This is a genomic window from Streptomyces sp. SS8, assembly GCF_054072955.1.
Map to the genome: position 1 here is coordinate 55,008 of NZ_JBSVCZ010000008.1, position 55,560 is coordinate 110,567.

Annotated in this window: 50 protein-coding genes and 3 pseudogenes (1 of these 53 cut by a window edge); 23 read left to right on the forward strand and 30 right to left on the reverse strand. The window is 74.1% G+C overall.

Annotated features, from left to right (window positions below):
• Positions 1-8: 8 nt before the first annotated feature.
• Positions 9-1,646 carry an acyl-CoA dehydrogenase family protein gene (locus tag ACW69E_RS10265; protein WP_457497851.1) on the forward strand — a complete coding sequence of 546 codons (1,638 nt, stop codon included), beginning with the start codon at positions 9-11 and terminating at the stop codon, positions 1,644-1,646.
• 48 nt (positions 1,647-1,694) lie between these two features.
• On the opposite strand, the gene ACW69E_RS10270 is transcribed toward ACW69E_RS10265, so the two are convergent.
• The 9 genes from ACW69E_RS10270 to ACW69E_RS10310 form a co-directional block, all read right to left on the reverse strand.
• Entirely contained in the window at positions 1,695-2,099 is a 405-nt protein-coding gene (locus ACW69E_RS10270) for an RICIN domain-containing protein (protein WP_457497852.1), read from the reverse strand.
• Between the two features lie 29 nt (positions 2,100-2,128).
• Positions 2,129-2,968 carry an endo alpha-1,4 polygalactosaminidase gene (locus tag ACW69E_RS10275; protein ID WP_457497853.1) on the reverse strand — a complete coding sequence of 280 codons (840 nt, stop codon included), beginning with the start codon at positions 2,966-2,968 and terminating at the stop codon, positions 2,129-2,131.
• Complete coding sequence (locus ACW69E_RS10280) at positions 2,965-3,720, reverse strand: spherulation-specific family 4 protein (protein ID WP_457497854.1); 756 nt, start codon at positions 3,718-3,720, stop codon at positions 2,965-2,967. Before ACW69E_RS10280 ends, ACW69E_RS10275 begins: the two co-directional genes overlap by 4 nt.
• Positions 3,717-4,646: an NAD-dependent epimerase/dehydratase family protein gene (locus ACW69E_RS10285; protein ID WP_457497855.1), complete on the reverse strand. Its 930-nt coding sequence runs from the start codon at positions 4,644-4,646 to the stop codon at positions 3,717-3,719. Before ACW69E_RS10285 ends, ACW69E_RS10280 begins: the two co-directional genes overlap by 4 nt.
• 9 nt (positions 4,647-4,655) lie before the next feature.
• A complete protein-coding gene (locus tag ACW69E_RS10290) occupies positions 4,656-5,369 on the reverse strand; it encodes a sugar phosphate nucleotidyltransferase (protein ID WP_206347892.1) in 714 nt (237 codons plus the stop codon).
• Positions 5,370-5,525: 156 nt separating this feature from the next.
• Positions 5,526-6,575 carry an SDR family NAD(P)-dependent oxidoreductase gene (locus ACW69E_RS10295; RefSeq protein ID WP_457497856.1) on the reverse strand — a complete coding sequence of 350 codons (1,050 nt, stop codon included), beginning with the start codon at positions 6,573-6,575 and terminating at the stop codon, positions 5,526-5,528.
• 78 nt (positions 6,576-6,653) lie between these two features.
• Complete coding sequence (locus ACW69E_RS10300; protein ID WP_457497857.1) at positions 6,654-8,159, reverse strand: hypothetical protein; 1,506 nt, start codon at positions 8,157-8,159, stop codon at positions 6,654-6,656.
• Positions 8,156-9,664: a GT4 family glycosyltransferase PelF gene (gene pelF, locus ACW69E_RS10305; protein ID WP_457497858.1), complete on the reverse strand. Its 1,509-nt coding sequence runs from the start codon at positions 9,662-9,664 to the stop codon at positions 8,156-8,158. Before pelF ends, ACW69E_RS10300 begins: the two co-directional genes overlap by 4 nt.
• Positions 9,665-9,720: 56 nt before the next feature.
• On the reverse strand, positions 9,721-12,003 hold the full coding sequence (locus ACW69E_RS10310; RefSeq protein WP_457497859.1) for a hypothetical protein: 2,283 nt from the start codon (positions 12,001-12,003) through the stop codon (positions 9,721-9,723).
• Between the two features lie 770 nt (positions 12,004-12,773).
• Between ACW69E_RS10310 and ACW69E_RS10315 the strand changes: the two genes are divergently transcribed.
• Both ACW69E_RS10315 and ACW69E_RS10320 read left to right on the forward strand, forming a co-directional pair.
• Positions 12,774-13,337, forward strand: a complete 564-nt coding sequence (locus ACW69E_RS10315; protein ID WP_457497860.1) for a hypothetical protein — start codon at positions 12,774-12,776, stop codon at positions 13,335-13,337.
• Positions 13,334-14,521 carry an MAB_1171c family putative transporter gene (locus tag ACW69E_RS10320; protein ID WP_457497861.1) on the forward strand — a complete coding sequence of 396 codons (1,188 nt, stop codon included), beginning with the start codon at positions 13,334-13,336 and terminating at the stop codon, positions 14,519-14,521. The genes ACW69E_RS10315 and ACW69E_RS10320 overlap by 4 nt, the downstream gene beginning before the upstream one ends.
• A gap of 54 nt (positions 14,522-14,575) precedes the next feature.
• On the opposite strand, the gene ACW69E_RS10325 is transcribed toward ACW69E_RS10320, so the two are convergent.
• The 5 genes from ACW69E_RS10325 to ACW69E_RS10345 are packed head-to-tail and all read right to left on the reverse strand — an operon-like array spanning position 14,576 to position 22,695.
• Positions 14,576-15,904, reverse strand: coding sequence for an ABC transporter substrate-binding protein (locus ACW69E_RS10325; RefSeq protein WP_457497862.1), 1,329 nt, complete (start codon positions 15,902-15,904; stop codon positions 14,576-14,578).
• Between the two features lie 35 nt (positions 15,905-15,939).
• Positions 15,940-16,923: a hypothetical protein gene (locus tag ACW69E_RS10330; protein ID WP_457497863.1), complete on the reverse strand. Its 984-nt coding sequence runs from the start codon at positions 16,921-16,923 to the stop codon at positions 15,940-15,942.
• Positions 16,920-18,515, reverse strand: a complete 1,596-nt coding sequence (locus ACW69E_RS10335) for a VWA domain-containing protein (protein WP_457497864.1) — start codon at positions 18,513-18,515, stop codon at positions 16,920-16,922. Before ACW69E_RS10335 ends, ACW69E_RS10330 begins: the two co-directional genes overlap by 4 nt.
• Positions 18,512-20,932 carry a tetratricopeptide repeat protein gene (locus ACW69E_RS10340; RefSeq protein WP_457497865.1) on the reverse strand — a complete coding sequence of 807 codons (2,421 nt, stop codon included), beginning with the start codon at positions 20,930-20,932 and terminating at the stop codon, positions 18,512-18,514. Before ACW69E_RS10340 ends, ACW69E_RS10335 begins: the two co-directional genes overlap by 4 nt.
• A complete protein-coding gene (locus ACW69E_RS10345) occupies positions 20,929-22,695 on the reverse strand; it encodes a trypsin-like peptidase domain-containing protein (RefSeq protein WP_457497866.1) in 1,767 nt (588 codons plus the stop codon). The genes ACW69E_RS10340 and ACW69E_RS10345 overlap by 4 nt, the downstream gene beginning before the upstream one ends.
• 80 nt (positions 22,696-22,775) lie before the next feature.
• Between ACW69E_RS10345 and ACW69E_RS10350 the strand changes: the two genes are divergently transcribed.
• The gene (locus ACW69E_RS10350; RefSeq protein WP_457497867.1) at positions 22,776-23,105 is read left to right on the forward strand and encodes a trypco2 family protein; all 330 of its coding nucleotides are present in this window, start codon (positions 22,776-22,778) and stop codon (positions 23,103-23,105) included.
• A gap of 39 nt (positions 23,106-23,144) precedes the next feature.
• Positions 23,145-23,750: a hypothetical protein gene (locus tag ACW69E_RS10355; RefSeq protein ID WP_457497868.1), complete on the forward strand. Its 606-nt coding sequence runs from the start codon at positions 23,145-23,147 to the stop codon at positions 23,748-23,750.
• Here the strand turns inward: ACW69E_RS10355 and ACW69E_RS10360 are convergent.
• The 4 genes from ACW69E_RS10360 to ACW69E_RS10375 all read right to left on the reverse strand — a co-directional run bounded on the left by ACW69E_RS10360 (position 23,734) and on the right by ACW69E_RS10375 (position 27,057).
• Complete coding sequence (locus tag ACW69E_RS10360; RefSeq protein ID WP_093656188.1) at positions 23,734-23,982, reverse strand: WhiB family transcriptional regulator; 249 nt, start codon at positions 23,980-23,982, stop codon at positions 23,734-23,736. The two genes, ACW69E_RS10355 and ACW69E_RS10360, sit on opposite strands and share 17 nt — an antisense overlap.
• Before the next feature lie 390 nt (positions 23,983-24,372).
• The gene (locus tag ACW69E_RS10365) at positions 24,373-24,969 is read right to left on the reverse strand and encodes a dihydrofolate reductase family protein (RefSeq protein ID WP_457497869.1); all 597 of its coding nucleotides are present in this window, start codon (positions 24,967-24,969) and stop codon (positions 24,373-24,375) included.
• Between the two features lie 259 nt (positions 24,970-25,228).
• Positions 25,229-26,083, reverse strand: a complete 855-nt coding sequence (locus ACW69E_RS10370) for an ABC transporter permease (RefSeq protein WP_457497870.1) — start codon at positions 26,081-26,083, stop codon at positions 25,229-25,231.
• A complete protein-coding gene (locus tag ACW69E_RS10375; RefSeq protein WP_457497871.1) occupies positions 26,080-27,057 on the reverse strand; it encodes an ABC transporter ATP-binding protein in 978 nt (325 codons plus the stop codon). Before ACW69E_RS10375 ends, ACW69E_RS10370 begins: the two co-directional genes overlap by 4 nt.
• A gap of 294 nt (positions 27,058-27,351) precedes the next feature.
• Between ACW69E_RS10375 and ACW69E_RS10380 the strand changes: the two genes are divergently transcribed.
• Entirely contained in the window at positions 27,352-28,446 is a 1,095-nt protein-coding gene (locus ACW69E_RS10380) for a calcium/sodium antiporter (RefSeq protein WP_457497872.1), read from the forward strand.
• Positions 28,447-28,550: 104 nt separating this feature from the next.
• On the opposite strand, the gene ACW69E_RS10385 is transcribed toward ACW69E_RS10380, so the two are convergent.
• Positions 28,551-28,742: a DUF397 domain-containing protein gene (locus ACW69E_RS10385; RefSeq protein ID WP_457497873.1), complete on the reverse strand. Its 192-nt coding sequence runs from the start codon at positions 28,740-28,742 to the stop codon at positions 28,551-28,553.
• Entirely contained in the window at positions 28,739-29,563 is an 825-nt protein-coding gene (locus ACW69E_RS10390; protein ID WP_457497874.1) for a helix-turn-helix domain-containing protein, read from the reverse strand. Before ACW69E_RS10390 ends, ACW69E_RS10385 begins: the two co-directional genes overlap by 4 nt.
• Positions 29,564-29,984: 421 nt before the next feature.
• Here ACW69E_RS10390 and ACW69E_RS10395 point away from each other — a divergent pair, with 421 nt between their 5' ends.
• Together ACW69E_RS10395 and ACW69E_RS10400 are read left to right on the forward strand one after the other, a co-directional pair.
• A complete protein-coding gene (locus ACW69E_RS10395) occupies positions 29,985-30,254 on the forward strand; it encodes a hypothetical protein (protein WP_457497979.1) in 270 nt (89 codons plus the stop codon).
• A complete protein-coding gene (locus ACW69E_RS10400) occupies positions 30,247-30,888 on the forward strand; it encodes a DUF6879 family protein (RefSeq protein ID WP_457497875.1) in 642 nt (213 codons plus the stop codon). The genes ACW69E_RS10395 and ACW69E_RS10400 overlap by 8 nt, the downstream gene beginning before the upstream one ends.
• A gap of 135 nt (positions 30,889-31,023) precedes the next feature.
• On the opposite strand, the gene ACW69E_RS10405 is transcribed toward ACW69E_RS10400, so the two are convergent.
• Entirely contained in the window at positions 31,024-31,446 is a 423-nt protein-coding gene (locus tag ACW69E_RS10405; RefSeq protein ID WP_457497876.1) for a winged helix-turn-helix transcriptional regulator, read from the reverse strand.
• Between the two features lie 79 nt (positions 31,447-31,525).
• Between ACW69E_RS10405 and ACW69E_RS10410 the strand changes: the two genes are divergently transcribed.
• Positions 31,526-32,356 carry an NAD(P)H-binding protein gene (locus ACW69E_RS10410; protein ID WP_457497877.1) on the forward strand — a complete coding sequence of 277 codons (831 nt, stop codon included), beginning with the start codon at positions 31,526-31,528 and terminating at the stop codon, positions 32,354-32,356.
• A gap of 33 nt (positions 32,357-32,389) precedes the next feature.
• Here ACW69E_RS10410 and ACW69E_RS10415 read toward each other — a convergent pair whose 3' ends face one another.
• Positions 32,390-32,797, reverse strand: a complete 408-nt coding sequence (locus ACW69E_RS10415) for a hypothetical protein (protein WP_457497878.1) — start codon at positions 32,795-32,797, stop codon at positions 32,390-32,392.
• 174 nt (positions 32,798-32,971) lie between these two features.
• Between ACW69E_RS10415 and ACW69E_RS10420 the strand changes: the two are divergent.
• The 5 genes and pseudogenes from ACW69E_RS10420 to ACW69E_RS10440 all read left to right on the forward strand — a co-directional run bounded on the left by ACW69E_RS10420 (position 32,972) and on the right by ACW69E_RS10440 (position 38,306).
• Positions 32,972-33,909 (forward strand): annotated as a pseudogene (locus ACW69E_RS10420) (carbohydrate kinase family protein).
• Between the two features lie 21 nt (positions 33,910-33,930).
• A pseudogene (locus ACW69E_RS10425) lies at positions 33,931-34,179 on the forward strand (DUF504 domain-containing protein); the annotation flags it as partial.
• Between the two features lie 69 nt (positions 34,180-34,248).
• Positions 34,249-34,914, forward strand: a complete 666-nt coding sequence (gene pnuC / locus ACW69E_RS10430) for a nicotinamide riboside transporter PnuC (protein ID WP_457497879.1) — start codon at positions 34,249-34,251, stop codon at positions 34,912-34,914.
• Positions 34,911-36,032, forward strand: coding sequence for an AAA family ATPase (locus ACW69E_RS10435; protein WP_457497880.1), 1,122 nt, complete (start codon positions 34,911-34,913; stop codon positions 36,030-36,032). The genes pnuC and ACW69E_RS10435 overlap by 4 nt, the downstream gene beginning before the upstream one ends.
• A gap of 195 nt (positions 36,033-36,227) precedes the next feature.
• Positions 36,228-38,306, forward strand: a complete 2,079-nt coding sequence (locus tag ACW69E_RS10440; protein WP_457497881.1) for an N-6 DNA methylase — start codon at positions 36,228-36,230, stop codon at positions 38,304-38,306.
• A gap of 37 nt (positions 38,307-38,343) precedes the next feature.
• On the opposite strand, the gene ACW69E_RS10445 is transcribed toward ACW69E_RS10440, so the two are convergent.
• The 3 genes from ACW69E_RS10445 to ACW69E_RS10455 all read right to left on the reverse strand — a co-directional run bounded on the left by ACW69E_RS10445 (position 38,344) and on the right by ACW69E_RS10455 (position 41,611).
• The gene (locus ACW69E_RS10445) at positions 38,344-39,093 is read right to left on the reverse strand and encodes a ThuA domain-containing protein (protein ID WP_457497882.1); all 750 of its coding nucleotides are present in this window, start codon (positions 39,091-39,093) and stop codon (positions 38,344-38,346) included.
• An 84-nt stretch (positions 39,094-39,177) separates the two neighbouring features.
• Positions 39,178-40,179 (reverse strand): L-glyceraldehyde 3-phosphate reductase, encoded by a 1,002-nt coding sequence (gene mgrA, locus ACW69E_RS10450; protein WP_457497883.1) that lies wholly within the window; start codon positions 40,177-40,179, stop codon positions 39,178-39,180.
• Between the two features lie 166 nt (positions 40,180-40,345).
• Positions 40,346-41,611: a right-handed parallel beta-helix repeat-containing protein gene (locus tag ACW69E_RS10455; protein WP_457497884.1), complete on the reverse strand. Its 1,266-nt coding sequence runs from the start codon at positions 41,609-41,611 to the stop codon at positions 40,346-40,348.
• Positions 41,612-42,177: 566 nt separating this feature from the next.
• Here ACW69E_RS10455 and ACW69E_RS10460 point away from each other — a divergent pair.
• The 7 genes from ACW69E_RS10460 to mnhG all read left to right on the forward strand — a co-directional run bounded on the left by ACW69E_RS10460 (position 42,178) and on the right by mnhG (position 51,582).
• Entirely contained in the window at positions 42,178-44,610 is a 2,433-nt protein-coding gene (locus ACW69E_RS10460) for an AAA family ATPase (protein WP_457497885.1), read from the forward strand.
• A 546-nt stretch (positions 44,611-45,156) separates the two neighbouring features.
• Positions 45,157-48,105 carry a Na+/H+ antiporter subunit A gene (locus ACW69E_RS10465; RefSeq protein ID WP_457497886.1) on the forward strand — a complete coding sequence of 983 codons (2,949 nt, stop codon included), beginning with the start codon at positions 45,157-45,159 and terminating at the stop codon, positions 48,103-48,105.
• On the forward strand, positions 48,102-48,617 hold the full coding sequence (locus tag ACW69E_RS10470; RefSeq protein WP_457497887.1) for a Na(+)/H(+) antiporter subunit C: 516 nt from the start codon (positions 48,102-48,104) through the stop codon (positions 48,615-48,617). Before ACW69E_RS10465 ends, ACW69E_RS10470 begins: the two co-directional genes overlap by 4 nt.
• Positions 48,617-50,290 (forward strand): Na+/H+ antiporter subunit D, encoded by a 1,674-nt coding sequence (locus tag ACW69E_RS10475; RefSeq protein WP_457497980.1) that lies wholly within the window; start codon positions 48,617-48,619, stop codon positions 50,288-50,290. The genes ACW69E_RS10470 and ACW69E_RS10475 overlap by 1 nt, the downstream gene beginning before the upstream one ends.
• Positions 50,283-50,936: a Na+/H+ antiporter subunit E gene (locus tag ACW69E_RS10480; RefSeq protein ID WP_457497888.1), complete on the forward strand. Its 654-nt coding sequence runs from the start codon at positions 50,283-50,285 to the stop codon at positions 50,934-50,936. Before ACW69E_RS10475 ends, ACW69E_RS10480 begins: the two co-directional genes overlap by 8 nt.
• The gene (locus tag ACW69E_RS10485; RefSeq protein WP_457497889.1) at positions 50,933-51,211 is read left to right on the forward strand and encodes a monovalent cation/H+ antiporter complex subunit F; all 279 of its coding nucleotides are present in this window, start codon (positions 50,933-50,935) and stop codon (positions 51,209-51,211) included. Before ACW69E_RS10480 ends, ACW69E_RS10485 begins: the two co-directional genes overlap by 4 nt.
• Positions 51,208-51,582 carry a monovalent cation/H(+) antiporter subunit G gene (gene mnhG / locus ACW69E_RS10490; RefSeq protein ID WP_457497890.1) on the forward strand — a complete coding sequence of 125 codons (375 nt, stop codon included), beginning with the start codon at positions 51,208-51,210 and terminating at the stop codon, positions 51,580-51,582. The genes ACW69E_RS10485 and mnhG overlap by 4 nt, the downstream gene beginning before the upstream one ends.
• A 172-nt stretch (positions 51,583-51,754) precedes the next feature.
• On the opposite strand, the gene htpG is transcribed toward mnhG, so the two are convergent.
• The 5 genes and pseudogenes from htpG to ACW69E_RS10515 form a co-directional block, all read right to left on the reverse strand.
• Positions 51,755-53,704, reverse strand: a complete 1,950-nt coding sequence (gene htpG, locus ACW69E_RS10495; protein ID WP_457497891.1) for a molecular chaperone HtpG — start codon at positions 53,702-53,704, stop codon at positions 51,755-51,757.
• Positions 53,705-53,853: 149 nt separating this feature from the next.
• Positions 53,854-53,973: pseudogene (locus ACW69E_RS10500) on the reverse strand (protein-L-isoaspartate(D-aspartate) O-methyltransferase); the annotation flags it as partial.
• The gene (locus ACW69E_RS10505) at positions 53,916-54,047 is read right to left on the reverse strand and encodes a hypothetical protein (protein WP_457497985.1); all 132 of its coding nucleotides are present in this window, start codon (positions 54,045-54,047) and stop codon (positions 53,916-53,918) included. The pseudogene ACW69E_RS10500 and the gene ACW69E_RS10505, both read right to left, overlap by 58 nt.
• Before the next feature lie 63 nt (positions 54,048-54,110).
• Positions 54,111-54,305: a hypothetical protein gene (locus tag ACW69E_RS10510; protein ID WP_457497892.1), complete on the reverse strand. Its 195-nt coding sequence runs from the start codon at positions 54,303-54,305 to the stop codon at positions 54,111-54,113.
• Positions 54,302-54,505, reverse strand: coding sequence for a hypothetical protein (locus ACW69E_RS10515; protein ID WP_457497893.1), 204 nt, complete (start codon positions 54,503-54,505; stop codon positions 54,302-54,304). Before ACW69E_RS10515 ends, ACW69E_RS10510 begins: the two co-directional genes overlap by 4 nt.
• Positions 54,506-54,640: 135 nt before the next feature.
• On the opposite strand from ACW69E_RS10515, the gene ACW69E_RS10520 reads away from it, so the two are divergent.
• Together ACW69E_RS10520 and ACW69E_RS10525 are read left to right on the forward strand one after the other, a co-directional pair.
• On the forward strand, positions 54,641-55,471 hold the full coding sequence (locus tag ACW69E_RS10520) for a helix-turn-helix domain-containing protein (RefSeq protein WP_457497894.1): 831 nt from the start codon (positions 54,641-54,643) through the stop codon (positions 55,469-55,471).
• A protein-coding gene (locus ACW69E_RS10525; RefSeq protein ID WP_457497895.1) for a DUF397 domain-containing protein crosses the window boundary here: on the forward strand, positions 55,455-55,560 show its 5' portion. The gene runs 104 nt beyond the window's last position; the window shows 106 of its 210 coding nt (coding positions 1-106); its start codon is at positions 55,455-55,457; the stop codon falls past the right edge of the window. The genes ACW69E_RS10520 and ACW69E_RS10525 overlap by 17 nt, the downstream gene beginning before the upstream one ends.

The following is a 55,560-nucleotide window of genomic DNA, read 5'->3' on the forward strand; positions in this document are numbered from 1 at the left end:
AGGTCGCCGTGAGCGCCACCCATGAAGTGATCAACCAGCCCCCGCCGCTGACCGGCTTCACCGCCGCGGACGATCCCGCCGTGTTCGAGGCCCTGCGCCGCCACGGCGCGCGGTGGGGCGAGGCTCAGGTGCGGGAGCTGGGCACACTGGCCGGCACCCCCGAGGTGCAGGACTGGGCCCGGATGGCGGAGGAGGTCCCGCCCCGCCTGCGCACCCACGACCGCTACGGCCACCGCGTGGACGAGGTGGAGTTCCATCCCGCCTGGCACCGTCTGATGGCCACCGCCGTCGAGCACGGGCTGCACGCCGCGCCCTGGGCCGAGGACCGCCCCGGCGCCCATCTGGTACGCGCCGCCAAGTTCTACCTGTGGTCCCAGGCGGAGGCCGGGCACGGCTGCCCGGTCTCCATGACGTACGCGGCCGTTCCCGCGCTGCGCGCCCGGCCGGAGCTGGCCGCCGCCTACGAGCCGCTGCTGACCGCCCGCTCCTACGACTTCGGGCTGCGGCCCCCGCTGGGCAAGTCCGGGCTGATCGCGGGCATGTCGATGACCGAGAAGCAGGGCGGCTCGGACGTGCGGGCCAACACCACCGAGGCCGTACCCGACGGCGACGGCGCCTACCGGCTCACCGGCCACAAGTGGTTCACCTCCGCCCCGATGAGCGACGTCTTCCTGGTGCTGGCGCAGGCCCCCGAGGGCCTGACCTGCTTCCTGCTGCCGCGCGTGCTGCCCGACGGCACCCGCAACGCCATGCACCTGCAGCGGCTGAAGGACAAGCTGGGCAACCGCTCCAACGCCTCCTCCGAGGTCGAGTACGACCGGGCCGTGGCCTGGCCGGTGGGCGAGGCGGGCCGCGGGGTGCGCACCATCGTGGAGATGGTCAACATGACCCGCCTGGACTGCGTCCTGGGCACGGCCGCCGGCATGCGCGCCGGGCTGCGGCAGGCCCTGCACCACACCGCCCACCGGCGGGCCTTCGGCGCCAAGCTGGCCGACCAGCCGCTGATGCGCTCGGTCCTGGCCGACCTGGCGGTCGAGTCGGAGGCCGCCACCACCCTCGGGCTGCGGCTGGCGGCGGCCGTGGACGCCGCGCACGCCGGGGACGAGCGGGAGGCCGCCTTCCGCCGCCTGGCCCTGGCCGTGTCCAAGTACTGGGTGTGCAAGCGCGGCAGCGCGCACGCCGCCGAGGCGCTGGAGTGCCTGGGCGGCAACGGCTACGTGGAGGAGTCGGGCATGCCGCGCCTGTACCGCGAGGCGCCGCTGCTGTCGATCTGGGAGGGCTCGGGCAACGTCGCCGCCCTGGACGTACTGCGCGCGCTGGACAGGGAGCCGGCCGGGCTGGACGCCGTCCTGGCGGAGGTGGACGCCGCCGCCGGCGCCGACGCCCGTCTGGACGCGGCCGCCGCCGGGGTGCGGGCCACGCTGCCGGAGCTGAAGGACCCGGTCGGCGCGCAGCTGCGCGCCCGCGCCTTCGCCGAGCGCCTGGCGCTCGTCCTCCAGGGCAGCCTGCTGGTGCGCCACAGCCATCCGGCCGTCGCCGACGCGTTCTGCGCCTCCCGGCTGGGCGGGGAGTGGGGCCACGCCTTCGGCACGCTCCCGGCGTCCGCCGACCTCACGGCGATCCTGGGCCGGGCCCGGGTCGGATAGTCGCCGGTCCCGGCCCCGGCGACCGGACCCGGCCCGCCCGCGGAAAGGCTACGAGCCGCCGAAGAACCGCCAGTCCGAGCGGTTGGCCGAACTGCTGTCGCTGGTCACGACCCAGTAGTAGCCGGGCCGGTGGGCCAGGTACCGGCCCGTGGCCACGTTCTTCACCTTGGTGCCCTCGTACACCCACTTCTGGTGGGCCCCGCCGTTGCACTCCAGCCAGTAGACGTTGCCGGATGAGTCGCTGTCGAGGCACTGGCTCGTGTGGGCCCTGCGGATAGTCCTGTCGTCCCGTCGGTCCCACAGCTGTGTCAGGTCGCCGGAGTTGCAGCTCAGAGCCTTCACCTCCCCGCCGCTCAGGGCGGTGACGCACGACCCGCTCGTCAGGTTCCTGATCCAGGTGTTCTCGGCGGCGAACGCGCTCGTCGTGGACAGCCCGGCCATGACGTGGAACACACCGCCCTCCGCGGGCGGCGAACGTTTCCTCAGCAGGTGCGGCGCCAGGTGTCCAGGGGGAGGCGCTTGCGGATGGAGCTGAGGTCGAGGCGGCGTGAGGTGTCGCAGAACTCCTCTGTGTCCAGCGCGTATTCGGCGTGGAAGACGGCCTTGCCGCGCTCGGTGAACGGGGCGAGCTTCGCGCACTCGCCGAACTCGGCGCACTCCTCGTTGACCGCGAAGTCGAAGTCGTCGACCAGTTGCGGGATCTGGTCGAGGTCGTTCTTCAGGCCGACCGACAGCCCCCGCCGGTGGGCGAGTTCGGCGACCATGCGGTTGAACGCGAGCTGGTCGCGGGCGGTGAGGGGGAAGCCGGTGTCGTTGCGGTAGCCGTCCAGGAGGTCGGGCTCGACGGCGTCGAAGCCCTTCCTCGCGCACATGTCGACGCGGGCGGCCAGGATCGGGCGCAGGACGTCCAGGCGGCGGATGTCCACCCAGCGCTCGCCGGGCCAGCCGTTGCTCCGGCCCAGCACCTGCGGCGGGTAGTCGTCCCGGTCGGGGCGGAAGTCCTCCCAGGCGCCGGCGTTGAGGTAGCAGATCACCTTCCGGCCACGGGCGTGGAGGGCGGCGACGGTCTCCGCTCCGTTCTCGAAGCCGTCGATGTCGAAGACCTCGGCGTCCACGTCGAGGTCGATGCGGCCCTGGAGCTGCCACTGCCAGGTGGTGCCGGGGGCCGGGCGCCAGCGGCTCCGCTGCGATGAGGCGTCACCGGGCGGCGTCCGGTCGGGTGCGGTGCCCTCCGAGCAGGCCGCCGCGGGCAGCAGCAGGAGGAGACAGAGCAGCCGGGCGGCCGGGCGGAGGATCGTGCGGCGAGGCTCGAAGCGGGTCACGGGGTGATCCTCCCGCAGCCGAGCACGGGCCGGGGGGTCGAGCGCCACGGGTTGGCCCCCTCCCCCGGCACCGCGCAGTGCACCGCCGCGCCGCGCTCGTGGGCGGTGCGGGCCGCCTCGGCGGCCAGCCGGTCCGGTACGGCGTACACCAGGTGGCAGAAGCGGTGCGGCGGATGGCCGCGGGTCCAGGCGGGCACGCCCGCGCGGCGGTACTCCTCCCAGCGTCCCTCGAAGGTGACCAGCACATCGGCCAGTCGCGCGTACCCGGGGTCGGGGTGGACGCCGGGGTTGAGGACGACGGTGGACGCACCCAGCAGCCGGGCGGCCCGCACCGTGCGCCGGTAGTGGGGCAGGTGCTCGGCTCCGGCCGCGGCGCGGTCCAGGAAGGCGCCGTCCGCGCCGTACCAGCGGCGGTGGCGGCGCACCTCGCGGAGTACGGCGCGCGGCGGGCGCGCGCCGTAGGCGGTGTCCACGTACCCCAGCAGCGGCACCCCGGCGCCCCGCAGCCGGGCCGCCGCCGCAGCGAGGGCCGGATCGGGGCGCGGCCCGGGGCCGTCGGCGGCGTTGACGACCACCGCGTACAGCCGCCCGGCGGCCCGGACCGCCGCCTCCCACGCCCCCGGATCGACGGCCGGGTGGACGTACAGCGGTACGAGCAGATGGCCCCGGCCCCGGTCTCGCCGGCTCCGTACGGCGGCGGGCACCGGGACGCTGCCCCGGTGCCCCGCGCGCCCCGTGCGCCCCGCGCTCATGCGGCGGCCGCCCGCGCCCACAGGTCGGCCAGGGACTCCTCCAGGGTGTACCCGGGCCGCCAGCCCAGTGCCCCGGCGGCGGCCGTGATGTCGGCCTGCTGCCAGGCGACGGCGGCCGAGCGGGCCGAGTCCGCCCCCTTCTCGTCGATCCGGCCGCGGAAACCGGCCGCCGCGGCCAGGCCCTCGGCCACGTCCCGCACCGCTCGGGCGGCGCCCGCCGCGATGTTGAGCACCGGCGGCAGCGGCCCGGGGGCGAGGACCGCGGCGGTCGCGGCGCGGGCGACGTCGCGGGCGTCGACGAAGTCGCGGTGGGCCGAGAGGTCCCCGACCCGCACCACCCCCTCCGGTCCGGCCCGGCGCAGTTCGGCGGCGAGCCGCCCGGGCAGGGAGGCGGCCGGCGCGCCGGGGCCCACGGGGTTGAACACCCGCAGCACCACCACGTCCAGGCCGGAGCCGGTGACGGCCAGGGTGCCGGCCAGCTTGGCGGCGCCGTAGAGCCCCACCGGGCGGGTGGGGTGGTCCTCGGCCAGGGGGCGGCCGGGGGTTCCCGGCCCGTACTCGGCGGCCGAGCCGAGGTGGACCAGGCGGGCTCCGGGCGCGGCCTCGCGCAGGGCCGCGCAGAGCGCGGCCGGGCCGCGGGCGTTGACCCCGGTGAGGTGGAGGGCGTCGCCGCCGACGGCGCCGGCGCAGTTGACCACGGCGTCCGGGCGCGCCTGCCGGATCAGGGAGGCCAGTTCGGCGGGGGCGGCGGTGGCCAGGTCCACCGTCAGGTCCACGGATGGAGCCGGGGTTGGAGCCGGAGCCGCGGGCGGGCCGGCACCGGGCGCGCGGCCCGCGCCGAGCACCCGCACGCCCGGCTGGGCGCGCAGGTGCCCGGCGGTGTGCCCGCCCAGATAGCCGGTGGCCCCCAGGACGAGTACGCGCATGGTCCCCGGTCACGCTCCCCTGATCAACTGGCCGCGGCGGGCGGTGAACTCGGCGTTGGCGCGGTCGTAGTCGTCGGGTCTTCCGATGTCGAGCCAGTAGCCGCCGAAGTCGTAGGCGTGCGGCGGGGTGCCGTCCGCCAGCAGGTCGAGCACCACCTCGTCGAAGCCCAGCGGCAGGCCGGGCGTGTAGCGGGCCAGGGCGGCGCGCGAGACACCGTACACGCCCATGGAGACGCGGTAGTCCATGGTGGGCTTCTCCGCGAAACCGGTGACGCGCCCGGACTCGGTGCTCAGCACGCCGAAGTCGATGGAGACGGTGCGCACATGGGTGGCGATGGTCAGCGGCGCCCCGGAGTCCCGGTGGCCGCGCAGCACGTCGCCGAAGTCGAGGTCGGTGAGGATGTCGCCGTTCATCGCCAGGAAGTGCTCGGGCAGCCGGTCGAGCATCGTCAGCAGCGGGCCCATGGTGCCCAGCGGGCTGTCCTCGGTGGTGTAGTCGACGCGCAGACCCCACTGGGAGCCGTCGCCGACGTAGGCGCGGATGATGTGGCCCAGGTGGCCGATGGCCAGTGTGCAGCTGGTGAACCCGGCCGAGGCGAGCTGGCGCATCACGATCTCCAGGATCGCGTGCTGGTCGCCGATGGGCACCAGCGGCTTGGGCAGGGCCGTGGTGTACGGGCGGAGCCGGACTCCCTTGCCTCCGGCCATGATGACTGCGTGCATCGGTGCTGTCCTCTCCGTGGGGACGGTGGCGGATCGTGTGTGACGGATCGCGTGTGACGGACGGCGGGACGTGATGGACGGCGGTGCTCGCCGGCGGGCCGGCGACGGGTGCGGCGGCTCCCCGCGGCGGGTGCCGCGGAGGATCCCGCCCGCGGCTCAGACGTTGTAGAGGTCGGTCTTGTAGCGGGCGAGGTTGGCCGGGTCGCGGAAGAACTCGATCGTGCGGGCCAGTCCCTCCTCCAGGCTGTGGGCCGGCGCCCAGCCGGTGGCCGCCCGCAGCCGGCCGGCGTCGCAGACCAGCCGCATCACCTCGGAGTCGGCGGGGCGCACCCGCTTCTCGTCCTGGACGACCTCGACGTCGGCGTCCATGAGCTTGCCGATGAGGGCCACCAGGTCGCCGACGGATATCTCCCCGCCGGTGCCGGCGTTGAGGGTGCGTCCGACGACGGCCTCGGCGGGTGCGGTGCCGACGGCCAGGAAGGCGGCGGCGGTGTCCTGGACGTAGGTGAAGTCACGGGTGGGGCGCAGGTCGCCCAGGGTGATGGTGCGTTTCCCGGCGGCGAGCTGGCCGATCACGGTGGGGATGACTGCGCGCATCGACTGGCGCGGCCCGTAGGTGTTGAAGGGCCGCAGGGTGACCACGGGGGTGCCGAAGCTGGCGTGGTAGCTGTCGGCGAGCCGGTCCCCGCCCGCCTTGGACGCGGCGTACGGGGACTGGGTGTTGATCGGGTGGTCCTCGGTGATCGGCACCGTCCGCGCGGTCCCGTAGGTCTCGCTGGTGGAGGTGTGCACCAGGCGCGGGATCTCCAGGTGGCGCACCGCCTCCAGCACGTTGAGGGTGCCGGTGACGTTGGTCTCCACATAGCTGTGCGGGGCGCGGTAGGAGTACGGGATCGCGATGAGCGCGGCCAGATGGTAGACGGCCTCGGCACCCCTGACCAGCCCGTTCACCGAACCGGGGTCGCGGACGTCGCCGAGGACGATCTCCACCTCCTCCAGTACCTCCTTGGGCAGGGTCTCCAGCCAGCCGAAGGAGGAGAAGGAGTTGTACTGGACCATCGCGCGCACCCGGTGGCCGGCGGCGACGAGCGCCTGGACCAGGTGCGAGCCGATGAACCCCTCAGCGCCGGTGACGGCGGCCGTCCGGGGGGCGGGGGCCGGTGCGGGCGTGGTTGCTGATGCGGGTGCGGGTGCGGGCGTGGTCATGGGCGTGCTCCGTTTCCTTCCGGGCCGACGGTTGCCTGTGAAGCGGTGGTGCGGGCGGTACGCGGTGGTGCGGGCGATTCAGCGGTGGGTGGTGATCCGGCCCAGCAGTGCCGCGGCTGCGGCGAGCAGGACGAGGGCGGCAATGGCGCAGACGGCCGTCAGAACGGTGTCCGGTCCGGGCGGGCCGGGGTGGAGCCACAGCGGTGCGGCTGCGCAGAGCACGGCGGCGGCCGCCGTCACCGCCGCCGGGGTCCGGGCGGCGCCGAACGCCTGGAGCAGCAGCCCGGTCCACAGCACCGCGCCGAGGGCGAGGACGGCCGGCAGCCGGGCCGGGTCGGCGGGCGGTCCGCCCGGCCACAGCGCGGCAGTGGCCAGGACGAGGGCGGCCAGGGCGGCGAGGTAGCCGGCCAGGCACGCCCCCAGGGCCCCGGCGGCCCGCCACCGCAGGCCGGCGGCGGTGGTGCTGCGGGCGAGGGCGGCCAGTGACAGGGAGCGGCAGCGGTACAGCAGCCACTCGGCCGCGCCCATGCTGAGGGAGAGGGCGACCACCACGGGCCCGGCCGGCGCCGCGCCCGCGCCGTGCCACAGCGTCCCGCCCAGGGCGGCCAGGGCGGTCAGCACCCCGCAGCCCAGGCCGAAGAGGCCGTAGGGCACCGAAGCCCGCCGCGCGGGGAGCGCACCGTCCGCCGCCGCACCTGCCGCCCCCTCGCGTACGGCCCGGACGGTCTCGCGCACCGCCGCCGCCACCGCCGCGCAGACGGCGGCGGCCGGCAGGGCGGCCCTCGCCGCCGCCTGCGCCGCCGCCGGAACGTCCTCCGGCAGCAGCGGCAGCGCCGCCGCGCAGGCGGCCAGGGGCAGCAGGGCGAACAGCAGCAGCCGTTCGCGGCCCAGGACGAGCAGGACGGTGGCCGCCGCCAGGTAGACCGCCTGGCCCGCCGCGAAGAGCAGCGCGGCGCCGGGCGCAGGCAGTGGCGCCGCGGCCGCCAGGGCCGCCGCCAGGGCGATGGGCGCGCCCGCCGGTGCGCCCGCCCGCAGCACCCGTCCCGCCGCCGTGCGCCCGCCCGCAGCCAGGGCGGCGTACGCACGGTGGGCGAGCGCCTGGTTCCAGGCCCAGGCCACGAGGGCGGAGGCGGCCAGCGCGCCCGTGCCGGCGGGGAGGCCGAGCCGGTCCGGCGGCCCGGTGAGGAAGGGTGCGGCCAGCGCGTAGCCGAGCCCGGGGAGGGTGAACACCAGGCCGCGCAGCAGCGCGGTGCCCGGATCCCCCCGCCACGGGTCGGGGGCGGGTGGGGGTTCGGGGAAGGCGCGCGGGACCCGGGCGAACAGTTCGGCGGCGGCCTCGAAGGTGTCGCGGCGGCCGTAGCGGCGCTGGATCTGCTCGCCGGTCAGGCCCTCGGACTCCAGGTGGGCCGCGATCTCGTCCGGGTGGACGGCCGCGGCGCACACCTCGGCCATCTCCTCGGCCAGCGCGTCCAGCGGGTCGGCCGCCCAGCTCGGCCGACGCCGGCTCCGGGCGGCCGGGGCGGTGCGGCCGGGTGCCCCTTCCGGCCTCGGCGCGCCGGGGACGAGTCTGAGCGTCCCGCTCACCGGGCGCCTCCCCCGGCTCCCGCGGCCAGCGCCATGGCGGGTGCCCGCGCACCGGACTCCCTGGCGGGGAAGGCGAGTTCGCGGTATATGTCGCGGAAGGCGCTGATGGTCTGCCGGAGGGTGAACTGCTCGATCACCCGCAGCCGGGCGCCCTCGCCCATCCGCGCCCGCTCGCCGGGGTCTCTCAGCAGCCGCAGCGCGGCCCGCGCCATGGCCTCCGGATCGCGCGGCGGTACGACCAGTCCGCACTCCCCCACCGCCTCGCGCACTCCCCCCACGTCCGTGGAGACGGTGGCGCGTCCGCAGGACATGGCCTCGATCAGGGTGAAGGGGAAGCCCTCGCTGACGCTGGAGAGCATCACCGCGTTCCCGGCGGCGTAGGCGTCGCGGATGTCCTCCACGCGTCCTTCGAAGGTCACGCCCCCGGCCGCCCCCAGTTCGGCGGCGAGGGCCTCCATGCTCGCCCGGTACGCCTCCGCGCCGCGCGGGGTGCCGCCGAAGATCCGCAGCCGGGTGGCGGGGATCTCCTTTCTGACCAGGGCGAAGGCCCGGATGAGGGTGGCCAGGTCCTTGATGGGGTCGATGCGCCCGGCCCAGCTCAGCGTCGGCTGCTCCGGTTCGGGGCCGGCGGGCGGGAAAGCGGTGGGGTCGACGCCGTTGTAGACGGTGCGTATTCGCTCCGGCGGGGTGCCGCCGTGCTCCTCCCAGCGCCGGTTGTAGCGGTTGCCGGGGGTGACCAGCGCGGCGCACCGGTAGCCCTCCTCGGCCAGCAGCCGGTACAGGCCCAGCAACAGTGCCTTGACCGGCCAGCGGTACGGCTCGGCGCGGCTGCCCAGATAACGTTCGCGCAGGTAGACGCCGTGCTCGGTGAGCAGGAACGGTACGCCGTGGCGGTGGTGGGCCACCAGGGCCGGCAGCGTGGCCAGCCCGCCGCTGACCGCGTGGGCGACCCCGCCGGTGACGGGGGGCGCAGCCAGCGGGCGCAGGGCGTGCTCCAGCAGGTCGACGCCGGTCAGCGCGTCGTGCAGGGTCGGCCGGGCGGCGGCGGTGGTCAGGTTCGGCCGGTTCCACAGGCGGGCGAGGGTGCGTGCGGCGGCCTCGGTGCGCAGGGCGGGCGAGAGGGCTCCCCGGGAGGCGTAGCCGGCCATCGTGTGGAGTCCGGCGGGGAACAGCCCTTCGGCCTCCGGGTCGAGGAGGGCGAGGAGGAAGTCCTCCAGCGCGGTGAGGAAGCGGCGCAGCTCCCGGCCGCGCGGGGCGCGGCCGGGCGGGGGCGGGCCCCACATCGGCAGGGTGTGCGTCTGCCGTACGTGGGCGGGCGTCGGCCAGACCGGGCGTTCGCGCCCGGTGCCGGTGACGGCGATGACGCGGAAATCCACGTCGGGCATGCCGTTGACCAACTGGTCGCACCACACGCTGACTCCGCCGTGGCTGTGGGGATAGGTGCCCTCGGTGAGCAGGGTCACCGAGGGGGTGCCGAAGCGCGGTCCGGCCGACTGCCTGTGCATGGCGGTTCGTTGTCTCCAGGAAGGCGGGGAAACGAGCGGTCCGGTGTCACGGGCGGTCAGCGCACGGCGGTGTCCCCGGGGCCGTAGGGCACGGGGTCGGCGGCTCCGGCGGGCACCTCGGTCTGTTCCGCGGGCTCCCTGAATCCCTGTGCGTCCGGGGTGAGCAGTCCGCAGACCTTCTCCAGGAGGCCGAGGAGGTCCAGCAGTCTCAGCATTTCCGGCAGGCAGCGGGCGTCCGGGCTCTGGGGGTCGCCGGGGTCCCCGGGGTTCTCCGGTTCCTGCGGGGCGCCGGGCAGGTCGAAGGCCGTGCGCCCGTCGCCGCCGGGCTCGGCCCAGCCGGTGCGCAGGCCCGCGTAGGACTCCCCGAAGGCCGGGGCCGGTCCGCCGGAGTCGTCGAGCCGCTGTACGGTCCCCTCCGGGGCGGTGAGGGGGACGCGCGCCCCGGCGGGGGCGTCGACGGTCACGGTGGAGCCGGTGCGGTGGGCGGTGACCTCCCCGGCGTCCAGTGCCGCGCGCCAGGCCGCGCGCTGCCGCATCTCCTGTCCGATGGCCCTCATCGGCAGGCTGACCATCGGGGTGTTCTCGGCGAACAGGTCCGCGTAGTCGTCCAGGATCCGGTCCAGGGCCGGGTAGGCGATGCGGTCCTCGGCCAGGTTGGACTGGTGGATGAAGTGCGGGCGCGGGTCGTTGCCCATCACATGGCGCAGGGCGATCCGCGCCTCCAGGGGCACGATGTAGGACTCGTAGCCGGTGGAGACGTCCAGCGGGGCGTCCAGGCAGGTGGTGGTGGACGGCGAGTCCTCGCACAGGCCGCTGCCGCCGTCGGAGCGCCGGGTGTAGATCCAGTTGTACTCGTCGACCTGCTCGGCGGTGCGCCCGGCGTTGTAGAAGATGTTCATCGGGTACCGGGGCACGGTCAGGGCGGGGCCGAGGGGGCGCTGGGCGGCCTCGCGGGAGGCGTCGGAGGCGATCCAGGTGACCCCGGTGGTGGTGAGCGAGGGGGCCAGGCTGGGGTTGTCCTGCGGCTGCTGCGGCAGGGTGACCAGGCCGGAGTGCTCGCCGGTGACCAGTTCCCGCTCGTCGACGGCCAGGTTGTTGCGGTCGGCCCAGGAGAGGTTGTTGTCGATCTGGGTGGTGATCAGGGCCCGGCTCTCCCAGCGGGTCTGCCCCTCCTCGTCGGTGGCGCACCGCCACGGCACGACGGTCACGTCCTGGACGCAGCCCAGGAAGAGGTGGTTGTAGGTGTGATTGATCCAGCGGTGGGAGGCCTGGTCGGCGAGCATCCGGGCGGCGAGCGGATCGGAGCCGTGCTCGGAGCGGTGCAGGTCGCTGCCGCCTCCGTTGAAGGCCATGTCCAGGGTGAAGCCGCGGTCGGCCGACCACTGGGCGGCGTACGCGGCGTCCGCCTCGGTCATCCGGATCGGGTCGGTCTCCAGCCCGTCGTCGGCCCCGCCGCAGTCCACGTCGCCCGGGGTGCAGTTCAGTTCGGTGTGCCAGCGGTCGTCGGCGGCGAACACGTCGTCGACGTGGACGGCGAAGTGGTTGCGGTCCACGCCCAGATGGACGCCCTGGGTGAGCCAGGCGACGATGCCGCGGGCCAGCAGCCGGTACTGCTGCTGGTGGCGGTTGTAGACGAAGGTGACGACCAGTTCGCTGCGGCCGTCGTGGGTGTACTCGCCCACCAGCGAGCCGCGTTCCTGGCTGCCCGGGATGGGGGCGTCGACGTAGGGGGTGAAGGAGGCTCCCTCGGGCGGGTCGGCGAGCGGCACCGCCAGGTAGCCGTAACTCTCGTCCACCTGCGGGTCGTTGTCCTCGAACGGGACCGCCCCGTCGAGGTAGCCGAACGGCCCGTCCCGGCCGGCGTCCGTGACCTGCGCCGTCTCGCCGTCCAGGGGGCCCGCGTAGCCCGTCTCCTGCGCCGGGTCCAGGCCCACGGCGGGACCGGCGTAGGTGTAGGCGTCCACCTGCCGGATGCCGAACTCCGCCTCGTACGCGGCGAGTGCGGCCATCTCCGCCGAGCCGGCGCCGAAGGGGTTCTCGTTGGGCAGCACCACGCCCTGGTACCTGGCGCGCGGGCGGCCGTCCACGGTGTCGGAGAGGAAGTCCCCGTCCACGGTCGGCCGGTCGTCGTCGGCGAGGTCGACGGTGGTGTAGGGCGTGCCCGCGTCGCCGAGCGCCGAGGTGATCGCGCCGACGGCGGGTCCGCCGTCGTCAACGACCAGGACGCGCAGGTCGATGCGGGGCGCGGGTTCCTCCGCGGCGGCCGGCGGCGCCGTCGTGAGCACCATCGGCAGGGCCGCGGCCAGGCAGGCCGCGGCGGTACGGATCGCATGCCTCATCGGACGTTCTCCCCCCAGGGCGGCCCGTGCCTGCGGCGCCGCCCGGTGTCGAAGCGCGCGGACGTCCCGGCGGTGCCGGTGTCCGCGCGGGCTGACTCCCCTTGTGGTGTGGCCGCGGTACCCGGGGCTCCCCTCCCCGGACGGCGTACGGCGGGCACTGCGGGCGGCCGGTCCGGCCGGGGCTCCGGAAGGAGCTTCCCGGCGCTTCGAACGCCCACCGATATGGTGCGCCATCACCGGGCCGCGTGAACGCCTCCGGGCCAATTCGCCGGGTTCCGTTCGCCTTCGCGTGACCGGAATTCACCGGAGCGCAATCGTCCGTGTGCGCCCCCGCGCTGCCCTCCGGTGGCCCGGTGCCGGTGCCGCACGCTGCATCGTCATTGGCGTGAACCTATGACGATGCGGCACTCCGGCCGATGAGGCATATGCGCATTTGATATTCACGGCCCCGGAAGTCGGCCGAATGCCAGCGGTCCGCTTGCGGAGGGGATGGGCGCGTTGGCCCCGGTTCGCCCCGCCGGCTCCGGTGCCTTCACCGCGCATCGCCGGGATCGCTGGACTCTCCACCCCTGTTCCTGCCAACCTCTGTGCCGGCAGCGGCCGTTGCCGCCGGTCGGTCATCCGTCCCGGCCGGCCCCGCACGGGGAGGCGGCAGGCGGTGCCGGACTCGCGGTGGACGGCCGGCGCCGCTCCGGCCCGGTTCCGGCGCGGCCCGCACCCCGCCCGGGCCGCGGCCGCGACCGCCCACGACGCACGAGGGGGACCGCCCAGTGAAGGAACGGGAACTGCGCCGGCGGTGCAGACGGCTGCTCAACGAACTGGGCATCCGGCCGCCCCTGGACGTGGCCGAGCTCTGCCGCCGCGTGGAGCTGCGGCGTGGCAGGCCCCTGAGGCTCGTGCCCCACCCGATCCCCGTTCCGGGCCCGTTCGGCCTGTGGATCGGCGCCCCTGCGGCCGACTACATCGTCTACCAGTGCCAGACCAGCGGCGCCCATCAGCGCCACATCATCCTGCACGAGCTCGGCCACATGCTGGCCGACCACCGCGACGGCCGGCCCGACCGCCACGAGGAGGAGCTGCTGACCGCGCTGCGCCGCGGCACCGAGCACCTCGCGCCCGGCGAGATCCCCGACCTCGGCCTCGACCCGGGCACGGTGCGGCGGGCACTGCGGCGCACCGCCTACGACAGCGCGCAGGAGCGGGAGGCCGAGACGGTGGCCACGATCATCCTGGAGTGGGCCTCGGTGCTGGACCAGGTGGCCCCGCGCTCGTCCGCCGGCACCGCCGCGGACCGCATCGGCGCCGCCCTCGGCGACCGGCTGGGGTGGCTGTGAGCCTGCTGCTGGCCCTGTACGGAGCGGGCTCGTTCCTGGTGCTGGCCTGGATGGCCCACCGGCTGACGCGGGCGCCGCGCGACGTGCCGCTGTGGGCGGTGACCGGACTGGTCGCCTGCTGGGCCGCGGCGTACCCCTTCGGTCTGGCCGCCGACCGCGAGGAGGTGCTCCTGGGGCTGGCGCCCATGACGTCCCGGCTGGTCCAGCACATCCTGGTGCTGGCCGCGGTCAACTGCATGGTCTGCTTCTACCTCTTCTCCGCGCTGGAGCCCGCCCGGGCCCGCGCACGCGCGGGCTGGTACGCGCTGGCGCTGATGGGGACGGTGGCCGTCCTCATCGCCGCGGTGGCGGCCGTCCCCGAGGGCACCCGTACCCGGGACCACACCGTCACCGGCGTGGCGGTGTTCTACGTGACGGCCGACCTGTATCTCGCCGCCGGCTTCGCCCTGGGCTGGATGTGGTCCCGGCGCTACGCGCGCGTCGCCGAGCCCCGGCTGGCACGCGGGCTGCGGATCACCTCGCTCGGCATGGCCGCGATCGTCGTGGCCGACGCCCTGTTCGTCCCGGCGGTGCTGATGCGCTGGGCCGGGGGCGACCGCGCGCCCGTCTCACTGGACACCGCGGGCGCCGCGGAGACGACACTGGGCTGGGTCGGGGCGGTGTTCTTCCTGCTGCCGGGCACCGTGCTGATCCTGGCCGGCGTGACCTACCCGGCCGCGGTGATGCGGCTGGCCGCGCTGCGCGTGTGGTGGCGGCACCTGCGGGCGTACCGCGGGCTGGAGCCGCTGTGGACGGCGCTGCACCGGCGGTTCCCCGAGGACGCGCTGCACCGGGTGCCGGCGCGGCCATGGCGCGACGCGCTGAGCCCGCGCGGGGTGCACCGCCGCTACTACCGGCGGGCCGTCGAGTGCCGCGACGGCCTGGTGCGCATCAGCCCCTACCTCGCCGCGCTCGGCGAGGGCGGCGACAGCGGTGACGGGGCCGGGGACGCGGCGGCGCCGGAGCGGCTGGCGCCGCGGCTGCGGGAGGCGCTGCGGGCCCACGCCGAGGGCCGCCCGGTGAGCACCCGCGCGGTGCCCGTGGCCGTACCGGCCGGGGGTGGTCTGGACGCCGACGTGGAGCGGCTGCTGGCACTGTCGCGGGCACTGCGGGAGGCGGAGCGCGGCGGGCGGGGCGCGGGGTGAGGGGACGGGTGCGGGGCAGGGGCGAGGCGGGACGGTAGGAGGAGGAGCGGGCGGTCACCGGCAGACCTGGTCCAGCCGGTCGGGCTTCCGCCGGAACCGCTGGGCGTACTGCCGCCCGGACTCCTCCTGGACCTCCTGGATCCGCTCCAGCAGCCCGGTGGGGTCCTGCCCCGGATCGGCGAGGAACTCCAGGACCTTCTCGTAGAAGACGCGGCGGATCATGGGCGGCATGACGTCCGAGGCGTCCAGGCAGAGCCGCCGGGCCCCCTCCATCTCCCGCACTATGCGGCGGCTGACGGTGTCCCCGCCGCCGGCGGGGTACCTCTGCTCGCCCACGTCCCCGTGGGCGGAGAAGAAGGGGATCTCGCCCCTGGCCCAGGCCGCCTCGTCCTTCGCCCAGACCCGCTGCGCCCTCCGGGAGGCCAGGAAGCGCATCAGTTCCTGTGCCTCGGGGCTCTCGCGGAACATCGCCGCGAAGTCCGCGGAGACCTCCCGGTCGCGGCCGTCGCGGTCGGCGGCCCCGGGCAGCAGCCGGGGCGAGGGGACGAAGTCGGCCTCCGGCGCCCTGGGGCCGTACAGGTGGCGGGCGAAGCTGCCCTGGTGCTCCAGGTCGCAGCCGCCGCCCGGGCCCGTGCCGAAGAGCAGCCCGTCGCCGCCCTCCGGGCCGCGGTGGTCGGTGGTCAGCGCTTCGCGGGCAGCCCTTCCGCCGTCGCCGGACATGAACTCGCCCCAGGTCTCCCACGCCTCCACCACCGGGTCGTCCGTCCACTCCAGCTCACCGGTCACCCAGTCCGCGTAGACCTCGGGGCCCGACTTCTGGAGGAGGATGTCCTCGATCCAGTCGCTGCCGGGCCAGCCGGAGGTGGCGTCGGAGCCCATGCCGACGCACCAGCGCTCCGCGTCCGCGCGCGCGAGGTCCGGTTCCGTGCCCTTCCGGTACCAGACGATGCTCTTGAGATCGACCTTCACCGGGATCCAGTGGCGTTCCTCCATCCCGGCCGGCTGTGCCAGCCAGGGCCCGCCGTCGTACTTGTCCTCGTCCACGACCCCCTCCTCCAGCGGCTCCAGGAAGCCCTCGCGCTCGTAGTCGACCAGATCGCCGAGGACGGGCAGGACCGCGATGTCGGGAGGGTCGCCGGCCAGCAGGCCGGAGAGCAGCACCTCGCGGTTCGCCGTGGTGCCCTGGTACTCGACGGACACCCCGTGCTCGGCCTCGAACAGGCCCAGCAGTTCCTCGAAGGGCTGCTGTTCGGCCCCCGTCCACGGGCCGAGGACGGTCAGGGTGCGGCGGGGCTCCGCGGTGTCCCCGGCACAGCCCACCGGGCCCGCCAGCGCCAGCAGCAGGGACAGCGCGCCGAGCGCGGCCGTACGCGCCCCGCGCACGCTCCTCGTACGCGCGCTCCTCGTACGGCCGCCCGTCACGGCCGGAACCTGTACTGACTCAGATGCCGCTGCAGTCCGGCCCAGGACAGCAGCGCGACCGCGGCGCCCCCGGCCGGTATGAGGCCGGCCAGCCGCCCGCTCCCGGACGTCTCGTCCAGGACCTCCTCGACCCGGGTGCGCGCACCGGTGATGGCGGCCCTGGTCTCCTCCGGCTCCCCCCGGGGCAGTTCCCCGCGTGCCTTCGCCCCCTGCTGCGGCTCGGCGACCGCCACCAGCTCCCGGCGGGCCTCGTCCAGGCCCTTCTGGGTGTCCGCGGCCCACCGCACCGGCAGCCAGGAGGCCAGCAGGACCGCGCAGGCCAGCAGCAGGAAGGGGTTCAGCCGCTGGGGGAAGCGCCACTGGAGCTGCCACTGCACCACGGCCAGCGCCAGCAGCGGCACGAGCGGGGCCTTCTCCACCCACCACCACAGCTCCCGCCGGGCGTCGGTGAGCTCCGTCTGCTCCCCCAGCCGCCGGAGCTGGTCGCGCTGGAGGCCGTCGAGCCGCGCGAGGATGCCGGTCTCCCCGCGGTTGATGATGGTGTCGGCGCTCGCACGCCACGCCCGGCTCAGCGCCTCGTCCTCCGAGTGCTCGATCGCCCGGCCGACGGCCTCCTGGTAGACCACCAGCAGGGCGATGACGGTGCTCAGCTCCCGCTTGCCCTCCTCCTGCGCGACCTGCCGGTCGGCTATCCGCGACAGGCTCTGGGTGGCCGCCGCCATGTAGGTGCGGTACGTCTCGTCTGTTCCTGTGCCGTCGACCAGTTCGGAGGCCAGGTGGTCGCGGGCGGCCAGGTGGGCGTTGACCAGCGCGCCGCGGGCCGCGGCGACCTCCAGCACGGCCGGCGCGGTCCGGTCCCGCACGGCGGCGGGGCGGCGGTGGGTGTCGTCGTACGCGGCGAACAGCACGGCCGCGGCGAGCAGGGCCAGCACCACCAGCGAGACCAGCTGGGTCACCAGCAGCCACCGGGTGCCGATCACCGGTCCTCCCCCAGGGGGCGCCCGCAGCTCTCGCAGAACCGCTCCGGGCGCACCCACTCGGCGCACCGGCGGCAGCGCACGGGCGGCTTCTCGCTGTGCCCGGCGCCCGCCTCTCCGGGCGCGCCCGGGGACGGGGGCTCGTCGCCGCCCGCCTCCGGCGGGGGCGCGGTGCGGCTGCTTCTGGCGATCAGCGTCCGCAGATGGCCGGGGTCGAGGGCGTCGCGGACGCGTACCAGGCCGACGGCGGCGTTCTCCACGGTCACCAGCGCACGCAGCCTGGCCAGGTGCGAGGCGTCGCCCAGCTCGTACGCCAGGCGCACCGCGCGTCCCAGCTCCCGCTCGGCGCGGGGGACGTCGCGCCGGCCCAGGGCGGCGCAGCCGGCGCGGGTGGCCTCCTCCAGCTCGGTGTAGCGCCGGAAGTGGCGTCCGGCCACGCCGAGATCGGTCGGCGGCGCCTGTCCGGCCCACCGGACGGCGATCCGTTCCTCGCGCGGAAGCACCACGCCCGCGGCGGCGTCGGCCTCCAGCCCCAGGGAGGCGATCCGTGCCTCCCCGGCCTCGCGGACGGACGGGTGGCCGGGGTCCACGCGCAGCCTCAGTTCGTACCAGCGGGTCTCCTCGCCCCACGCCCCGGTGGGCAGGAGCGTCCGGTCGCCGTCGCGGACGGCGGTGCCGGTCAGGTCCAGCACGGCCGGGTTGACCTGGCGGAAGAGGACGACCGACACCCGGGGGCCGGTGTGGACGGCCAGGGTGAGCCGGGACAGCTTCCTGCGCGTGGAGGCTCCGACCAGCTCCCGGAAGAGGCGGGTGAGCTGCTCGCCGAGCCCCTCGCCGCCGGCGCCCGGAGGGTCGCCGACGTCCGGAGGGTCGCCGACGACCGCCTCCACGCGTCCGCGCAGCCGGTCGGCGATCTCCCTGAGCTGCTCGGCGTCCCAGCCGTCTCCGATGCCGAGCGCGTCGCATTCGAACTCGCCCGCGCAGTCGTCCAGTACACGCCGCAGTTCCTCGGCCCGGCCGTGCTGGTCCACGCCGTCGGTCAGCAGCAGGGCGTGCCGGAAGGCGGTGCCGGGGCGCGCGGTGAGCAGTGTGCGGGCCAGCGACAGCCAGGAGGAGATCCGGGTGCCGCCGTGGGCCTCCAGGGTGAGGGCCGCGCGGGCTCCGTCCGCCCGGGAGGCGGGCGAGGCCGCGACGGTGGCGGGCGAGGCCGGATCGCACCGCGGGTGGACGACGCGGGCGGTGTCCGTGCCCGCGACCAGGGCGAAGTGGGTGCCGTCCGGGAGCATCTCGATCGCCGCCGCGGCCGCCCTGCGGGCGGCGGCGATCTTCCGCACGGAAGGGTGTCCCATGGAACCGGAGCAGTCGATGACGATCACCTCGGAGCGCTCCGGGGGGCGGCGCAAAGCGGCGGCCTCCAGCCCCCGCGCCCGGATTCTCACCATCACCTGCACCTCGTGGCCGCCGCCTGGAGCACGGTCGCCCGGGCCGGGGGCGTACTGCTCGCGGGCGGTCTCCACCGTCATGTCCACGCGCGGGCGGCCGGGGGCCGCGCCGCCCGCCGCCCCGGTGACGGAGTCCCGCGTGGTGTCGGTCATCGGGCCGGCTCCCTGCTCGTTCGGTGGTCGGCCCGGCCGGACGGCCGGACGAACCAGGTGCGGGGGAAGACCGCGTTGGAGCAGTCCTCGAGGTGCTCGTGCTGCTTTGGGGTGGTGCCGGGCAGCCGGGCCAGGTCGTGGAAGGACCACGACAGCAGCGTGCGCAGTCCGCGCTCGGTGGGCGGCCTGCCCGGGCCGCCGCCGAACAGCTCGCCGGTCAGTTCCGCCAGGCGCGCGCGGTCCTCCGGCCGCCCGCCGCCCGTGCCGCCCGCGCCCCCGGTCTCCCTCACACCGCCGGCGACCCGCTGGATCCAGTCCAGCGCCCACTCGCGGATCTCGGCGGTCAGCCGGGTGCGTTCGGGGCCGACGTCCGCGCCGCCGTCGAGTTCCAGAGCGGGCAGCTCCTCCCGCACGGCCGCCAGACCGCGCCAGTCGGGCAGGCCGCCTGGCCGGCCACCGGGCTCCGGGGCCAGCCGGGCGGCGCGGATGCGCACCGCCGCGATCCGGGCGGCGTCGTAGTGCCGCGAGGTGGGCGTCACCCCGTCGAGCACCTCGGTGGCCCGCTCGCGGTCGCCTCTGGCCAGATGGACCCGGGCCAGACCGAAGGCGGCGCTGCCCTGCTGCGGGTTGCGCCGCCACACCGCGTGGTAGAAGCGTTCGGCCCGCTCCGGCTCACCGCGGTGCTCGGCGCAGTAGCCGAGTGCCAGCTTGGGGGCGTACTCGCCCGGCAGTGCGCCGTAGACCTCGGCGAAGTGCCCCTCGGCCCGCTCCACTTCGTCCCCGGCGAGGCGGAGCAGGCCGCGGTGCCAGGCGATGCGCCAGTCCGGGGCGGGCCGCTCGTCCGGCGCCGCTCCCAGGGCCGCCTCGGCCTCGCGCAGATGCCGCCGCGCTCCGTCCAGTTCCCTGCCGCGGTCCCTGGTGTGCTCCGGCGGCAGCGCCTCCCGCGCCGCCAGATGGGCCCGGCACAGCCGCAGCCGGACCTCCGCGCTCGTGCCCGGGCCGTCCCCGCCCAGGAACCTCTCCAACTGCCGTACGACCGCCCGCGGACCGAGCGGTTCGGGCATGCGCAGCTGGGCCGCGGCCGGGTCGTCGGGGCGCGGCAGCGGGGCGGGCAGTCCGGCGGCGACGGTGGAGGGGGTGGGCCGGCCCGGGCACAGGGCGGGCGCGGTGACGGTGCGCCGGTAGTCCCTGGCCCGGCGGCCCAGCCAGTTCTCCAGCCCGGGCACGGTGCCGAGGCCGGCGTCCAGGAGGGTGGGGGTGGGCTCGAAGACGTCGGAGGGCCTGTTGTGGGGGCGCCCCGTCCGCAGCGACAGCAACTCCCTGAGTACTCCCTCCAGTTGGCCGGACATCTCGGCGGCGGAGGAGAAGCGGCGCGCGGGGTCCCGGTCGGTGGCGCGCTCCACCAGCCGGTGGAAGGAGATGTGCCCCAGCCCGGTGCCGGGAGCGCCGGGAGCGCCGGGGGTGCCTGGAGCACCGTCCACGGCCGCGCCGGCCAGCTCCTCCAGGGTCCGGCCGACGGTGTGGAGGTCGTGCGCGACGGTGGGCCCGCCGCCGGCCCTCACCTCGGGCGCGGCGTAGTCCGGGGTGATGACGGGCGCGCGGCGGGCGGAGCCGTCCGGCCGCCGCGCGCCGCCCAGATCGATGAGGACCACGCGGGTGCCGCGGTGGATGACGTTGGCCGGCTTGATGTCGCAGTGCACCAGCCCTTGTTCGTGCAGCGCCGCCAGGGCGTCCAGGATCTGGCACCCGTAGCGGGCGACGTGCTCCAGGGTCAGGGGCTCGTCGGGGCCGAGCGGACGCAGGCCCCGCGCGGTCTCGTCCAGGATCTCCTGCAGGGACTTGCCTCCGACGTACTCCATCACGATGTAGTCGGCGTCGATCCCGCCGTCACCGGGCCGGTGGTGCACGTAGTCGAGGATGCGGACGATCGACTCATGGCCGACGGCGATCATCTGGTCGCGTTCCTCCAGCATGCTCTCCCGCGCCTCGTCGTCGTGCGGGTTGAGCACGCCCTTGAGGACGATGGGGCGGTCGCGCAGCCGGGTGTCGGCCGCCAGGTAGACCCAGCCCAGGCCGCCGTGGGCCAGCGGGCCGCGCACCTCGTAGCGCCCGCCGTCGAGCAGCTCCCCCTCCGCGAGCTGGGGGCGCAGCGAGTAGCGGGTGCCGCAGCGGGGGCAGTAGCCCTCGTGGCGGGCGGGCATGCCCCGGTAGGGCCTGCCGACCGGGTTGCCGCACTTGCCGCAGGGGCGGCCGTCCAGGGGCGGTACGGGATCGGTCAGGACGAGGGAGGCCGGGTCGCCGGGCGGTGGCAGCGGGGGCAGGGCCAGCAGGCGGCGGCGCTCGCCGGCCGGGCCGCCGTGGCCGGTGCCGTGGGCCGCGTGGTGCCCCGGGCGGTCCGCCCCGCCGCCTCCGCTCACCGCCGCTCCCCCTCCGCCTCGCGGGCGCCCGCCTCCGGACCGTCCGCTCCGGTCCCGCCCGTCCCGGCACCGCCTGCCTCCGAACCCCCCGCTTCCGGCGGCCAGCCCAGCACACGGCGGACCGCGGCCGTGTAACCGGTCACCGCACGCGCCGCGCTCTCCGCCTCGAACGGGCCCGCGTGCAGCGCGTCGTGGGCCGCCCGGTACTCCCGGTCCAGCGCGACGTCCTCGATCCGGCCGTGCTGGACGGCCAGCCGCCGGTAGGCCCGCAACTCCCCGCGCAGCTCCGCCCGCCGCCCGTATCCCCGCTCGGCCGCCTCCCACGCGGACTCCACCGCCCGCTCGGCCCGGTCGGTACGGTGCCGCAGCTCCTCCAGCGCCCCGGAAAGCCGGGACCGGTCCAGGTCGGCGCCGGTGCGGTGGGCGTGCCGCAGCCAGGCCAGGTCCATGTGCAGCCGGGTCACGGCCGGGCCGGGGTAGTCCACTCCCGACAGCCGCACCCTGGCGCGGGCCAGGTCCCGCAGGCGCGCGTCGAGCGCCTCCAGCCGGTCCGCCAGGGCTCCCGTGCGGTGGCGCAGCGCCAGGTCCTCCTCGGCCTGCCGGCCGATCCGGGTGCCGGTGCGGTGGAAGACCAGCAGCAGCCGGCAGCCGCGTTCGGCGAGCTCCCCGCACAGCTCCAGCAGCCGGGCCGGGTCGGCGCACTCGTCCACGCCCAGCAGCGCGACGGTCAGCGGCGTGCGTGCCCCCCGCAGCCGCTCCAGGGCCCGCGCCGGGCCGCTCTCCCTGAGGTTCATGCGTTCGGCGATCCGGACGACCGCCTTCTCCGGTGCCGCGCCCCGCACGTCGACGGCCAGGTCGAGGCTGCCGACCGGGGGCACGGTGGACCCGGGATCGGTGGAGCCCGCGGCCGGAGCGTCCGCCGACAGCTCCCGGTCGGCCAGGGTCAGAACCCGCCGCAGAGTGCGGTCGCGGCCGGAGCCGGGCCGGACCTCGGTGACGTAGACCGGGGACCGTGCCCGCCCCCGGTCCGACAGCCAGGCGGCGAGCCGCTCCGCGTAGTCCGGCTCGTCCAGCCGCGCGGGCGGGCCGCCCCGGAGCACGGAGGGCTCGACGCCCGGCGGACCCTGGACCCGGCGGCCCAACCGGGGCAGGTAGTTGAGGACCGTCTCGACGGGGATCATGTGCGCCATCGTCAGCGGCGCGATCCCCCCGGACTCCGCGGACGCGGTGACCGTGATGCCCAGCACTCCGGGCGGGTCGCCCATGTCCAGCACCGGGCCGCCGCTGAAACCGCGCCGCGGCAGGTGCTCCGGAGCGACGTTGAGCTGTACGCGCTCGCCGAACGGCAGGCTCACCGTGGCCGCGAGGGCCGCGCCCCGGGCGTGCCGTACGGAGTCGGCGTAGCCGCACATCTCCACCCGCATGTCCCGCATCGCCGCCCGCAGCAGCGGCGCGGAGTGGCCGCCGGGCGGCGGGCGGTGCACCCGCAGCAGGGCCAGGTCCGCGCGGTCCTCGCCGCGCCGGGGGAACCAGCCGCCGTCGGCGACAGTGGCGGTGGAACCGGCGGCCCCCTCGATCTCGGGGAACTCCACGAGGACCGGGGAGGTGCGGTCGGGCAGCACATGGGCGCAGGTCAGCACCGTGTCCCCGCCGAGCAGCACGCCCGAGCCGACGACCGCGCGCGTGTCCTGCGAACGGATGCGCGCCAGCCACGGCATCCCGCGCGTCCCCTGTGCGACACCGTCCCCCGTGCGGTCTCCCATGGCGCCGCAGCATACGCCCGGGCCGCCTCTCTCTGTAGTCTCCCGGTGTCAACCGGTGAAATGTGCAAGGGGGTTGGGGCATGAGGGGCTCGGACGACCGCGGCAGCGGCAACGCCGGCGACATCGGTCTGGCCGATGTGATCCGCCAGGTCCGCGCGGACCTGGCGGCGGCGCAGCGCGAGGGCGACGCCACCGGCGACGGGCTGCGCTTCACCGTGGACAGGGTGTGCCTGGAGATGGCCGTCCAGGTCCGCCGCGAGGGCAGCGGCCGCACCGGCCTGCGCATCGGCGTCGTCACGGCCGACCTGGGCGGCGGGCTCAGCCGGGACACCACGCACCGGGTCCAGGTGGAGCTGACCCCCCACCGCCCGGGCGGCACCTATCTGGTGGGCGGAGAGCCCGGCGACTGATCCGGCTCTCCCCGCCGCGCGCCCCGACCGGGTTTCCCCATGGCGGCGACGCACCTCGTGACCACCGGCGGCCGGAGTGCTCCGATCCGGTTCGTCACCGTCCGGCGCACGGCCTTCCCCACCGGCCGTTCCGCCGCCCTGGCCGAGGGCGAGGAGGTGCTGCTCCACACAACGCGCGGCTGCTTCCGCAACCCCGCCCCCGACCTCGGCCGGGTCGTGGCGAGGGCCCGCGTGGCCGGACCGGTCCGCAGCCTGGACGAACCGGTCCGGCCCGGCGAGCGCGCCCTCACCGAGGGACGCGACCCGCGCGTCGACGGCCTCGCCCCGTACCGCGAGTGCCTGGTGCCGCGCGATCCGGTGCCGCGTCCGGCCGTCCTCCCCGATCCGGCCTCCCGGAACGTCCGCCCGCGCCGCACCGTCCTGCCCCTCCCCCGGCGCCGGACGCGGAGCCGATCGGCTGCGAACTCGCCTCCCGCCCGCGGCCCTGCGCGGACGCCGTGGGCGGTTACCGCGCGGCTCGGCGCGGTGCCTGACACGCCCCCACAACGCGTCGGACACCGCACCGAGCCTCCCCCGTTCCCCCGTTTCTCCCCTCTGTCGTCCCCCGTTCCCCCGTTCCGCGCGGACGTCAGGCGCTGCGCCTGAGTCTGCGCCGTTCCTCCTCCGACAGCCCGCCCCACACCCCGTAGCGCTCATCGTTGGCGAGGGCGTACTCCAGGCACTCGATGCGCCCCTCGCACGACTGACAGATCTTCTTGGCGTCCACGGGAGTCCTGCCCGGCTCCGGGAAGAAGGGCTCGGAGCCGATCTGCGCGCACAGCGCGCGCTCCCACCATCCGGTCAGCTGCCCGACCGGACCGGAGTAATCAATTGCCATGCCAGGAAGCCTGCCCGGCGCCGATCAACGTTTCGTCAACGTCCGATCAACGCGCGCTGACCGGCCCTCGCCGACTCCCACCCTCCCACCTCCCGCACACCCGCGCCCCAGGGTTCGCGCCACCGGGCGTGTCCGCTTCGCCGACGTGCCGTGTACGGGCCGGGCCGGGTTCTGTACGGGTGCGGGCCGTGACCGGAAGGCCCCCTCGCGGTTGGTCCGGGCAGACCGACCACAAGAGGGAACGCGCCGATGGCGGACAAGCGCCGACCGCGACAGGACACCGCCGGCCACGAGCCCCCGCCCGCCATCTGGCTCGGCTACGGAAAACCCCCAGGCTCCACCGCCCCGGCCGGTCGGCGGCCGCGACCCGTACGCGCTCCGCCGGGCGTGTCAGCCCGCGGCGCGCGTGTAGGTGAGGATCACCGCGCCGCTGTCGAGGACCGTGTGGCCGGTGAGTGTCCAGGCACGCGGATCGAAGGATGCCTTGCGGGAGAACATCGGGATTCCGTCGCCGATGGTCAGCGGAGCGATCTTGAGGATCAGCGTGTCGATCTCGGTGTAGAGGGAGCCGGCCAGTTCGGCGCCGCCGATCAGCCAGATGTCCTTGCCGTCCTGCCGCTTGAGTTCCCGGACGGTCGCCACCGGGTCGTCGGCGACGAGTTCGACGGCCGGGTCCGGGCTCTCGGTCATGCTCCGGGAGAAGACCAGATGGCGCAGGTGGGGGTAGGCGTCGGTGACCCCGGCCGCCAGGCCGATCTCGTAGCTGCGCCTGCCTTCGAGCACGGTGTCGAAGCGTGTGCCCTCCGCCGTGACGGACAGCGCCTGCCGGGCCTGCGCGGGCAGTGTCTCGGGGTACTCGGCCACGAGGTGCCGGATGTAGTCCTCCGCAAGGGGCCAGAAGCCGTTCGGACCAGTGGGGTCCGCGCCGTCCGGGCCCGCGATGAAACCGTCGGGGGTGATGGCGACGTAGTAGACGAGTCTGCGCATGCTGCTTCCCTTTCCGTCGGTCCGCTGTCGCGGTGCGGCCCGGGCCGCCGGGTGGCGTGCCGGGGAGCGGGACCGTTCGGTGATCATCGCACCGGACCGGTCACGCGGGTGCCGTTCCGCCGAATCCCACGGGCTCTCGTACAGCCGTCGGCCCGGCGCGGCGGCCGCCCCGTCCGCGACGCGCGGCGGTCCCGCCCTCCGGGCGGAGGGCGGGACCGCCGGCCCGTCGTGCCGGGCCTCTCGTCACAGGGCCCTCTCGTCAGACGACCCGCTGCATCGCCTTGCGGTGCCGCTCGGCCATCGCGGCCCCGGACTCGCGGCGGGCCATCCTGCGCAGGACGGGCGGTGCGAGGAGCAGTCCGGCGACCGCCCAGGCGCCCAGTACGCCCACCGTCTCCAGGTACCGCCAGGACTCGCCGATCTCGGCGGCCACCGCCACGTCCGGCAGCAGCGCGGCGCGCAGACCGAGGCCGAGCCAGTACACGGGGAAGACCTGGGCGAGGAGTTGCAGCCACTCGGGCAGCTCCGTCAGGGGGAAGTAGATCCCGGAGATCACCACCAGCCCCATCACCGGGAGCATCAGCAGCCCGATGGTGCGCGGGCTGGTGACCAGCGAGCCGATGACGGCGCCCGCCGGCAGGGTCGCCAGGAGGCCCAGCGGCACCACCCACACCAGCGTCAGCAGCGCGCCCCCGCCGCGCTGGGCGACTCCGTCGACCATGAACACGCCGACGGCGAAGGGGAGCGCCATGGAGACCAGGGCTGTGCCCGAGACCATGACGACCTTGCCGACCAGATGGCCGACCATGCCGTGGGGAACGGCCTTGGCGCGCAGCAGCGTGCCGTCCTCGCGCTCGGTCGCCAGCAGTTGCGCCGTGGTCATCATCCCGGTGAAGGCGAGCGTCATCCCCAGCATGCTCGGCAGCATGAACGCGCCCGCCGAGATGCCCGCGCCCTCCAGCGCCTCGTCCCCGACCAGGAACAGCGGCACGATGAGGAGGATGGTCCAGAGCACGTACCCGAACACGTCCTGGCCACTGGTGAAGGTCTGCTTGAGTTCCGTCCAGCCGCGCCGCAGGCCCGTCCTGGCCGCGTACCACACCGGGTTGTTCATCGCGCTCCCTCCCCGAAGGCGTGTGCCGCCTGCTCGCCGGTGACGCGGCCCGCCTCCAGCTCCCGCACCATCGTCAGATAGGTGTCCTCCAGACTCGCCCGGCGCACCTCCAGTCCGCCGATCGCATCGCCGTGCTCCTCGAACAGCTTGCGGACGAACCGGGTGGGCTCGGCCGTCGCCTGCTCGAAGGGCTTCCCGTTCCGCGTCCAGCGCACGGTGGCCTCGGCCGACGCCTGCCGGGACAGCTCCGCGGCCGGGCCGTCGGCCACGATCCGGCCGCCGGCCAGGATGAGGATCCGGTCGGCGAGCTTCTCCGCCTCGGCGAGGTCGTGGGTGGTCATCAAGATGGTGGTCTTCTCGTCCGCGAGCCCGCGCACCAGGCCGTGGAACTCGTTCCTGGCCTCCGGGTCCAGACCTGCCGTCGGTTCGTCCAGGAACAGCAGTTCGGGCCTGCCCACGATGCCGACGGCCACGTCCAGGCGCCTGCGCTGCCCGCCCGACAGGGTCGCGACCCGCTTGTGCGCCTGTTCGGTCAGGCCGACGGCGGCGATGAGGTCGTCGGTGTCCCAGGGGCGCCGGACGAGGTCGGTGGAGTACGGCGCGTAGTAGGCGCCCAGGTGTTCCAGCAACTCCCGCACCCGCCACTTGCCGTGGTCGCGCCAGGACTGCAGGACGATGCCCAGTCGCGCGCGCCACCGCTCGTCCCCGTGGGCGGGGTCGGCGCCCAGGACGGTCACGTCGCCGGCCGAGCGCATCCGGAAGCCTTCCAGGACCTCGATGGTGGTCGTCTTGCCCGCACCGTTCGGGCCCAGCAGTACGAGGACCTCGCCCCGGCGGGCGGTGAACTCCACCCCCTTGAGCACGTCCTGGGTGCGGTAGCGCATCCGCAGACCGCGTACGTCGATGACCGTGTCGCTGTCCGGCGGCGGGCTGCCTCCGGCTCCGGCTTTGGGTATGGCGTGGTCGGCCGTCATGGGCTCTCCCCCGTCTCTTTCGTGGTCCGCTCCGCGGGGTCGGGGCCGGAAGGCAGTGCCCGCGTCCGTGGTCATGGGACGCGCTGTGCGGCCGTGGCCGCCCGTCCGGGCCCTCCCCGGACGGGCACCCTACCGAACGGCCCGGCCGCACCCCTCGGCGAGCGGTACGGCCGTACGTGATGCCGCGGCCAGGTGGGCCGGTCGGCCGACGAGTGGGTGAGTTCGGCCCGGCGAAAGAGCGGCACGGCGGCCGGCGGCGCGACGGCTCACCGATGGCTGCCTACGCTGCGGGGTGTGGATATTGCCGAGGTCCTGCTGGTGGCGGGCGGACTGGTCGTACTCGTCGGTGGCGGGGAGCTGCTGGTGCGCGGAGCCTCCGGGCTGGCGGCACGGCTCGGGCTCTCACCGCTCGTCATCGGCCTGACGGTGGTGGCGTTCGCCACCTCGGCGCCGGAGCTGGCGGTCACCCTCGGCGCGGCTCTGAGCGGCGAGCCCGACCTTGCCGTCGGCAACGTGGTGGGCAGCAACATGGTCAACGTGCTCCTCATCCTCGGCGCCTCGGCGATCGTGCTGCCGCTGACCGTCAGGTCCCAGCTGGTGCGTCTGGACCTGCCCATCCTCGTCGGGGTGTCCGTGCTGCTGCTCGCCCTGGCGGCGGACGGCGCCGTCACCGCGGGCGACGGTGTGCTGCTGCTGCTCATCATCGTCGGCTACACCGCGCTGGCCCTGGTGATGGGCCGCCGGCAGACCGGCCCCGGGCCCTCCGGCGCGGAGGCCGGACAGGGCGCGCAGCGGCCGCTGTGGACGCAGCTCGCGGCCGTGGCGGTCGGCGTGGGCCTGCTGGCCGTCGGAGCCCGCATGCTCGTGGACGGGGCGGTCGGGATCGCGACCGGGTTCGGGGTGAGCAGCCTGGTGATCGGGCTCACCGTGGTGGCGGTGGGCACCTCGCTTCCCGAGCTGGCCACCTCGCTGATCGCGGCCCGGCGCGGGGAGCGCGACCTGGCGGTGGGCAACATCGTGGGCAGCTGCCTCTTCAACATCTGCGTGGTGCTGGGGCTGGCCGGTGTGGTCGCCCCGGGCGGGGTGCCGGTGGCGCCGGCCGCGGTCGCCCTCGACATCCCGCTCATGATCGCCTCCTCGGTCGCGCTGCTGCCGGTCGCGTTCACCGGGCTCGCGATCGCCCGCTGGGAGGGCGTGCTGTTCCTGGCCCTCTACGGCGCCTACACGGCTTACGTGCTGCTCGCGGCCACCGAGCACGACGCACTCGAGAGGTTCACCACCGTCATGCTGTGGTTCACCCTCCCGCTCGTCGCGCTCACCCTCATCGTCCTGGCCTCCTTCGAGGCCGGCCGGCGGCGCGGCGGCGGGCGTCCGATCGTGCCGCGGTAGCCCTCACCGCCCGCCCGCCCCGCGCCGTCCGGGAACGGCCAGCGGTGGCCCGCCCGGGCCCTCCCCCCGGGCGGGCACCCTACTGAACGGCCCAGCCGCATCCCTCAGCGAGCGGCAGCGCGGCCCAGGAAGTCCTCCCACACGGACGGGGAGACGGCGAGGACCGGGCCGTCCTCCTCCTTGGAGTCGCGGACGTGCACGGCTCCGGGGCGGTACGCGACCTCCACGCAACTATCTCCCTGGGAACCGCTGTGGCTGCTCTTGAACCAGTTCAGCTCGTCGCCTGCGCTGCTCATAGCTCTCCTCGCATCCGCTTCAACAGTTCGACCGAGTCCGCCGGGGACAGGGCCTGCGAACGCATCCTGGCATAGCGCATCTGCATCAGGCTGACGTCTTTCGGTCCGGCTACGAGCTGGCCGGTTTGCTGCCCCTCCGCGTATCCGATCCACCTGTGCTCCCGCGTTTCCATCAGCTGCATCGGGCCGTCCGTGCCCGCGTGGTGAGGCTGGCGCAGCGGCATGATCTGGATCTCGACGTTCCACAGCCGCGCGCACTCGATGAGGTGGTCGAGCTGCTCTCGTGTGACCTCGTCCCCGCCGGTGCGGCGCAGCAGCACCGCCTCCTCGATGATGAAGCTGAGCGCGATAGGCGGTTCGCGCCGCAGCAGTTCCTTCCTCGCCAGCCGCGCGGCGATCCGCTCTGCCAGCTCCTTCTCGGTGGGCGGCGGCGGGACGTCGAGCATGACCGCCCGCGCGTACGCCTCCGTCTGGAGCAGGCCGGGCACCACCCGGCACTCGTAGACGCACAGGGTCACCGCCGTCTTCTCCAGCTGCGCCCACAGCCGGAACCACGCCGCCAGCCCCGGCTGCCGCGCCACGTTCCGCGCCGCCACACGCAGGACGCCGAAGGCGTCCAGAACCTCCTCCGCCCGCTCGACGAAGTCCTCGGGCGGCATACGGCGGCCCTGCTCGATCGAACTGATCGTGTGCGGCGAGTAGATCACCTCCTCCGCGAGCTGCTCCCGGGTCAGCGCCGCGCGCTCGCGGAAGACCTTGAGCACCGCCCCGAAGGTCTTCAGGCTGTCGGACGTCCCAGGTCCGCCGTCGATGTTCGCCATGAGTGGCCCCCTCGTCGCACATGTCGTGGATGCGTCGTACATGTCCAACGAGGCGCTGGGGGCCGGGTGCTCGTACGCCGCGGGGCCACCGTCCGTACACGCCTGCCTGTACGCGCCGTCATCGTGGCGTGGGGCGCCGGCGGCCCGGCACGGTGGGCACATGACACCGACGACAGCCGCCGCGTGCACCGGACTCCCGCGGGCCGGAGCCGCGCCCACCGCGTACTTCGGCCCCACGCCTCATAGCGTGCGCTCCTCTTCAGGACACCTGATGAGACCGCGGCCTCACGGAGGTTCCGGAATCGCCTCCCGCCGGTTGGCCCGAAAGCATGTTCCTCAAGCCGTTTCCCCTCACTACAGTTGCCGCGTTTGCGCTGGTCAGCATGGCCGGTCACTTGATCCGGCCGGAGGGGTGGCAGCTGTGGACAGGCCCTGGGAAGCCGATGCCGGAACCGACTTCAAAGGGAGGATCGGCAAATCCCCTCAGGAGTTGGGGGTAACGACCGACAACGCCGACTGTCCGGACATCTGGGAGCTCGGGAACGGGGACATCGCCGTCATCGGACGGGACCTCACGGAATCACTCGGAAAGAACCTGCCGGCCGGTGTGTCGATCGGAGCCGACGAGCGGCTGGTGGTCATCCCCAGGAGCATGATGATCGCGGCGAAACCGGATATCCCCAATGTTTGAGTCATTCCCGGCAGGTGAATCGGTGCGCCTCGACCGGAAGAGGTACCACGAGGACTTCTACCGCGTCTTCGAGAGCGGGATCCGGGAGTTGAGGAAGCTCGAGCGCGGCCAGCACTTCAGGGAACGCGGCTTCCCGAGCTGGGAGGCCTTCGACTCCGGGGAGTGGGAGAAGGCCCTGTCCCTCGTCGAGGAGAAACGCGAGGTCTATACGCGGCAGTTGCGGGAAGCGGAACGCCTCGGGGTCCGGCAGCGCCGCCTGCGGGTGGTGGAGTTCCCCGTCACGCCGTATGTGCAGTGGGAGTTCTTCGTCCTCCGCCTCAAGGTGGAACTGGGCGACGAGATCAGGGCGATCGACGCCCGCGCCATCGCGGAGGCCGAGCGCGAGAGGCCCGTGCCAGAGGTCGTGATCCTCGGGGACCGGGCCATGTACGAGGTGGTCTACGAGAACGGGGACGCGGCGGGCGCCAGGCGTTACGCCGGTCCGGCGCTGATCGCCGAGACGGCGGCCGGTTTCGACGCGCTCTACGAGCGCGGCGAGGACTTCACGGAGTTCTTCGAGCGGGAGATCGCCCCGCTGCCCCCGCCCGCCGTGGGGCGGCGTGTCGCCGCCGGGCACGGGGCGCCCCGGGCCTGACCCGCGACCCGCTCCCTGCCCCCGGCGCCCCGGCCGTACCGCGTGCCCGCGTGCCCCGCGCCGACGCCCACCGGCCCCGCGTAGGCCGGTGGGCGTCGGCCCGCCCCGGCCACGACATCCGGCAGTGGACGCCCGTTACCGGATGTCGTGGCCGGGGTGGGTCCGGTCGTAGCGGTGCCGTGCCTCCGCGATGGCGGCGCGATGGGCCAGTGACCAGTCGGCCAGCGCCTTGACCAGATGGGTCAGTCCGGCACCGGTCTCGGTCAGGCGGTAGTCGACCTGGGCCGGGACGGTCGGGTAGACGGTGCGCAGGACGAGTCCGTCGCGTTCCAGCCTGCGCACGGTGAGGGTGAGCATCCGCTGGGAGATCCCGTCGATCGCGCGCTGCAGTTCCCGGAAGCGGCGCGGCCCGCCGGCGAGTTCGACGATCACCAGGACCGACCACTTGTCCCCGATGCGGTCCAGGACGTCACGGATCCCGCAGTCCGGGTGGTCCTCCTGCCCGCAGGGGGCGAGGTCGGCGGGCGCGGTGGTTACCCCGGTGTGCGTGGGTGACATCGAACTGCCTCCTTGTGGCCGGTACACGGGCCGATCAGGATCGATCGTAGTTACCGGAGAGAACCACGGCGGAGGACTTGTGACCGACACGATCCTGGTGACCGGAGCCAACGGAAACCTCGGCTCGGCCGCGCTCGCGGCGCTGCGTGCCCGCGGCGCGAACGCGACGGGCGGCAGCCGCACCCCCGGCGGGGGAATGCGGCGGCTCGACTTCGACGATCCCGCGGACATGGACCTCACCGGCGTGTCGACGCTGCTGCTGGTCTCCGCCGGCTACGCCGAGGACGACCGGGTCGTCGGGCGGCACGCGGCCGTGCTGGAGGCGGCCGTCCGCGACGGCGTCGGCCACGTCGTCTACACGAGTCTGGCCGGCGCCGGCGACCACCTCGCCTTCGCGCTCGCGCACCGTGCGACCGAACGACTCGTACGCGCCTGCGGCCTGCCGTGGACGATCCTGCGCAACGGCCTGTACGCCGAACTCTTCGGCGGCCTGCTGATGTGGGCCGACGGCGCGGTGGAGTCGGCGTTCGGCGACGGCGCCCTGGCGGCGGTCGCCCGTGCGGACCTCGCCGAGGCCGCGGCGGCCGTCGCGGCGGATCCGGCACGGCACGAGGGGCGCACCTACGACCTGACCGGCACTCCGGTCACGGCGGAGCGGGTCGCCGGCCGGCTCGGCGTTCCGCACCGGACCATCGGCCTGGGCGAGTACCGGCGCAGGATCGCCGAGGGGATGCCGGGTCTGCTGCCGTTCCAGCCGCCCATGCTCGTCTCGATCGCGACCGGCGTCCGGCACGGCTTCCTGGACGGCACCGGCCCCGATCTCGCCGGCCTCCTCGGCCGCCCGGCGCGCGACCCGCTGGACGCGGCCGTCGCGGCCGCGTCCGCCGCGCGGCCGGGGGCCGCGGCCTGAACCGGCCCGCTCCGCTGCGGGGAGTGAGCCGGTTCAGGGGCGGGCGTCCAGGCGGTGCAGCAGGGAGCCGTCCCGTCCGAAGACGTCCATCAGGTATCCCCGCTCCAGCGAGACGCCTTCCACCTGCACCAGGAAGAAGACGAGGGACTCCTTCAGCCGGTCGAACCTCTCCGCGTCCGAGTCCGTGGCGCGGCTGCGGACGGTCAGCAGGGGCACGCCGCCGGGGCCGGGCTCCCGCTGGACGGCGTAGACGTCCTCGTCGCCGCCGGATTCGCGGTAGCGCTCGGCCAGCGCCTTCGCCCCGGCGGGCGCGGCCGTGCCCACGGCCGTGGGGCCGGCGCCGGGGCGCTCCCGCTCCTGCCCGCCGGTGCAGGCGGTCAGGAGGACGGCGCAGAGCGGCAGGGCCAGTGCGGCGGCGCGGGTTCTTCTCCGTAAGGGCATCGGCCGACCGTACCGCCTCCGGGCCGCGGCGTGGGCGGCGGCCCGGAGGCGGTGGGGCGGGCTCGGTAGCGCCGGGACGGTTCCATGACGGCCGGGGCAGGGGCGTCCGGCTCCTGGGCGGCCACGTCGCCTCGCACATACTGGGAGGGCCGCACGAACGTGGGAGGCGCAGCGATGACCGGTCGGCACACGGAGTACGACGTCCTGGTGGTCGGGGGCAGCGGGGTGGACACCGTCGTCCGCGTCGGCTCCCTGCCGGTCCCGCTCGCCGACTCCGTCCCCGTCGGCCCCGTCGAGGAGCACCCCGGCCACACCGGCGGATACGTCGCGCTGGGTGCCCGGGCGCTCGGTCTGCGGACCGCGCTCGTGGACTTCGTCGGCGACGACTGGCCCGGCACCCTGGTCCGCGAGCGGATGGCCGAGGGGGGCGTGGAGTTCTTCCCGCTGGTCTCTCCCGCCGGTACCCGCCGCGCGGTGAACCTGGTCGACGCCGCCGGCCGCCGCATGTCCTTCTACGACGGCCGCGACCCGGCGGGACTGCGCATGCCGCGGGAGTTCCACCTGCCCCACCTGCGGCGCGCCCGCCACGTCCACCTGACCGTCATGGACTTCGCGCGCTTCCTCTACGACGACATCGAAGTCCTCGGCGTACCCGTCTCCACCGATCTGCACGACTGGGACGGGCTGGCCGACCACCACCGGGAGTTCGCCCTCCGCTCCGACCTCGTCTTCCTCAGCGCGGCGGGCGCGGGCGAGGGGACGCCCGCCCTGATGCGGAAGATCCTGCGCGAGGGCCGGGCCGAGGCGGTGGTCGCCACGGCGGGCGCGGAGGGCGCCTATGTCCTCGCCCGGGGCGCCGGCCCCGACCCGCACCATGTCCCGGCGGCCGTACCGCCGGGGCCGGTGGTGGACTCCAACGGCGCGGGCGACGCGTTCGCCTGCGGCTTCCTCTACGGCCGCCTCGCCGGACGCGACGTGCTGGAGTGCGCCCGCCTGGGCACGGTGGCCGGGGCCCACGCCTGCACGGCCCCGGCTCGGCCGCCCTCATCGGCGAGAAGGAACTCCTGTCGGCGGACGGGGCGGACGCGGACACCGGTGGCGTTCCGGGCTGAGCCCGGCGGGGAGGAGGGGTGATGCGCACCAGCGAGGAGGTCTACCACCAGATCCGCTGGGATCCGCGCCTGGATCCGGCCCGCTTCGTGCTGGGGATCCGGCAGCGCGGCGCCGCGCCCGAGCGCGTGCCCCTGCTCTCCTTCGTCCCCGGCGGGGAGATCCCCTGGCACCGGGTCCTGTTCGTGGAGGCGGACGGCGAGGTGGTCTGGGACCGCGCCACCGGCGTGGACCGCGTCGGCGTCTCCGAGGCCGGGCATCGCCGCACTCCCCCGTGAAATCCCTTGCCACCACCGGACCGACCCCCTTATCGTCACTTTGACAATTAAGGAGGTCGCCGCGTGGACACCGTCGCGGACCTGCTCGCTCCCCTCCAGCAGCCCCTCTTCACCCTGCTCGGCAGCCCCGTCAGCTGGGTGGAGGTGCTCGGCTTCGGCAGCGGGGGGCTGTGCGTGTGGCTCGTCGCCCGCCAGCACATCGCCAACTGGCCGATCAGCATCGCCAACAACCTGTTCTTCATCCTCCTGTTCGCCGGCGCCGGGCTGTACGCGGACGCCGGGCTCCAGGTCGTCTACATCGCGCTGGCCCTGTACGGCTGGTGGTCGTGGGTCGCCGGCGGCCCCCGGTCGACCTCCGGCCGGCTGCCGGTCAGCCGCACCGGCGTCCGCACCTGGTGGGTCCTGGCCTGCGCGACCGCGGCCGCCACCGCCGCGCTGACCGTGCTGCTGGACCGGGCCACCGACTCCACCGTGCCCTTCTGGGACGCCCTGACCACCGCGCTGTCGCTGGCCGCCACCTACGGCCAGTGCCGCAAGAAGGTGGAGTCCTGGTACCTGTGGATCGCCGCCGACGTCGTCTACGTGCCCCTGTACGCCCACAAGGGGCTGTACCTCACCTCACTGCTCTACCTGGGCTTCATGGCCCTGTGCGTGGCCGGGCTGATCGGCTGGCGGCGCGAGCTGACCGGCCGCACCGGCCCGGCGGCCCCGGTGGGGGCCGCCGCGTGAGCGGGGGCGCGGGCGGGAGACCCGGGCAGCCGGGCAAGGAGTTCGGGCACGGGCTGGTGCTGGGCAAGTTCTACCCACCGCACGCCGGCCACCACCATCTGGTCCGCGCCGCCGCCGCGCGCTGCCGCCGCCTCACCGTGCTGGTGTGCGCCTCCTCCGTGGAGTCGGTGCCGCTGGCCGACCGGGTGGCGTGGATGCGCGAGGAGCACCCCGAGTCGGGCGTGGAGGTGATCGGGGCGGTGGACGACGTGCCCGTCGACTACTCCGATCCCGCCGTCTGGGACGCCCACATGGCGGTCTTCCGCGCCGCCGTGCCCGGACCGGTCGACGCGGTCTTCACCTCCGAGGCGTACGGCGCGGAGCTGGGCCGCCGCTTCGGCGCGGCGGCCGTCGCCGTCGACCCCGGTCGCACCGCGTACCCGGTCTCCGGGACCGCGGTGCGCGAGGATCCCGTCGGCTGCTGGCCGTACCTGGCCGCCCCGGTGCGCGCGGCCCTGGCCCGCCGGGTCGTCGTGCTGGGCGCGGAGTCCAGCGGGACCACCACCCTCTCCCGCGCCCTCGCCGAGCACTACCGGTCGCGGGGCGGGGTGTGGGCCCGGACGGGCTGGGCGCCCGAGTACGGGCGGCGGTACAGCGAGGAGAAGTACGCGCGGCTGCGGGCGCGGCGGCCCGGCGCCCCGTTCGGGGAGGTCGTCTGGGAGCCGGAGGAGTTCGAGCTGATCGCCGAGCGCCAGCTCGCCGCGGAGGACGCCGCCGCGCGGACCGGCTCCCCCGTGCTCTTCTGCGACACCGACGCCCTGGCCACCACGGTCTGGCACGAGCGCTACACCGGCCGCCGAAGCCCCCGGGTGGAGGCCGTGGCCGCCCGCGGCAGACACCATCTGTGGCTGCTGACCGACCACACCGGCGTGCCGTTCGAGGACGACGGGCTGCGCGACGGGGAGCATCTGCGGGCCTGGATGACCGGCCGCTTCCGCGCCGAGCTGAGCCGCCGCGGCCTGCCTCACCTGGTCGTCGGCGGGTCCCACCGGGAGCGCCTGCGCGCGGCGGTGGCCGCCGTCGACGAACTCCTCGCACGCGGCTGGCACTTCGCCGACCCGCTCCCGGAGCGCGGCTGACCGCCCGCCGCGCTCCGGGACGCCCCTCACGGCCCGTTCCGGACGACCCCGGGCGCCTCGTTCTGTGAACGGTGTCAAACGCCGTAGTAACCTGCCCAGTGACACCGACTGTTCGATTCCCGGCGCTCCCATCGGAGCTTTGAATTCGAACAGTTGCCTGTGGCAGCCCCGACCGATCCGACCCCGGAGATCTCGATGCCTTCAACACGCTCAGTGCCGGTCACCCTCGCGGAGATCGCGCGGATCGCCGGGGTGGGGCGGGCTGCCGTCAGCAACTGGCGGCGCCGCCACGACACCTTCCCCGCCCGGATCGGCGGCACCGACGCCAGCCCCCAGTTCTCCCTCGCCGAGATCGAGCGGTGGCTGCGGGAGAACGACAAGCTCAAGGAGATCGGGGGGCGCGAGCTGCTCTGGCCCGGTTTCGAGGCCCTCGGCAGCCGGGACGAGACGGGTCTGGCCATCGCCGAGGCCGGACGGCGGATGCTCGGCGGCCAGGCCCCCGCGCACGCCGCGCCCCTGTCCGAGCAGGCCGGTGAACTGGTCGACGAGGCCGTGGCGCTGGGACGGCGCGAAGGGGCGCGGGAGGTCTTCGAGTTCCTGCTGCAGCGCTGGCTGGACGCCCATGTCCGCCAGGTCAGCGCCAGTCCCCGGCCCCTGGCGGACCTGATGGCCGAGGTCGCCCTGGCGGCGCGCCCGTCCCCGGCCGGGGACGGCGGGGCGACCGTGCTCGACCCGGCCTGCGGCGCGGGTCATCTGCTGGACGCCGCCGCGCGGGCCGAGGCGGACGCGGGGGCGGCACGCGTCCGCCTGCTGGGCTGCGACAGCGACCCGGCGCTGGCCGCGCTGGCCGCCGCACGGCTGGCGTTCGTCACCGGCGAGGCGGGCGCTGCCGGGAAAACGGGGAAGACCGGCAAGGCCGGTGCGGGCGGGGTGCGGGTGACGGCGGACGTACGGGAGGGCGACTCCCTGCGCGCCGACCCGCACGAGCGGGCCGCCGCGGACGTCGTCCTGTGCAACCCGCCCTTCAACGAACGCGACTGGGGCTACGAGGAGCTGTCCACCGACCGGCGCTGGGTGCACGGCCTGCCGCCGCGCACCGAGTCCGAGCTCGCCTGGGTCCAGCACGCCCTGGCCCGGCTGCGGCCGGGCGGCACCGCCGTGCTGCTGCTGCCGCCGGCCGTCGCCTCCCGCCGGGCCGGCCGCAGGATCCGCGGCGCGCTGCTGCGCGCCGGGCTGCTGCGCGCCGTCATCGCCCTGCCCCCCGGCTGCGCGCAGCCGCACAGCGTCTCGCTGCACCTGTGGCTGCTGCGCGCCCCCGAGGGCACAGGACCCGCCGAGGACAACGGGGTCCTGCTCGCCGACGCGGCGGCCTCCCGGCGTGCGGCGGCCTCACGCGAGGGCGGGGTGGACTGGGACGCGCTGGGCGACTTCGTACGGACCGCGGTGCGCGCCTACGACAGCGGGGCGGCCGAACTGCCGGACTGCGCCCGGCGCATGGCCGTCATCGAACTGCTGGACGACGAGGTCGACCTCACTCCCGGGCGCCACGTCTCCCCCGCCCCCGGCGGCGATGAACTCGACCTGGCCAGCGCCTGGAGCGGCTTCGGCGAGGCCCTGGCCGGACTGCGCGCCGCAGGACGGGCGCTGTCCGCTCTGGAGCCGGCCGGGGACGGCGGGGGCGCGCAGCCCAGGACGACCGTGGGCGACCTGGCCCGGGCCGGGGCGCTCACCCTGCGCGGCGGCCAGCAGCCGCCGGACGGCACGGTACGAAGCGGCGAGGCGGGCGAGGACGGTCTGCCCCTGCTGACCGTGCCGGACCTGCTCCAGGGCGGCGGGCCGACGGGCTGGCTGCACACCTCGGACGTCTCCGACCGCGGAATGCTGGTGGCCAGGTCCGGCGACGTGGTGGTGGCCGGGGTGATCCGCGCCTTCGCCGCCTGGGTGCACCAGGGCCCGCCCACCGTGCTCGGCGCCCAGTTGTACGCGCTGCGCGTGGATCCGGAGAAGGTGGACGCCTGGTTCCTCGCGGGCTGTCTGCGCGCGCCCTCAAACGGCCGCCAGGCGGGCACCCACGCCTCCAGCGCATCCCGGGTGGACGTGCGCAGACTCCAGGTGCTCCAGCTACCGCTGGCCGAGCAGGCGCGCTACAGCGAGGTGTTCCGGCGGCTGACCGAGTTCGAGGAGTACCGCGGACGCCTGGACGAGCTGGCCTCGCGCCTGTCGCGCGACATCAGCGACGGCCTGGCGACGGGGCGGCTGTCGGCCGGGAGCTGAGGCCCGGCGCGGGGGCGGACACGCCGCGGCCCGCACCTCACCGCTCGTACCAGCCCTTCTCGCGCGGCTGCGACGTCCAGGGCACCGGAGCCCCCACCGGTCCGGCGGGACCGCCCGGTCCCGCCGGACCGGCCGCCCAGAAGGCCGCGTTGGCCAGGACGGTGCGGACGCCCGCGTGGCGGTAGACCGGGTACTCTTCGTGGCCCGGGCTGAAGTAGAAGACCCTGCCGAGCCCCCGGCGCCAGGCCATCCCGCTGCGGAAGACCTCCCCGCCCGCGAAGGAGGAGACGAAGACCAGTTCGTCGGGGGCGGGCACGTCGAACGGCTCGGCGTACATCTCCTGTTCCCCGATGACCACCGGCCGCGGCACCCCGGCGGCCACCGGGTGCGTGACGTCGACCGTCCACACCACCTCGCGGTCGCCGTGGCGCCAGCCGGAGATCCGGCCGCTGGTGCCCGTCAGGGCGCGAAAGACCCTCGACTCCGCGCTGGAGTGGAGGGCGACCAGCCCCATGCCCTCCAGCACCCGGGCGTGCACCCGCGCCACGACCTCGTCGTCCACCTCGCCGTGCCGCTTGTGGCCCCACCAGAACAGGACGTCGGTCTCCTCCAGCACCGTGCCGCCGAGCCCGTGCTCCTCCTCGTCCATGGTGGCCGTGCGCACGCGCAACTCGCCGTGGGGGGCGAGGGCGCCGGCGATGGCGTTGTGCATTCCCTCCGGGTAGACGGCGGCGATCCCGCCGTCGTCCGGGCCGCACTCGGTCCACACCGTCACGGAGATGGCCATGCCCCGCTCCTCTCCCGGGCTCCGGACTCCCGGGCCCCGGACCACGGACTTCCGGGAGCCCGGGTTTCCCGGGAGCGGCCCGGCCTAACCGGCCCGGCGGGCGAGGTGGCTCTCGATCTCGGCGAGCTCGTCGTCGGTGAAGTCGAGGTTGCCGGCGGCCGCGACGTTGTCCTCCAGCTGCCTCACGCTGCTGGCCCCGACGAGCGCGGAGGTCACGCGCCCGCCGCGCAGGACCCAGGCGATGGCCGTCTGCGCCAGGGTCTGGCCGCGCCGCCGCGCGATGGAGTCGAGCGCGCGGACCGTGGCCAGCGTCTCCTCGGTGATGCCCTCGGCCGTCAGGAACGGGCTGTCGCCCGCGGCCCGGGATCCGGCCGGGATGCCGGACAGGTAGCGGTCGGTGAGCAGACCCTGGGCCAGCGGGGAGAAGGCGATCGAGCCGGCGCCCGCCTCGTCGAGGACGTCGAGCAGGCCGTCCTCGACCCAGCGGTTGAACATCGAGTACGAGGGCTGGTGGATCAGCAGCGGGGTGCCGAGGCCGGCCAGGATGCGGGCGGCCTCGCGGGTCTGCTCGGGGCTGTAGTTGGAGATGCCCACATACAGGGCCTTGCCCTGCCGGACGGCGGTGTCCAGCGCGCCCATGGTCTCCTCCAGGGGCGTGTCGGGGTCGGGGCGGTGGGAGTAGAAGACGTCGACGTACTCCAGGCCCATGCGGCGCAGGCTCTGGTCCAGGCTGGCCAGCAGGTACTTGCGCGAGCCCCACTCGCCGTACGGGCCGGGCCACATGTCGTAGCCCGCCTTGGTGGAGATCACCAGCTCGTCGCGGTAGGGGCGGAAGTCGCGGGCGAGGTGGCGGCCGAAGTTGGCCTCGGCCGCTCCGGGCGGCGGGCCGTAGTTGTTGGCCAGGTCGAAGTGGGTGACGCCCAGGTCGAAGGCGCGGCGCAGGATCGCCCGCTGGGTCTCCAGCGGCTTGTCGTCGCCGAAGTTGTGCCACAGGCCGAGCGAGATCGCCGGCAGTTTCAGCCCGCTGCGTCCGACACGTCGGTAGGGCATGGTGTCGTAGCGCGTGTCCGCGGCGGTGTGTGTCACGGTGCTCCTCTTCTGCGAAACGGGCGGGGCCGGCGGCTCGGAGATCGCAACGCTACACCGCGCCGCGGCCGCGCCGGACGGCCGCTCGTGCCGCACGTACGGCGTCCTCCCGCCCGGAAGCGGGGCGGGAGGACGCCGTACGGTGCTTTCCGCGGGGCCCGTCCGCTCAGCAGGTGTTACGGCTGGTGTTGTTCAGGGTGAGGTTGCGGTAGGTGATGTTCGTACCGCAGGGGCTCTCCCTGAGCGAGGTGTTGCTCAGCGTCATGTTCTGCAGGGTGATGTCCCGGTTGCCCGGGAACTCGCTGCGGGCCGCCAGCCTGACCTCCCCACCGCCGCTGACCGTGCCGCCCTGGGAGGCGATCGTCACGTTGTAGCAGTTCTCGATCAGGATGGCGTTGTTGCCGGTGTTGGTCAGCGTCACCCGGTCGATGACGGCGCCGCCGCTCTCGGAGACGCAGAAGACCCCGCGCCCGCCGCCGCGTGCGATGACCTCGCCGACGCGGATGTTGGTCGGGTAGCTGCTGCCGACCCGGCCGTTGCGGTTGGCCATCCGGAACGCCGCGTAACCGGTGCCGGTGGCGGTGTTGTCGGCGTCGACCCTGCCCACCGTGGCGTTGATCGTGTCGTTGAGCAGCAGGCCGGAGTAGCCGACGTTGCGGGCGGTCACCGTTCCGATCGTCAGTCCGTCCACCCCGTAGGTCTCCACGCCGTGGTTGCTGGTACCGGAGACGTAGACGTTGTCGATGCGGATGTTGCGCGAGCGCGACGAGCGGTCGCCGTGGTTGTCGATCCGGATGCCCAGACCGCCGGAGACCCGCATGTCGATCTGGCCGAGCACCACGTTGGTGACGTTGCGCATGAAGACGCCGTACAGCGGGCGGCCGGTGACGGTCAGATGCCCGACCTCGACGTTCGTCGTGCCGCGGGAGTAGATCGGCGCCCGGTCACCGGAGCCTGAGCCGGTGACGTCTATGGTGCCGCACACGTCGATGGCGGTGTTGCTCGGCAGCGACACCCTGGTCCCGGCGCTGATCGAGCCCGAACCCCGCACCACCACGCGTTCCTTGGAGGAGCGGTTGGGGGTCAGGCTGCCGATCGCGGCCTGCATCGCGTCGCGCATGCTGCCGCCGGTGTAGACGGTGCCGCCGCCCCGGCGCGCGGTCCAGGTGCTCCCGCTCTTCACGGCCTCGGCCTGGTACGAGCCCTCGCCGCAGGCGGCCGCGGTGGCGGCCGGCCCGGCCTGTGCGGCCTGGGACTTGTGCGCGGCCACGGCCTTCTGCTCCTGCTGTGCCGCCTGTCCGGGGCGGTCGGCCCCGGGCTCCGCGGCCCCGACCGTGGTCGCCACCGTCGCCAGCATGGCCGCCGTCAGGGCGCCGGCCGCGACCGCGGCGAGTCTGCGCCTCCTGGCGGAGGGTACGGCTCCGCTTCTCATCGTGGGCTCCTTCTCGTGGGGGGACGCTCACCGCACACGGCACGGGGCCGCTCGCACCGGGCCGGGCCGGAGAGGGCCGCCTGGAGGGGGATTTCACGAGAAAAGTGCAGTAAGCGCTTTCTAAGTCCGTTAGTATTGCAACGTTTCATTCAGGGGGTCAAGAGCCGTGCGGCCACCCCGGAAAACAGCCGAACCGCGACCTCTCTCTGGGAGCGGACCGCCAAACCCCCCAGCAGACCACCTCTGACCTGCCGCTTCTCGCTCTCCCTGACCGGCCCCCGCTCCCGGGATCCCTTTCCGCGGAGCGCCCGCACCGAATAGCGGGCGGATTCGGAAACCCTGAACGGGCATATTCCTCACCGATCCGCCGATCCGCCGATCCGCCGCGTGCGCGGCGGACCGGCCCGGACGGCGCCCGCCCGGGGAACCCGCCCACGGAGCCCCCTCACGGCGACGCGCCGAGTCGCGGAACCTTCCACTCCGGATCAGACTTGGCCGTGGCCGGGCCGTGCCTCCCCCGGCCCCCGACCCCTGCTCCCGACCCCGGCACCGCCCAGGTGATCTCCATGCCGACGCCCGTGTTCGGACCGCAGGACCCGTTCGCCGAACCGCTCAACCGCCTCCTCGGCACCGGTTCCCAGGACCAGGAACCGACCCAGGACCAGGACCAGGTCCCGGCCGACCGGGCCGCGTCCGCCGGAGCGCTCCCGGACGAGTCCGCCCGGGAACTGCTGTCCCTGGCCGCCGGGCGGGCGGCCGGGGACGGCGGCGAGCTGGACACCGGCCATCTGCTGTGGGCCGCCACCCGGGTAGGCTCCTCCCGCCGTGTTCTCCAGGACGCCGGGGCGGAACCGGACCGGCTCGCCGCCGAACTGCTCCCGGCCCTCGCCAGGAGCGCCGGCGGCGCCGGGACCCGTCTGACGCCCGCGGCCGAACGCGCCCTGCTGGCGGCCCGTGCGGGCGCCCGCGCCGCCGGCGCGCCCCGCTTCGGTCCCGAGCACGTCCTGTCCGCCCTGCTGGACGATCCCCGCAGCGGCGCCGGCCAGGCGCTGCGCGCCGCGGGCGCCGCACCCGAGCCGGTACGCAGGGCAGCCTCCGGCCCGTCCCGCCCGCCCGACCGGTCCGGCTCCACCCCCGTACTGGACCGCTACGGCCGCGATCTGACCGCGCAGGCCCGTGAGGGCCGGCTGGACCCGGTGGTGGGGCGCGCGGAGGAGATCGACCAGATCATCGAGGTGCTCTCCCGCCGGACCCGGAACAACCCCGCCCTGATCGGTGAGCCGGGCGTCGGCAAGACCGTGGTCGTCGAGGGCCTGGCCCGGCGGATCGCGGCCGGCGAGGTGCCGCCGGAGCTGCGGGGCCGCCGGATCGTCGGCCTGGAGCTGGCCGCGCTGGTGGCCGGCGCCCGCTACCGGGAGGAGATCGAGGAGCGGCTGCGCGCGATCGTTGAGGAGGTCGCCTCCGACGACCGGATCGTCCTCTTCCTCGACGAGCTGCACACCCTCGTCGGCGCGGGCGCCGGCACCGACGGCTTCCCCGATCTCGGCGGCGCGCTGCGGGCCGCGCTCGCCCGCGGCGGGCTGCGCGTCGTGGGCGCCACCACCATCGACGAGTACCGCCGCCATGTGGAGCGGGACGTCGCCCTGCACCACCGCTTCCAGCCGGTGCTGGTGCCCGAGCCGACCGTCGAGGAGACCGTACGCATCCTGGAGGGCCTGCGCGGCTCCTACGCGGCCCACCACCAGATCCGTTTCTCCGACGAGGCGCTGCGGGCCGCCGCCGAGCTGTCCGCCCGCCATCTGACCGGGAGCTTCCTGCCCGCCAAGGCCGTCTCCCTGCTCGACCAGGCCGGCGCCCGGGCGCGGCTGCGCGGTCTCGGCCGCAGCGGTGAGGTCGCGGAGGTCGAGGACCGCCGCGACCTGCTGCGGCGCGAACTCGACCAGGCCCTGGCCCGGGAGGACCTGGGGCGGGCCGCGGCGCTGCGTGAGGGCATGCGGGAGCTGGACCTGGAGCGGGCCGCCGTCGCCGAGAAGCGCGAGAGCGCCGCCCGGGTGACGGTGGAGGACATCGCCGGCGCCGTCTCCCGGCGCACCGGCATCCCCGCCGGCCGGCTGGCCCGCGACGAGCGCGAGCATCTGCGGCACCTGGAGGAGAGGCTGCGCGAGCGGGTGACCGGCCAGGACGAGGCCGTCTCGGCGGTGACACGGGCGGTACGGCGGGCACGGGCGGGGATGAGCGCGCCCGGGCGGCCCGCCGCGGTCCTGCTGTTCGCCGGGCCGCCCGGGGTGGGCAAGACCGAGCTGGCCAGGGCCCTGGCCGCCGAACTCCTGGGCGACGCGAGCCGCCTGGTGCGGTTCGGCGCGGGCGCCCTGCGGGAGGGGCGTGGGGAGGCGGTGCGGCTGGACGAGGCGGTACGGCGCGGGCCGCACTCCGTCGTCCTGCTCGACGGGATCGACCGGGCCCACCCGGATGTCCTCGACTCGCTGGCGCGGCTGCTGGAGGGCGCACGGCCGGCCGGTGTCCCGGGCCCCGCCGCCGGCCTCGGGGAGGCGGTGGTCGTCCTGACCGTCACCGTCGACCCGCGCGGCGTGCTGGCCCACTCCGGCGACCCCGGCGCGCTGCGCGAGGAGACCCTGGCGCATCTGCGCGACCGGGTACGGCCGGAACTGCTGGAACACGTCGACGAGACCGTCTTCTTCCGCCCCCTGACCCGCGAAGACCTGCTGCGCGTCGTCGGGCTGCTGCTGGAGGACAGCCGCCGGCTGCTGGGCGCCCAGGGCATCGGCCTGGAGGTCGACCTCAGCGCCCGCGAGTGGTTGATCAACCAGGGCTACCAGCCCGACTCCGGCGCCCACCCGCTGCGCGGCACCGTCCGCACCCACCTGGACGACCACCTCGCCGACCTGATCCTCGACGGCGCCCTGCGCGCGGGCGACACGGCGCGGGTGGGTATCGACGAACACGGCCTGACCTGCGAGGTCACCGGCCGGCGGGGGTGAGGGCGCCGCGGCGGCGTCCGGCAGGACCGGTCCGGCACGGGCCGTACAGTCGCTGTGGCGTTCACCACGGGTGAGGCACGGTGACGACACGGGCCTCCCGGGCCGTCACGACGCCTGCGTCCGGGTCCGAGGACGCCCTCCGCTCCTCCGCTTCCGCCGACAACCGCTCCCAACCTCCCGAGATCCCGCCGTCGTCCGCCTGCCGAGGCCGGCCTCCCCAGGGCCGCGATCCGCTTTCCGGCACCCCGGTGACCTGTGGAGCAGGGGGCCGCGTCCTCCGCGGCGGCGCAGGTGAAGCAGACCGGGTTCGGCGGAGCGACCTATAAGATCGACCATAAAAACCACCTCGCCCCTGTCGGGGCGGCCCTTTCGTTACATGACCACCACGACAGAGAAGTGTGTGCCCGCCTTGAGCAACCTTCCCAGAACGGACAGCGATCCGCCGGGGGTGACGGCTCCCGGCTTTTTCCGGTCGGCGTCCGCTCCGTGTCCGGTGCCGGAGGTGCGCACCGCACACACACGTTCACGAGGAGGCCTGCCGTCGCGATGATGCTGACGCTGATCATGGTTCACCTGGCGGCGGCAGCGGCGGCTCCCTTGCTGGCCCGCCTGCTGGGCCGGAAGGTGTTCTGGCCGCTGGCCATGGTTCCGGCGGGCTCCTTGCTGTGGGCCGTCACCCAGGCGCGCACCGTGATCGGTGACGGCGTCCCGGTCCGGGAGAGCCACCGCTGGGTCGACTCCGTCTCGCTGGAGCTGTCCTTCCGGCTGTCCACCCTGTCCTGGACGATGACGGTGATCGTCACCGGGGTGGGCACGCTGGTCCTGCTGTTCTGCCGGTACTACTTCCGCGACGGCGACGACGGTATCTGGCGGTTCGCGGGCGTGCTCACGGCTTTCGCGGGCGCCATGCTGGGTCTGGTCCTCTCGGACGACATGGTGCTGCTGTACGTCTTCTGGGAACTGACCACCGTCCTGTCGTACCTGCTGATCGGGCACAACCCGGAACGCCGGGCGAACCGGCGGGCGGCGATGCAGGCGCTGATCGTGACCACCGCCGGCGGTCTGGCGATGCTGGTCGGCATCATCATGCTGGGCCAGACGTCGGGGACGTACCAGATCTCCGAACTGCTCGCCGACCCGCCCACCGGGGGCGCCGTCCCGGTGGCCGTACTGCTGCTCCTGCTCGGTGCGCTCTCCAAGTCCGCGCTGTTCCCCTTCCACTTCTGGCTGCCGGGCGCCATGGCCGCGCCCACCCCGGTGAGCGCCTATCTGCACGCAGCCGCCATGGTGAAGGCCGGGGTCTACCTGATCGCCCTGTTCGCGCCCGCCTTCGCGGAGGTGGCGCTGTGGCGGCCGGTGCTGTTCGTCCTCGGCGCGGTCACCATGCTGCTGGGCGGGCTGCGGGCGCTGCGGCAGAACGACCTCAAGCTGCTGCTCGCCTACGGCACGGTCAGTCAGCTGGGTTTCCTGGTGGTGCTGGTGGGCGCGGGGACCCGCACCGCCGCCCTGGCCGGCGTCGCCATGCTGGTGGCCCACGCCCTGTTCAAGGCGGCCCTCTTCCTGTGCGTGGGCGTGATCGACCGCTACGCGGGCACCCGGGACATCGCCCGGCTCAGCGGACTGTCCCAGGCCGTGCCCGCTCTCTTCGTCGCGGCGGTACTGGCCGGCGGTTCGATGGCCGGGCTGCCCCCGCTGGCCGCGTTCGTCGCCAAGGAGACCGCCTACGAGGCGTTCACCGGCGGGGACGCCGGAATCGGTGGGGTCTTCCTGGTGGCGATGGTGATCGCGCTGGTGGCGGGGTCCGCGCTCACCGCGGCGTACACCCTGCGCTTCCTGTGGGGTGCCTTCTCCGACAAGCCCGGGGTCGGGCCGCCCTGCGGGGACCGGCCGCGGTTCGGCTTCCTGCTGCCCTCGCTGCTGCTGGCCGGGCTGGGCCTGCTGGTCGGCTTCTCCGGCGGCTTCGAGAGCCGGCTGCTCAGCGGTTACGTGGAGGAGTTCCCGGACACCGGGCACCATGCGACGCTGGCGCTGTGGCACGGCATCGGTGTGCCGCTGCTGCTCTCGGTGGTCTCGGTGGCCGCCGGGTTCGCCCTGTTCCTGTCACGGCAGCGGGTGGAGGCGGTGCAGAGTCGCTTCGCCGCCCCGCTGGACAGCGAACGCAGCTACCGCTGGCTGATGCGCGGGGTGGACCGGCTGGCGGTCGAGGTCACCGGTGCCACCCAGCGCGGTTCGCTGCCGGTGTACATCGGGGTGATCCTGCTGACGCTGGTGGTCGTGCCGGGCTCCGCCCTGCTGGCCGCGCGGTACGACTGGTCGCAGACCTACTGGTGGGACACACCGGCGCAGGCGCTGGTCGGGGGCGTGATGATCCTGGCGGCGATCCAGGCCGCCCGCTCCCGGCGCAGACTCGAGGCGGCCATATCGGCCGGCGTGGTGGGCTACGGCGTCGCCCTGATGTTCGCCGTGCACGGTGCCCCGGACCTGAGCCTGACCCAGATGCTGGTGGAGACCATCACCCTGGTGATCTTCGTTCTGGTGCTGCGGCGGCTCCCGACGCACTTCTCTGCGCGGCCGCTGACCTCCGGCCGGTGGCTGCGGCTGGCGATCGGCCTGATGGTGGGCACGGTGATGGCGGCGGCGGCGTTCGCGGCCGGCACCGCGCGCACCGCCACACCGGTCTCCGAGGGTTTCGCCGAGCCGTCCGTCTCCTACGGCGGCGGGAACAACATCGTCAACGTGGCCCTGGTGGACATGCGGGCCTGGGACACCATGGGGGAGATCTCGGTGCTGGCGGTGGCCGCCACCGGGGTCGCCTCGCTGATCTTCCTGATCACCGGACGCTCCGGGCTCTGGCGACCGGCTCTGGACAACTCCCAGCCGGGCCGCCCCGGCTCCTCGGGCCGGTCGGGCTGGCTGAGCACCACCCAGGGCCTGAAGCCGGGCCGGCGGTCCATCATCATCGAGGTCGTCACCCGCCTGCTGTTCCACACCATCCTGGTGTTCTCGGTCTACCTGTTGTTCACCGGGCACAACAGCCCCGGCGGCGGCTTCGCCGGCGGTCTGGTCGCGGGGCTGGCGCTGTCCGTGCGCTATCTGGCCGGCGGACGGCGGGAGCTCAACGCGGCGGCACCGGTGGACGCCGGGCTGGTGCTGGGCGCCGGCCTGTTCATTGCCACCGGCTCGGGCCTGTTCCCGCTGTTCCTCGGCGGCGACGTACTCCAGAGCACCAAGGTGGACCTGGTGCTGCCGCTGCTGGGCGAGGTCCACTTCGTCACCTCCCTCTTCTTCGACATCGGGGTCTATCTGGTGGTGATCGGGCTGGTACTGGACATGCTCCGCAGCCTCGGCGGCGGTATCGACCGCGACGTCGCCGACCAGCGGGACGGGACAACAGCGGGCGAGGTGCCCGCCGAGCCGGCCGGCGGTCCCGCAGGCCAGGGGGAGAGCGGCCCCGCGGCGCAGAGCGCCGGGCGGGCCGGGGGAGGCGCGGTATGACGGACATGAGCGTCAACATCCTGCTCACCGTGGTGGTGGGCGCCCTGTTCACCACCGGGGTGTACCTCATCCTGGAACGCAGCCTGACCCGCATCCTGGTGGGCATCCTGCTGATCAGCAACGGCGTCAACATGCTGTTCCTGGTGGCCTCCGGGCCGGCCGGCCGGTCGCCGTTGCTGGGGCGCAACGCGCCGGACGAGATCAGCGACCCGTTGCCGCAGGCCCTGGTGCTCACCGCGATCGTGATCACCCTGGGCGTCTCGGCCTTCCTGCTCGCCATGGCCTACCGCAGCTGGCAGCTCAACCGGCACGACGACGTGCAGGACGACGTGGAGGACGCGCTGATCCGGCGGCGGGCGGAACGCGACGAGGCTTCCGCCAGCTACGACGACAGTGCCGGCGGCACGCTGGACGAGGAGGGGAGCGACACCTCCGACCACGGCGAGGACGGCGTCGGGAAGACCGGCACCCTCACCGGCGACAGCCCCAACTCCCTCCGGAAAGGCATATGATCACCGCTCTCCTGCCCCTGCCCGTCGTCCTGCCGCTGTTCGGCGCCGGTCTGGCGTTGGCCATGGGCCGCTCCGCCCGGGCTCAGCGGGTGGTCAGCCTCGTGGTCCTGGGAACGACCACCCTGATCACCGCGGTGCTGGTGGCCCAGGTGCACGCCGAAGGGCCGTTGGCCATGCGGGTGGGCGGCTGGCCCGCCGAGATCGGCATCTCGCTGGTGGCCGACCGGCTGTCCGTCCTGATGCTGCTGGTGTCCACCGTGGTGGCACTGTGCGTCCTGGCCTACTCGCTGGGCCAGGGAATGATCGAGTACGGCAGCAACACCCCGCTGTCGGTCTACCATCCCACCTTCCTGGTGCTGGTGGCGGGCGTCTCCAACGCCTTCCTCTCCGGCGACCTGTTCAACCTCTACGTCGGTTTCGAAGTGCTCCTGATGGCCAGCTACGTGCTGCTCACCCTGGGCGGCACCGGAGCGCGGATCAGAGCCGGCACGGTGTACGTGACGGTCAGTCTGGTCTCCTCGGTGATCTTCCTGTCCGCGATCGCCCTGGTCTACGCGGCGACCGGCACCGTGAACCTGGCCCAGCTCGGGAGCCGGCTGGCCGAACTGCCCGACGAGGTGGCGCTCGTCCTGCAGCTGATGCTGCTGATCGGCTTCGCCATCAAGGCGGCGGTCTTCCCGCTGTCCGCCTGGCTGCCGGACAGCTACCCCACCGCTCCGGCCCCGGTCACCGCGGTGTTCGCGGGGCTTCTCACCAAGGTGGGCGTCTATGCGATCATCCGGCTACAGACCCTGCTCTTCCCGGACAACGCGCTCAGCGACCTGCTGATGTGGACCGCCCTGTTCACCATGATCATCGGGGCGCTGGGGGCGATAGCCCAGTCGGACATCAAACGAGTCCTGTCCTTCACCCTGGTCAGCCACATCGGCTACATGGTGTTCGGCGTCGCGCTGGGCTCCGAGGCCGGACTGTCGTCCGCGATCTTCTACGTGGCCCACCACATCACCATCCAGACCACGCTGTTCCTCGTGGCCGGCCTCATCGACCGGCTGGGCGGCAGCACCTCGCTGGACCGGCTCGGCCGCCTGGCGCAACGGTCCCCGATGCTGGCCGTACTGTTCTTCATCCCCGCGATGAACCTGGCCGGCATTCCGCCGTTCTCCGGGTTCCTGGGCAAGCTGGGGCTGCTCCAGGCCGGGGTGGACGACGGATCCTGGCTGGCGTACGTGCTGGTCGCGGGCGGGGTGGTGGCCAGCCTGCTGACCCTGTACGCGATGGCCAAGGTATGGAACCGGGCCTTCTGGCAACCGCCGAACGCGGTCGGGGAGACCACCGAGGACACCGACGGCCCCTCCGTGCCGGAGCCGGTGCCCGTCGCCGCCCTCGCCGAGCCGGCGGCTCCGTACGGGCAGGAGGGCGGACGGCCCGGGGCAGCGTCCGGTCCGGCACACGCACGTACCGACCTGCACGGCAAACCACTGCGTGACACGTTCCCCCGGGCCCGCCGGTCACATCTGGCCATGGCGTTCCCGGCCGCCGTACTGGTCGTGCTGAGTACCGCGATCACGGTGGTGGCCGGACCGCTGTTCCATTTCACCGACGAGGCCGCACGCGATCTGCGCCAGCCGTCCTCCTACGCCGAGACCGTCCTGGAGGAGGGCGACCATGAGTGACACCACTGTCGACGACCCCGGCGTCACCGCATCCGGCGCACCGGCCGGCCGGGCCGGGGCCGGCAGAACCGGGGCGGGGCGGACCGGGGCGGGGCGGCCGAAGCGCAGGCCGGCGCTCCAGTGGCCCTTCATCACCTGGCTGGTGGTCGTCTGGGTGCTGCTGTGGGGAGACCTCTCCTTCGCCAACGTGTTCTCCGGACTGGCGGTGGCCGTCCTGGTCAGCCTGGTGTTCCCGCTGCCGCCGATCGCCTTCGCCGGGCGGGTGCGCCCCCTGCCGCTGGCACGGCTGGTGCTGCGCTTCTGCTACGACCTGGTGACCGCGAGCCTCGAAGTGGCCGCCCGGGCGCTCGACCCGCGACACAAACCGGTCAACTCGGTCATCGCCGTACGGCTGCGCAGCCGGTCCGACCTGTACCTGACCCTGACCGCGGAGCTGCTGACGCTGGTCCCGGGCAGTGTGGTGCTGGAGGCGGACCGGGACAGCGGGACGCTGCATCTGCACGTCCTCGGCGCGAACGACGAGACAGGCATGGCGCGTGCCCGGGAAACGGCGCTCGCACAGGAGGAGCGACTGGTCCGGGCACTGGCCTCGGACTCCGAGCTGGCCGCCTTCGAGCGGGCCAAGTCGGAAGGAGATGCCATATGACCGTCGTGGTCGTCGTCTCGGTGGTGATGCTCGCCGTGGCCGCCGTACTGTCCATGCTCCGCATGGCCCTAGGGCCCACGGTGCTGGACCGCATCGTCTCACTGGACGTCATCGCCGCCGTCACCATCGGCGGACTGGCGGCCGAGGCGGTGCTCAACCGTCACTCCGACACCATCCCCATCCTGGTGGTGCTTTCCCTGGTGGGATTCGTCGGCTCGACGAGCGTGGCCCGCTTCGGGGTGGGGGCCGGACCGGAACGGGAGGGGGACACATGAACTGGACCGCCATCGCCGACACCGTCTCCGCGGTCACCCTGCTGGTGGGCGTGCTGCTGACCCTGGTCGCGGCCGTCGGCCTGGTCCGCTTCCCGGACGTGCTCAGCCGGATGCACGCGGCGACCAAGCCGCAGACGCTGGGCATGCTGCTGATCCTGGTCTCACTGGGCTTCCGGCTGCGGGACCCGGCGGCGGTCGGGATGCTGATCACGGTGGCCCTGCTGCAGCTCCTGACCGCGCCGGTCTCGGCGCACATGGTGAGCCGCGCGGCCTACCGGCGGGGGTTCGCGCCGCCGGAGACCATCGCGGTGGACGAACTGGCCAAGGCGGAGAGCGAGGAGTTCCGGACGACCGGCACCGGTCCGGGCTGAGCACCGGGTGGCCCGCCCCTCCCCCGGTCGGCTCGCCCGGCCGCACCGGGACCGGGTCCCGGCGCGGCTGCGGGACCGCTGGGGGAGGGGCGGAGAAACGAGTCGGCGCACCCGGCAGGGGCGGGGCGGTACGAGGCCCTGCCGCCCCGCCCCTGCCGCAGAGTTCAGGCCCTCACAGGGTGCGCTCCAGACGCTCGGCGAGGAGCTTGGTGAAGCGGGCCGGGTCGCCGGGCATGCCGCCCTCCGCCAACAGCGCCATGCCGTGGACGAGTTCGGCCATGCCCTCCAGGTCCGGCGCGGAGGCGTTCTCCGCGTGCGCCTTGCGCAGGCCGGTGATCAGCGGGTGGCCGGGGTTGATCTCCAGGATGCGCTTGCTCTCGGGCACCTCCTGGCCCATGGCGCGGAACATGCTGCGCAGGCCGGGCGTCATGTCGTCGGCGTCCGAGACGACGCAGGCCGGCGAGACGGTCAGCCGGGAGGACAGCCGCACCTCCTTGACCTCGCCGCCGAGCCGCCCGGTCATCCACTCCAGCAGCCCGGCGTACTCCTCGCGCTGCCGCTCCCGCTCCGCCTCGGCCTGCTCCTTCTCCTCCTCGGTGCCGAGCTCGGCCTCGCCCTTGGCGATGGAGAGCAGCTTCTTCCCCTGGAAGTCGGGCACCGCGTCGACCCACACCTCGTCGACCGGATCGGTCAGGAGAAGCACCTCCAGTCCCTTGTCCCGGAAGGCCTCCATGTGCGGCGAGCTCTCCACCGCGCTCCGGGACGGGCCGGTGAGGTAGTAGATGTGCTCCTGGCCCTCCTTCATCCGCTCGACGTACTCCTGGAGGGTCGTCGGCTTCTGCGCGTTGTGGGTGGACGCGAAGGAGGAGGCTGCCAGGATCGCGTCGCGGTTGTCGGGGTCGTTGAGCAGACCCTCCTTGACGACCGCTCCGAACTCGCGCCAGAAGTCCGCGTACTTCTCGGGCCTGGCCGTCCTCATCTCCTTGAGGGTGGCCAGCACCTTCTTCGCCAGCCGCCGGCGCATCAGCTGGATGTGGCGGTCCTGCTGGAGGATCTCGCGGGAGATGTTCAGCGACAGGTCCTGGGCGTCGACCACGCCCTTGACGAAGCGCAGGTAGGTGGGGACCAGCTCCTCGCACTCCTCCATGATCAGGACGCGCTTGACGTAGAGCTGCACGCCCCGCCGGTCCTGGGAGAGGACGCCCTGCGGCGGCCTCGCGGGCAGGAAGAGCAGCGCCTGGTACTCGAAGGTGCCCTCCGCCTGGACGCGGATGGTCTCCAGCGGATCGGTCCAGTCGTGGCTGATGTGCTTGTAGAGCTCGTGGTACTCCTCGTCGGAGACCTCGCTGCGGGGCCGGGCCCACAGGGCCTTGCGGGAGTTGATCGCCTCCGGCTCCGGCTTCCCGCCGTCCTCGCTCCCGCCGTCCGTGTCCTTCTCCACCTCATCGGCACCCGCCTCGACCAGGCGGATGGGCCAGGTGATGAAGTCGGAGTAGCGCTTGACGATCTCCCGGATCTTCCAGGGGGCCGTGTAGTCGAAGAGGCGGTCGTCGGTGTCCTCGGGCTTGAGCTTCAGGATGACGGAGGTGCCCTGGGGCGCGTCGTCCACCGTCTCGATCGTGTAGGTGCCCTCGCCGGTGGACGTCCAGCGGGTGCCCGCGGACTCCCCGGCGCGGCGGGTCAGCAGCGTGACCTCGTCGGCCACCATGAAGGCGGAGTAGAAGCCGACGCCGAACTGCCCGATCAGCGCCTCCGCCGACGCCGGGTTACCCGCGTCCCCGGCCTTCTGGGCCTCCTCCAGCTTGCGGACGAACTCCGCGGTGCCGGACTTGGCGATCGTCCCGATCAGCCCCACGACCTCCTCGCGGGACATCCCGATGCCGTTGTCGCGCACGGTCAGCGTGCGGGCGTCCTTGTCGGTCTCGATCTCGATGTGCAGGTCGGAGACATCGGCCTCCAGCGAGTCGTCGCGCAGCGCCTCGATGCGGAGCTTGTCGAGCGCGTCGGAGGCGTTGGAGACCAGCTCCCTCAGGAACACGTCCTTGTTCGAGTAGATCGAGTGAACCATCATCCGCAGGAGGCGGCTGGCCTCCACCTGGAACTCGAACGTCTCGGCCGTCATGGTCGTGGATTCCCCCACCAGTCGTCGTCCGTGCCCGGCAGGCCCCCGCGCCGCCGGGCGGCGCGGGGGCCTGCCGGGAAATGCCTTTCCCCGCGATGTTATGCCGGACGGGCCTCCTGCCCGGCGCGCACACCCGGGTTACGGCCCGCTCACACCGGCCAGGAGTCGGCCGGGTCGTCCAGCCAGGCCCGCTGCCCCCGCGGCGTGACGGTCAGGCCGAACCGCTCGTACCCCGGCCCGCCCCGTTCCCGCCACCAGCGGTGGGCGGCTGGTGGGGGCCGGGGTACGGCTCCCCCGGCAGCTTGTCGCCGCCGCCTCCGTTGCGTCGCGTCTGGTTCGTCATGTTCTCTCCCATCGCTGTCGTGCGTCCCCGGCCTCGGCCCCGGCCCCGAACGAGGCCGGGGGTCTATCGGGCAGGGGCGCGGTCCCGTTGCCGCAGGGCCTCCCACACCAGGGCGTTGAGCGTTTGGACGCAGTCCTCGCAGGCGTACAGCTCGGCCTGCTGCCCCTCGGTCTGCACCGGCCCGAGCCACACCACCGGCACCTGCGGCCGGAGGCAGTAGAGCCAGCACCGCCCGGTGATCCAGATGCGGGGCCTCACCGGAAGCGCTGCTCGCTGTGCCGGTTCGCCGCCCGCACCCCCGCGCTCAACTGCTCCTCGGGCGTGGGCAGACGGGTGTTCTCCGGCAGGCACTCCCACTCCCGCCCCCCGCCGGGCGGGCGGAGGAAGTACCGCCCGCCGCTCCTGCCCATCAGCTCGCCGATCCGGTCGCGCACGGTGTCCACGAGGTACGTCGCCATGCCTGCTCCTGTGCTGTGCGTGGTGTCTTTCCGTATCCACCCACTCACAGATTGCTTCCGCGGCGGTACGCTCAACAGGGCTTCCAGCTCTCCAAAGCGCATGTCAAGAGGGGCACTTCGTACATGAGTCACTCCGTGGAACGTCAGGGGCCGCAGTCGCCGAAGCAGTTCTTCGGTGAGGAACTGCGACGCAGACGAGAAGCAGCAGGACTGACACAGTGCGCGCTGGGCGAGCAGGTGGTGTGCTCCCCTTCACTGATCGCTCACTTCGAGGCCGGCCGACGCAAGCCCCGGCTCGAGGACGCCCAGCGTCTGGACGCCGTGCTGGGCACGGACGGGTTCTTCGTCCGGCTGCGCCGCGCCCTGGACGGCACCTCGCAGTTCGCCGACCACTTCGCGCCCGTGGCCGACCTGGAGCCTCTGGCGACCGCCATCGAGACCTACGCGGCCACGCTGGTGCCCGGCATCCTTCAGACCGAGGCGTACGCACGCGCCGTCCTCCGCGCCGGTCAGCCCAACTACACGGCGGAGGAGCTTGACAGGCGCGTTGTCAACCGTCTGGAACGGGCCCACATCCTCAAGGACCCGGATTCCCCCATGGTCTGGGCGATCCTGAACGAGAACGTCATCCGCGCTGTTGTGGGCGGCCCGGCCGCCATGGCGGATCAGCTTCGCCATATCGTCGCGCTGGGACGGTCCGGCAGGGTGCTGGTGCAAGTGGTCCCGCACTCCGCGGGCGCTCACGCGACCATGGGTGGCATGCTGACCCTGATGGGCTTCGCCGACGCGCCCGACGTGGCTTACACGGAAGGCGTCTACAGCGGTGGGCTGATCGATGATCCGGCACGGGTGGCCCAGTGCCGGAGGTCATACGATCTCGCCAGGGCCGCCGCGTTGGCACCGGATGCGTCCCTCGACCTACTCGAATCGGTGGCAGAGGAGTACGAGAGTGATCATCGACCTTGACCTGAGCACCGCTGCCTGGCGCAAGTCCTCCCACAGCGGCCCGGACAACGGCGACTGCGTCGAGGTCGCCGACGGGCTCCCCGGCGCGG

What these genes read in the sequence shown, in the direction of transcription:
- ACW69E_RS10355 (WP_457497868.1), top strand. Translation starts at nt 23,145, where the DNA reads ATGGCGGCGACGCACCTCGTGACCACCGGCGGCCGGAGTGCTCCGATC.
- ACW69E_RS10360 (WP_093656188.1), bottom strand. Translation starts at nt 23,982, where the DNA reads ATGGCAATTGATTACTCCGGTCCGGTCGGGCAGCTGACCGGATGGTGG.
- ACW69E_RS10390 (WP_457497874.1), bottom strand. Translation starts at nt 29,563, where the DNA reads ATGGCGAACATCGACGGCGGACCTGGGACGTCCGACAGCCTGAAGACC.
- ACW69E_RS10415 (WP_457497878.1), bottom strand. Translation starts at nt 32,797, where the DNA reads ATGCCCTTACGGAGAAGAACCCGCGCCGCCGCACTGGCCCTGCCGCTC.
- htpG (WP_457497891.1), bottom strand. Translation starts at nt 53,704, where the DNA reads ATGACGGCCGAGACGTTCGAGTTCCAGGTGGAGGCCAGCCGCCTCCTG.
- mnhG (WP_457497890.1), top strand. Translation starts at nt 51,208, where the DNA reads ATGAACTGGACCGCCATCGCCGACACCGTCTCCGCGGTCACCCTGCTG.
- ACW69E_RS10505 (WP_457497985.1), bottom strand. Translation starts at nt 54,047, where the DNA reads ATGACGAACCAGACGCGACGCAACGGAGGCGGCGGCGACAAGCTGCCG.
- ACW69E_RS10310 (WP_457497859.1), bottom strand. Translation starts at nt 12,003, where the DNA reads ATGAGGCATGCGATCCGTACCGCCGCGGCCTGCCTGGCCGCGGCCCTG.
- ACW69E_RS10295 (WP_457497856.1), bottom strand. Translation starts at nt 6,575, where the DNA reads ATGACCACGCCCGCACCCGCACCCGCATCAGCAACCACGCCCGCACCG.
- ACW69E_RS10485 (WP_457497889.1), top strand. Translation starts at nt 50,933, where the DNA reads ATGACCGTCGTGGTCGTCGTCTCGGTGGTGATGCTCGCCGTGGCCGCC.
- ACW69E_RS10465 (WP_457497886.1), top strand. Translation starts at nt 45,157, where the DNA reads ATGATGCTGACGCTGATCATGGTTCACCTGGCGGCGGCAGCGGCGGCT.
- ACW69E_RS10455 (WP_457497884.1), bottom strand. Translation starts at nt 41,611, where the DNA reads ATGAGAAGCGGAGCCGTACCCTCCGCCAGGAGGCGCAGACTCGCCGCG.
- ACW69E_RS10460 (WP_457497885.1), top strand. Translation starts at nt 42,178, where the DNA reads ATGCCGACGCCCGTGTTCGGACCGCAGGACCCGTTCGCCGAACCGCTC.
- ACW69E_RS10515 (WP_457497893.1), bottom strand. Translation starts at nt 54,505, where the DNA reads ATGGCGACGTACCTCGTGGACACCGTGCGCGACCGGATCGGCGAGCTG.
- pelF (WP_457497858.1), bottom strand. Translation starts at nt 9,664, where the DNA reads ATGCACAGGCAGTCGGCCGGACCGCGCTTCGGCACCCCCTCGGTGACC.
- ACW69E_RS10290 (WP_206347892.1), bottom strand. Translation starts at nt 5,369, where the DNA reads ATGCACGCAGTCATCATGGCCGGAGGCAAGGGAGTCCGGCTCCGCCCG.
- ACW69E_RS10405 (WP_457497876.1), bottom strand. Translation starts at nt 31,446, where the DNA reads ATGTCACCCACGCACACCGGGGTAACCACCGCGCCCGCCGACCTCGCC.
- ACW69E_RS10445 (WP_457497882.1), bottom strand. Translation starts at nt 39,093, where the DNA reads ATGGCCATCTCCGTGACGGTGTGGACCGAGTGCGGCCCGGACGACGGC.
- ACW69E_RS10285 (WP_457497855.1), bottom strand. Translation starts at nt 4,646, where the DNA reads ATGCGCGTACTCGTCCTGGGGGCCACCGGCTATCTGGGCGGGCACACC.
- ACW69E_RS10440 (WP_457497881.1), top strand. Translation starts at nt 36,228, where the DNA reads ATGCCTTCAACACGCTCAGTGCCGGTCACCCTCGCGGAGATCGCGCGG.
- ACW69E_RS10335 (WP_457497864.1), bottom strand. Translation starts at nt 18,515, where the DNA reads ATGACCGACACCACGCGGGACTCCGTCACCGGGGCGGCGGGCGGCGCG.
- ACW69E_RS10280 (WP_457497854.1), bottom strand. Translation starts at nt 3,720, where the DNA reads ATGAGCGCGGGGCGCACGGGGCGCGCGGGGCACCGGGGCAGCGTCCCG.
- ACW69E_RS10480 (WP_457497888.1), top strand. Translation starts at nt 50,283, where the DNA reads ATGAGTGACACCACTGTCGACGACCCCGGCGTCACCGCATCCGGCGCA.
- ACW69E_RS10400 (WP_457497875.1), top strand. Translation starts at nt 30,247, where the DNA reads ATGTTTGAGTCATTCCCGGCAGGTGAATCGGTGCGCCTCGACCGGAAG.
- ACW69E_RS10470 (WP_457497887.1), top strand. Translation starts at nt 48,102, where the DNA reads ATGACGGACATGAGCGTCAACATCCTGCTCACCGTGGTGGTGGGCGCC.
- ACW69E_RS10375 (WP_457497871.1), bottom strand. Translation starts at nt 27,057, where the DNA reads ATGACGGCCGACCACGCCATACCCAAAGCCGGAGCCGGAGGCAGCCCG.
- ACW69E_RS10350 (WP_457497867.1), top strand. Translation starts at nt 22,776, where the DNA reads ATGAGGGGCTCGGACGACCGCGGCAGCGGCAACGCCGGCGACATCGGT.
- ACW69E_RS10385 (WP_457497873.1), bottom strand. Translation starts at nt 28,742, where the DNA reads ATGAGCAGCGCAGGCGACGAGCTGAACTGGTTCAAGAGCAGCCACAGC.
- ACW69E_RS10370 (WP_457497870.1), bottom strand. Translation starts at nt 26,083, where the DNA reads ATGAACAACCCGGTGTGGTACGCGGCCAGGACGGGCCTGCGGCGCGGC.
- ACW69E_RS10345 (WP_457497866.1), bottom strand. Translation starts at nt 22,695, where the DNA reads ATGGGAGACCGCACGGGGGACGGTGTCGCACAGGGGACGCGCGGGATG.
- ACW69E_RS10365 (WP_457497869.1), bottom strand. Translation starts at nt 24,969, where the DNA reads ATGCGCAGACTCGTCTACTACGTCGCCATCACCCCCGACGGTTTCATC.